Below are 57,671 nucleotides of genomic sequence, written 5' to 3'. Positions count from 1 at the left end.
TAACAAGTATTGTTTTCGCCAGATTGACATCCACCGCGACCCGTGCGTTTCCGTTGGCCAGAAAACAGGTGGTTGGGCTGGTACGTTCCAGAATACGGATAGGGTAACGGGTACTGAGACCAAGGGAACGCAGCCGTAAAGATTGCTCTTTTGTATGCCCCAGATTGACAATCCTGAGAGGGTGCTGTGCCTTTGCGTCGCTTAAGGGGTATTTTGTACAGTATTTTGTATCCGCCATATTGCAGCCTTGTGGCTGCGTTGCCGGTAATTCTTGTTTTTTCGTACGCATGATGTGACCGGGATTGTCTGTGGAAGTTATTTGCAAATAATTCGCAATAGCGCGGAGCGGACATTGATTAGAGTCAAGAAAGCGCATGCAAAATTACAAATTGGAAGGAAAATCGGGTTTTGGCGTTTTTGTCGCAGGGTGCTTTAATTAGTGAGAACCGGCTGCCGAGTAGTTGCCCTTAGGGAGTAATGCGGGGTTTCGTGTAAAGGAGTTCATTCTCATATGGAATAATCCTCTGACACCTTGGGTGTTTCTCGCCGCGCAGTTCACGGATACAGTTTGAACAGCAACAGAGATTAACCGGGATGAAAAAAAACATGGCTGTGCAGAAGAAGAACGGCGGGCACCTCATTGTTGAAGCACTTGAAAAGCAAGGGGCTGAACGGGTTTTTTGTGTGCCGGGAGAAAGCTACCTAGCTGTTCTTGACGGGCTATATGATGCTTCCATCCCCGTGACTTTGTGCCGTCAGGAAGGCGGAGCTGCCATGATGGCGGAGGCCCATGGTAAACTGACCGGAAGGCCGGGTATTTGCATGGTAACCCGAGGGCCGGGTGCCACCAACGCTAGTGCTGGTGTTCATGTGGCCCAGCAAGATTCAACGCCCATGATTATGTTTATTGGCCAGATTGAAACTGGAATGCGGGAAAGGGACGCATTTCAGGAGGTTAATTACCGGCAAATGTTTGGTTCCATGGCGAAGTGGGTTGCAGAAATAGACAGCGCAAAGCGGGTTCCGGAGTTCATCGCAAGAGCGTACCGTGTTGCCATGTCTGGCCGACCCGGACCTGTGGTTCTTGCGCTGCCCGAGGATATGCTGGTGGAGGAAGTTGACCTGTCGCCTGCCGCCTATGTGGAACAGGTGGAAGCGTATCCCTCCAAAGAAAATATGGGTGAGTTGGACCAGTTGCTCGATTCCGCTAAAAATCCCATTGCAATTCTAGGGGGATCTGGCTGGACCGAGGAGGCGACAGAAATCTTTAAAGCCTATGCGAGTGTGAAGGGGCTGCCTGTTGCCTGTTCTTTCCGCCGACAAATGCTCTTTGATCATTTGCACCCTAATTATGCAGGGGATGTGGGGATCGGCATTAATCCAAAGCTGAAGAAGCGGGTTGAGGACGCGGACCTTGTGTTGTTGCTGGGCGACATTCTTTCTGAAATGCCAAGCCAGTCCTATACTTTGTTGGATATTCCGATGCCTTTGCAAAAGCTGGTTCATGTTCACCCCGCGCCGGAAGAGCTGGGCAAAGTCTATGCCCCCACTCTCGCCATCAATGCCAGCCCCGCAGCTTTTTGCTCCATGCTTGAAACCTCAAGTAGCCAGCCTTTAAATGAGCGGCAGGAGCTGGTGAGGGGCGCGCATCAGGATTATCTGGAGTGGTCCGGCGCCCGTCCGCAGGTGCCCGGTAATTTGCAAATGGCGCAGGTTATGGAGTGGCTTGAGACTAATCTGGAAGAGGATGCCATTCTTACCAACGGGGCAGGCAATTATGCCACTTGGGTGCACCGTTTCCACCGGTTCCGTAAATTCGGGTCACAGCTGGCCCCTCTCTCTGGCTCCATGGGGTATGGCCTGCCTGCCTCCATCGCCGCCAAACTGAAGTATCCGGAACGGACAGTGGTGTGTTTTGCAGGCGATGGGTGCTTGCAAATGACTGTTCAGGAGCTGGGAACCGCAGCTCAGGAACAGGCCAACATCATTGTGGTTGTGGTTGATAACGGCATGTACGGCACCATTCGGATGCATCAGGAGCGGGAGTTTCCCGGGCGGGTTGTGGCAACAACCCTGCAAAACCCGGACTTTGTCCAGCTTGCACGAGCCTACGGGTTCCATACGCACTCGGTTGCAACCGCTGAAGAGTTTGGCCCTGCATTTGAGCAGGCTCAGGCAAGTGGAAAGCCTGCCCTGCTGCACCTGCTGCTTGACCCCGAGGCTATTACTCCCATCAAGTCTTTGGAAAGCATACGAGAGGACGCTTTGGCAAAGGCTGGTCATGGATAGTTTTTAGAGCACGCTCGAAATAAAAAGGGCAGGGATTCCTGCCCTTCCTCAATATATGAGGGTTAGCTCAAAATGGGCATACCTTCCACATCCAGCTCTGCTTTCAGGATCAACTCATCGTCCAGACAGCGGCTGAACTCAAAGCCCAGTCGTCTGCATAGCTCTAACATGCTGGTATTTTCCCGCAAAATTTCACCTGTTATTTTCTTGATACCCACTTCTCGGCAATAATGAATTATGAGGTTCATGAGCAAGCTGCCAAGACCAATTCCCTTTAAGGAGGACTGGATCATGATTGCGTACTCTCCAATGGAATGGTCTGAGGTTGTATGAATGCGCACAACACCAAGGATTTCGTTGGTCTTTGGATCCTGTGCCACGAAAGCCATGGCGCGCGCGTAGTCCAGTTGAACAAGACGGGCTAGAAAAGCGTGGCTGAAATCTTTAATAGGTGCAAAGAAGCGTAGTCTGACATCTTCCTTGGTGACCTTGGTGAAGAAAATACTCAGCAGCCGTTCATCTTCGGGCCGAATGGGGCGCAGGAAAATCTCGCGGCCATCTTTCAGGTGCGCATAATGCTCCCATTCTGTGGGGTAGGGGGCGATGGCCAAACGAGGCTTTTTCTCGTATTTGGTTGCGAGAGGGGAGCGGTTAAGACGCAGGCGCCCGTCCAGTACCTGTATGCCGTTTGAATCGGCAATCACCGGATTGAGGTCGAGCTCTCGCACCTGCGGAAAATCAAGTGCTATCTGCGAGAGTTTAACAAGCAGGCGGGCAATTTCCTCTTCATTTGCAGGTGGGTGGTTTCTGTAGCCATTGAGCAGTGGAGCGATATGGGTTCGCTTGATCAAGCTACTTGCAAGATTCAAGTCCAGCGGGACCAGATCCATAGCTCTATCGGCTTTAACCTCTACCGCCGTACCGCCGCTGCCAAAGACAACCACAGGCCCAAACACCGGATTATCTGCCAGCCCCGCATAGATCTCCAGTCCATATTCGGAGAGGACCATTGGTTGGACCTCGAACCCGTTGATACGGGCGGTCGGGTATGTGGTGGTTACGTGATCATATATGCGATGGGCAGCAGCCTCTACTTCGTCAGGCGTAGACAAGTAGAGCTCGACACCGTTCACATCCGACTTGAAGATAATATCATCACTATCAATTTTTACGGTGCAAAAGCGGGAGGTTTCGAAGAATTTTTCGGATGCCTCTTTCGCAGCCTGAACTGTTGGGACCATTGCCAGATCCACCATTGGAATGGAGTAGGCCGCGAGTAGTTTTTTGATCTGGGAGGTGGTGAGCCAGCGGGCCCGCTTGCGTTTGGCCTCTTCAAAAATGGCGCGTGCCGCCGCTTTGTCCGGGCTGTAATCTGAAGGGAAATCCTTGGGTACCGCCATCAGCTGGCTTTGTGCTTCCCGATACCGTACCAAGTGCATAAAGCTTCGAATTGCTTCAGAAGCGCTGGTATAACAGGGGACTTTGGCTTCTTCCAAACGGGCCTGATCTTCAACGGAGTGACCTGCCAAGGTGGCTATCAAGGCTTTTTTACGCCCTTCCTGCTTGCGGTGCTGTTTGCCATGCTTGGCAATGATTTGGGTTATTCCCTTAAAGTCATTGAAGGCGGTGGGGGCTGCAATTATCAAAACCGCATCACTGTGTTCATCTTTCAAAAGTGCGGCGATGCCTGCATCAAAATCCTCTGGTCCCGCGCCTTCACGAAGTACCAAGGGGTTACCTACCTTTGCATCCGAGCGGGTGAGGTGTTTGAGGGAGGAAAGGGTCTCTTTGGTAAGGGTGGAAAGCTCCCCCTCCAGTTTGACCAGTCGGTCGGCTGCGAGAGTTGCCAGGCTACGGCCATTAGCAATAATCGCCAAACGTTTGCCTTTGGGAGGTGGAATTCGTGTGACGGTTTCCACCGCATGGAACATCTCGTCCAGATCATCCACACGCAGAACACCTGCTCTTTGCAGGGCCGCATCATAAACCAGATCATTGGATGCCAGATGGCCACCATGTGTATCGCCATAGGTATTGGCATCACGGCTGGCACCGGAGCGAATCACAATAACCGGTTTGGCCCGAGCCGCAGCACGGGCTGCTGAGAGAAACTTTCTTGGATTGGTGAGGGTTTCAACATGGACTAGAATGGCGCGTGTGCGAAAATCTTGGGCATACCAATCCAGCAGGTCGGACACATCCACATCCGCACGCCGCCCGAGGGAGGCAACACCGGAAAAACCAATGTCGTGGGATTTTGCCCACGCCATAGTTGCGTTGAAAATGGTGCCACTGCGAGAAATCAGGGCCAAATCGCCGGGCTTTGCATCCTGCTCGGTCAAAAGAGCCGAAAGGCCCAGATGAGGGGAGGCGACCCCTAGCGAGCCCGGCCCCAGAATTCTGAGGTTATGGGGGCGAGCCGCCTTGAGCATCCTTTTTATGGTGGTTTCCTGCCACTTGTCGTAGCCACTGGCTGGGATGAGAAAGGCGCGGGTGCCGAGCTGCCCTGCTTTTCTGACAAGGTGAATGGAGCGTTGCGGAGTGCCTAGATAAATAAACAGGTCCGGTTGTTGCGGGAGTAGGGATGGCTTCGCAACAGCTTCGAAACCATCGGGCACATCCCGCCCGATGCCGACAGCATACTTTTTTCCAGTAAAAGCACTTTTGGCTATTTTATTAAGTATATGGCGAAGGAGCACAGAACTGTGAACATTAGGTCCCACAACTGCGAGAGACTTTGGTGCCAGTAGTCCTTCAATATTACGAATAGTCATATGTAAATGTTCCGACCGAATTCGTTCAATGAGAAAGTCTCAGGTAAAACTCTGCATACTTTCCTATAAATCAGCGTACTGGTTTCTACCAATACGCCAATTTATTGTAAACTTCACGTGGACATTTCTAGAGGTAATGAAAAGTCAGTGGGTCATGAGAACGGGAACCGTCATTCTGCTAAGCAGCTCACGGGTCGCCCCACCCAATAGCATTTCGCGCATGCGGCTGTGGCCATAGGCCCCCATTACCAGTAGATCTGTTTTGTTGTCAGAGACATAATTCAAAATTGTATCTGAGATAGATAGCTGGGGTTTCTTAATAATTTCAACTTTCACCTCAAGATCATGGCGAGCGAGGTAAGTGGCGACAGCGGAGCCCGGGCCCATGGTGTCATGCTTGTCTTCGTCAATAATCAAAACAGTCACCTCGTCGACCATTTTGAGAACTGGTAGCGCTGCGTGGACGGCCCGAGCCGCGGTTGCACTTCCGTTCCATGCAACAACAGCGCGTTTTGGTTTGAATACCCCTTTGAAAATGTAGGGTACTACCAAAAGAGGGACACCGGAATCGAATAGGAGTGCCTCGATAAGCACTTCCCGCATGGGTTCCGGCTGATCAGAGTTTTCCTGCGTGATTGTCACAAGGTCAGTCAGGCGGCACTGGCTAATCAAGCCTTCCATGGAGCCCCCAGCCAATAAAGGCTCAATACGGGTTTCGCCGTTCACGCCAGCCAGCTCCTGAAGCTGAGTGTATTTAACCAGAGAATCCTTCGCTGACTGAGTGGCCTGCTCGCGGGCAAGGCGCATATAGTCTGTCGGAACAGGAGCTGCGATGAAACCAGGAAGAAGTGGTTCAAATGCTAAGCCAATGCCTGTTGTGTGGGCTTCCTTTTGACGGGCGATTTCAATGGCAACCTGAGCGGCTGGTTGCTCGCCTTGGTAGTCGGTAATAACGAGGATGTCTTTGATAGCCATATTGCGAAACTCCAGACTATGAGGGCCAGTGGTCAGAGCCAAATGGGACTGATGCCTTAGAAAATCCTAGGACACTATAGCATATGCGCATTGATACACATCAAGGAACTAAAAAAGTATAAGTTTTTGAATTAATTGAGTTTATTAATCGTTGCTTTGAAGGTGTAGTGTTCTGCTCAAAGAGCTTACGGGGAAGGTAATTATCTTTGCAACTGATTCTATACATGTCCCTGTTTCGCAGCCTCCAAGAGGGGGAGGCAAGGTTGCTGCCTATGTTTTTATTTATTTATTTGATATGAGTATTATTATGTATCTGCATTTTGCAGGTACTAAAATGTAAAACAACTTTTCTGGCCTTTCCGGCAAATCCTTTGGGGGGAAATCTATGGAAGTGAAAAAGGTAGGGGCTGCAGTGCTTGCTGTGGGAGCGGCAACTCTGTTTACAGGCGAAACTTTTGCTGCAGATGTGACTTGGAATGTTTCCCTCTGGGGCAAACGGCGGGCTTTCACCGAGCATGTGGAGAAACTGGCAGAAGTAGTTTCTGACCGTACGGATGGCAAATTCGAAATCAAGCTGCATTATGGCGGCGCTCTTTCCAAATCCCGCGAGAACTTGGATGGTATCTCTTTCGGTGCCTTTGAAATGGCCCAGTTCTGTGCGTCCTATCATGCGGATAAGAACCCGACCTTGACGGTTGCTGAACTTCCTTTCCTTGGTGTTCCTGATTTGGAGACGCAAGTGAAGGTGGACAGAGCGCTTTATGCCCATCCTGCTGTCGTGGCTGATCTCGCCCGTTGGAATGCAAGGCTGCTTATGTCCTCGCCTATGCCGCAGTATAACATTCTAGGTAAAGGGGATAAGCCGACTGCTGTGAGTGATTTTGACGGCATGCGGGTGCGTGCTCTTGGTGGTATTGGTAGTGCGATGAAGACTATTGGGGCCATTCCAACATCTGTCACAGCGGCGGAGGCATATCAGGCACTGGATTCAGGAACTGTGCAGGGCATCGCATTTGCTCCGCATGCCCACCTTTCCTTTAAAACCATAGAGGCTGGCAGTTGGTGGACCGACAACCTGAACCCGGGAACTGTGAACTGTCCAGTGGTTGTGAATACCGATGCCTACGACATGTTGCCAGCCGATTTCAAAATCGCTCTGGAAGAAAGCGTAGAGCCTGCCATCCAGCATTATCTAGAGACCTACGCCAAGGTCTATGACAAATTCTATCCTTCTTTAGAGGAAAACAGCGTTGAAACTGTTTCCTTCTCTGATGAAGAACTGGCAGCGTTCCGCGCTGTTGCTGGAGAACCAATCTGGAATGCGTGGGTTGAGGAAATGAGTGCCAAAGGTCTTCCTGCCCAAGAGCTGTTGGTACTGGTACAAAAGACCATTTCTGAATAATTACGGTCCGTGGAAGGGGCGCTTGCAAAAAGTGGCCCCCTTTTCTTTCAAATTCTACAATAGGCAGGGACTATGGCTTCATCCCATGCGCCGATTTCACTATCGGGTGATCGGACCTACTTGCGTTTCAACGGCCCCTTATCGAAAATAGAAGATGCATTCAATCTTGTTGCTGCAACCAGCATTCTCCTTTTAATGCTTCTGGCTGTTATGCAGGTTCTGGGTCGTAATCTATTCAATCAGTCCATTCCCGGATTTATTGATATTACCGAGCAGGCTATGGCTGTTTTCGCCTTTATGGGCGTTGCTTATTGCCAGCGCGTCGGCGGCCATATCCGTATGGAATTGTTCCTTGGCGCGTTAAAAGGGCGCGGCCTGTGGATCGCCGAGTTTGTGAGTGTTTTGATCATTCTAGCAGTGGTCACCATTCTGGCTTATGGCGCTTATATTCACTTTGAACGGGCTTGGTTACTGGGGGACAGTACAATCGATATACGCATCCCCACATGGCCATCAAAGCTTGTGGTTCCTGTTGCTCTTTCGGTTTTATGGCTACGGTTGCTGCTTCAGCTCTATGGGTACTTTTATCTCATTCTAAATCCGAAAAGCTCCACTATGGGTCTTCCTCATACGCAAAACGCTGCGGAGCATGCTCAGGCGGAAATTGATGAGACTTTCCTTGATGAACCACACAAAAGGGAGGCAGACGCATGACGGCTTTTGATGTTGGCCTGATTATGACAGGTGTGCTGCTTCTGCTCGTTATCTTGGGTGTTCGGGTGGCCTTTGCTGCCGCGTTTGTAGGATTGGTTGGCATGATTGCCATTTTCTCAATGCGCATGGGCTTTGAGCGTGGATTTATGGTGGCTTTGAAAATGGCGGGCACTATTCCCCATTCCAAGTCTGTCACCTACGCTCTTTCGGTCCTTCCAACCTTCATTCTGATAGGTTTTCTTGCCTACTACGCAGGGCTAACCAAACACCTGTTTGAAGCCTCAAAGCGCTGGCTTGGCTGGTTGCCCGGGGGTATGGCAGTGGGAACTGTGTTTGCAACTGCTGGCTTTGCGGCAGTCTCGGGCGCGTCTACGGCGACGTCAGCCGTTTTTGCCCGCGTTGCCATTCCAGAAATGCTGGAGGCAGGGTATTCCAAACGCTTGGCGGCAGCTGTTGTTGCAGCGGGGGGCACACTTGCCTCGCTCATTCCGCCCAGTGCCATTTTGGTGATCTATGCCATTTTGGTGGAAGAGTCTGTTGGCAAGCTTCTCATGGCCGGTTTTCTTCCCGGAGCTGTTTCCGTGCTTATCTATGCTGCGATTATCTACGTGATGGCACGTTGGAAAGGCGGGGCTCCGGCTATCACAGGTTACACGTGGGGGCAAAGGTTCTCGTCTGTTCCCGGAACCCTGCCCATTATTGGTGTAATTGCGATTATTTTTTTCAGCCTCTACTACGGTTTTGCAACACCAACAGAGGCCGGATCTTTGGGCGCTTTTGTTGTGTTGCTCACCGCCTTCTATAAGGGCATGAGGACCAAGCAGTTGTTTCAAGCCTTGCATGAGACTGCCAAGTTGACCGTCATGATCTTTACCTTGATCTGGGGTGTCTTGGTGTATGTGCGGTTTCTGGGATTTGCAGGCCTGCCTGAAGCCTTTAAAGGCTTTGTCGTATCGCTAGATTATGCGCCCTTGATGATCGTCATTTGTATCCTGCTGGGCTATGCGGTTCTGGGTATGTTTATGGATGCCATTGGCATGCTGGTGCTCACCCTACCCGTAGTGTTTCCAGCAATTATCGCCTTGAACGGAGGGCCGGATGTGAGTGCGGTGGACAGTGCACTGGGCATGTCTGGAGCGGCGTGTGCCATCTGGTTCGGGATCATTGTGGTGAAAATGGCGGAGCTGTGCCTCATCACGCCGCCTATCGGGCTCAACTGCTTTGTGGTTTCGGGCGTGCGCCCGGATATTCTCGTGCAGGAAGTATTCCGCGGTTGTATGCCATTCTTTGTGGCTGATGTGGTGACTGTGGCGGTGCTTGTGGCGTTTCCTGCCATCGTAACTATTCTGCCTTCGCTCATGTGAGGCGTTCCAGCAGAAGGAAAAAAGCCCGGCTCATTCGACCGGGCTTTTTTACAAGTCGGCTAAAATAGATTGCCCTGCGTATCGTCGCTCACCTTGCTCTTTTTCTTCTTTGTTTTTTGCAGGCTCTTCGCCTTTTCCTGTGCCATATGTTCTTCCAGTGAAGTGGCAAGGGATGGCGAGAGGGGGACAGGTGTTGGTTTGGGGGACAGTGCAGATTTAGGCGTTGGTCCGCCTTCTCCTGCCACTGCTGCCACTGTGCCGCCGCGCATCTGCAATGACAGGTGGTCACCCTCAGTGATTGTCTGGGCCTGCGCAATGGGGTTTCCATTTGCATCGCGAACGATGGCATAGCCGCGATCAATCACTCTCTCATAACTTAAGGATTCCAGCATTTGTGTAAGGTTGTCCAGCTTCATCCGCTGACGCTGGACATGATTGGTAAAAGCTTGGCTTGCCCGTGTTTTCAGGTTTTCAAGGCGCTCGCTCCCGTGCGCGGTTTGTCCGGACAACAAAGCAGGGCGCAAGCCAGAAGACGCATTGGTCAGGCGTGTACGCAGGGACTGGGTGTTGATGCTCAAGCCCTGTTCAAGGCGCGCGGCGACCATGTCAAAGCGCTGGCGGGGCAAAGCTAGTAAATCGCGCGGGGCGGGAAGAGCTGCACTGGCTGCACGCAGCTCGGTGCGCCGGGTTTGGACCAAACGGGTGAGACTGGTTGAAAGTCGCCTGTTCAAGTCGTCTACCATGGTCATGAGTTCGGCTTTGACCGGAACAGCGAACTCAGCGGCGCCCGTTGGCGTTGGTGCGCGCAGGTCTGCAGCTAGATCCACCAAAGTCCAGTCTGTTTCGTGACCTACGGCAGAAATTAGCGGGATTTCAGAATCTGCCGCTGCTCGAACAACTTCTTCGTCGTTAAAGCCCCAAAGGTCTTCAAGGCTGCCGCCGCCTCGCGCCACGATAATCACATCCGGCCTTGGAATAGTTCCACCAACTTCCAGTGCATTAAACCCGCGTATACCGGTCGCCACTTCTTTGCCGCAGGTTTCTCCTTGTACCCGTACAGGCCAAACCTGAACATGAAGGGGAAATCGGTCGGCGATGCGGTGCAAAATATCTCGGATGACTGAACCCGTGGGGGAGGTGACCACTCCGATAACACGGGGCATCTTGGGAAGAGGTTTCTTGCGTGTCTCGTCAAAGAGCCCTTCGGCGGCCAGCTTCTTCTTGCGTTCTTCCAAGAGGGCCATAAGAGCACCAGCGCCGGCTGGCTCTAGCGCGTCGATGACCATCTGGTATTTGGACTGACCGGGGAAGGTGGTGACTTTGCCCGTGGCAATGACCTCAAGGCCTTGTTCAGGTTGAATTGGCAAGCGGCTGGCATTGCCGCGCCATATCACGCCGGAGATCACGGAACGCTCGTCCTTCAGGTCCAGATAAATATGACCGGAGGCTGGACGGCTCACACGGCCCAGCTCGCCGCGCACGCGCACATAGTCGAAGGCGTCTTCCACGGTGCGTTTGATGGCCGTGGAAATTTCCGAGACGGAAAACTCGGTGATATTGCTCGGTTCGCCCACTTCTGTGTACTTTCAAATGGATTGCAAGAAATTGCCTTTATGTATAGGCGATCAAGCCCTAAACACCAAACAGGCTGGCGCGTGTTTTTCCACGTGTCTTTAGCCTCGTTTTTGTCCGTGATGAATAAAGGAACACCCCAGATGCCCCGTTATGAATTTCGCATGCAGCGACTTTTTGTGGATGCGCCTATGGGCAATGGTGCTCGTATCGCGGCAGACAGGGCACAAGCAAATTATTTGCTAAACGTTCTCCGGTTAAAGGAAGGCGCTGAGGTTCTTTTATTTAATGGGCAAGATGGGGAATGGCGGGCCGTTGTTGAACCATCCGGGCGAAAAGCCTGCGCTTTGGTGCTCCAAGAGCAAACCCGGCCCCAAACCCCCGTTCCTTCCTTGGATTACTTCTTCGCGCCCATTAAAACCAACCGGCTGGACTACATGGCGCAAAAGGCGGTGGAGATGGGAGCAGGGCGTTTGCGCCCTGTGACCACGCAACATACACAGTTCAGTAAGCTTAACTTTCAAAAAGTGCGCGCCAATGTGATTGAAGCCTGCGAGCAATGTGGAGTGATCAATGTTCCGCAAGTGCATGAAACAGTGTCCTTGAAATCTGTTTTGGACAGCTGGCAAGAGCAGGAAAAAGGACGTACTTTGATTTTCTGCGATGAAGGCGAGGGATCACAAAATCCATTGCAAGCTCTGGAAGGGCTGAAATCCGGTCCTCTTGCGGTTCTGATTGGCCCTGAGGGAGGATTTTCAGAGGAAGAGCGAGCGTTACTGCGCTCTAAAGACTTTGTTAGAGCTATTCCGCTTGGGCCTCGTGTGTTGCGGGCTGATACGGCGGCAGTGGCGGCTTTGGCGATTGTCCAGTCAAAATTGGGGGACTGGTTTTAGAAGTGGTATCCCTGCTTTAATTGGCACGTGTTTCGCCGCAAGGAGACAATTGCCATTGTAGAAGCCACCGAGCCAAACCAACCCAAGACCTCAACTACGAGTGCAAAAGCTAAGAAACGACTGCGTATTCCTATTGGTATTGCGCTGGGCGGAGGCTTTGGTCTTTTATTTTTGGTGGTCGCTGGGGCCATGCTGTGGTTCATGACTTGGAACGCAGAAAAGCAAACCCGTTATATGATGCGGGAAATTGGTGCCTTGATGTTGGAACGGGGGCTGGAGGTTGTTGACCAGTTCTTTGACGATGAAGAAATGCTTGGCCAATTGGTGGCGGATCTGGTTCTTTCTGAAGATATTGAGGGCGCACCGGAACAGGTTCAAGAACAGCTCAAAACGATTTTGTCCCGGCAAACCAGCATTGCACGTATTTCATTCACTTACCCTGATGGACGGCATGTCAAAATTAATCTGGCAACACCTGACAAAAAGACAGAACTAAGCTCGGTCGCTCCGCCAAAAAAAGGGGATGTGGATACGAGCGAACTGTTGTGGTCGCCGCCTTACTATGACAGCCAACTCCGTGAAACTCTCATGAGTCTCACCATACATGTGCACGATGAGGATGATGCATCTCCACGGCGCATTACGATAGATTATCCGGTGCCTGACCTGAAAGGGCTTTTGGACCGTATTGCTTGGCGTGCAAATCAGGTTCCCTTTATTCTCTTCAACAGACGTTTTGTTCTGGCAACTTCCGAGCCCATTTTTGACCGGTTGAAACGTTCTCCTGATATGCCGGTTCCAAGACTTGAGGACATGGCTGGCACTCCGCTTCGTGAGATTTGGCTGGATGCTAAAGACCTTGTGACCATGAACGAGGAGTTTGGAGCGCATCTGCATACAAAAAGTGGGGAGACCTATCTATTTCTATATGCCCCGCTCAATAGGCACCGCCAACTTCCCCTTTTGGTGGGCACCTATATGCCTTCCTCGGAGTTCTCTGCCCCATTTGATGCCATAACCAGAGTGACTTATGTCGCGGTAGTTGTGTTGTTCCTAGGCGTTTTACTGGTCCTTCTAGTGGGAAATAAAATGAGTAAGCCTATCAAGAAGCTTGCAGAACAAGCTGGCATTATTCGCCGGTTGGAACTAGAAAAACTCACCGAGTTGCCGCCTTCTATTTTCCTTGAACTGGATCAAACCAACAAATCGTTCAATGCTGCAGCAGGTGCTTTGACCGCATTTTCACACTATGTACCTCGCGACTTGGTGCGTGTTCTTCTTAGAACCGATTTTGCTGGTTTGGAAAGCACGGAGCTGCGTGAGATGACGTTTTTCTTCTCTGATATTGCAGGCTTCACCAGTGTTGCCTCCCAGCTCTCAGCGGAAGAATCTACCGAATTGCTAAATGCTCACTTCGAAGAGCTGACGGACTGTATCACGTCCTCCGGCGGCACCATCGATAAGTATATCGGGGATGGAATCATGGCGTTCTGGGGGGCGCCTGAGGATATGGAAGACCATGCAAGGCGGGCTTTGAAAGCCGTACAAGCCATTTCAGCTAAAGTGATGGGCAGTGAACGTGTTGTAGATGCCCAAGGCAAGCCCTTGCGCGTTCGTGTTGGGATACATACCGGCATTGCTGTTGTGGGAAATGTGGGCTCTTCTGAGCGGATGAATTACACAGCTATTGGGGACAATGTGAATATTGCTGCACGGTTGCAAGACCTAGGGAAACAAGTGGATCCAGAGGCCTCCTTTATTGCATTGGCGAGTGAAGCGGCAGTCAGCTATTTTTCACCTATGGATCGTGGTAAGTTTGTTGGAGAGTTCAAGCTGCGCGGGCGAGATAGTGATATCGGTGTCTATCGCATTTTCTAGCAACTGCGCAAAAAAAGGCCCACCGGCAAACAATTGCAGGTGGGCAAGGATCCGCTGACGCGTTGCCAGCGGGCAGATTTACAGACGTACAGTTTTAGGATTTGGCGGCCATATATGGGGTATAAGGCCAACTACCTAGGAAATTACACCTAGATTCTGTCAGAACCTGATTGATTTATCCAGTGAATGTTTTTTATATGATCCATCTATAGAATTGATGGGTATTGGGAATGGCGGCAGCTCTTGATCTTGAGCAAATCAAAACATTTGTAGCAATTGTTGAAACCGGCAGTTTTACGAAAGCCGCCGCAAGAGTGCATAGGACCCAGTCAGCGGTCTCCATGCAGATGCGCCGTCTTGAAGAGCGACTGGGCAAGCCAATTTTTGAAAAAATCGGACGTCAGTCAAAGCTAACTGAAGATGGTGAACGCCTTTTACAATACGCGCGTAGGCTGGTGAGATTAAACGAGGAAACGCTGAGCGTATTTGATGGCAGTGAAGTGAACGGTCATGTGCGTATTGGGACACCCGATGACTACGCAGACCGGTTTTTGCCAGAAATTTTTGCACGCTTTTCCCGCTCTTACCCGCACGCAGAAGTCTCTGTTATTTGCGCTCCAACGCCTAACCTGCGTCAGGCATTGCAGGAAGATAAACTCGACCTTGCGATTGTGACCCATGTTCCTCATCAGATGCCACTTGGGCAGGAAATTATTCGCAGGGAGCCCTTGTTGTGGGTAGCATCTTGCAAACATTCAATCGAGGAAGAGGAGGTCCTGCCGCTGGCTTTGGGGCGAGCGAGCTGTGACTGGAGAGCAGTTGCTCTTTCAGAGTTGGAAGGGCAGGGACGAGACTATAAAGTTTCCTATACCAGTTGGAATTCCACGGCTGTAGGGGCGGCTGTTCTGGCAGGACTTGCTGTGTCTGTCCTACCAGAATCCGCGGTTCGGTCCGGGATGCGTATCTTGACCGAAACTGAAGGTTTTCCACGCTTGCCTCATTGTGAGATCGCACTTTTGCGCAATGAGAGAACAGCTGGGAAAACGACCAAGGCATTTGCAGAGCACATTATTTCCTCTTTGGATGATACGTGCCTGTCATTGGCTCTGGATGAAGATGGATTGAAGAATGAATTTGGCAGCTTCGTGCAATAAGGCCTGCTTTTTTGCGTTCCTGAGCAGAGTTGACTAGATAATTTACCGCTGTTTTGCCTTTCCGACCATGGGCTGCAAGGGCGCTATGTACGTCGCCGCGCGAAATACCAATGTCGGATAGAATTCTGCTATCCAACCGAAGCATCTCTCTAACCTCCCGGTAGGACCTATAATGTTTGAATGCTTTGGCAGGCAAACTAGTGAGATAGCGCATAGGGGCAAAGATTCTGTTTTGGGCACAGTGATGTGCTTGCTGATAGGGGGCAGTTTCTATGTGCTGTTTTATGGTCATTGGAAGTTTCCTTGCATTGATGGTCCGCGGTACGAATTGTCTTGCAAGGGATAGTCTGCCTGAATTTATAAATTCATCAAATGAATGTTTTATATTGAAATACATTCCAAATAGTGATCTATTATTCTTTGGTGAGCAGAGGAGTTCAAATGGCCTATTCCTTGGATGTGGATCAGCTACGTACATTTCTGGCAATTGCTGAACTTGGTAGTTTCAGTCGAGCTGGGGAGGCTGTTCATAAAACACAGTCTGCTGTTTCCATGCAGATGCGAAAACTGGAAGAAAGAGTTGGGAAGCCAATCTTTGTGAAGGATGGCCGCAACTCCAAACTTTCGCGGGAAGGTTATCGTTTACTTGAATATGCGAGTAGAATGGTGGCTTTGAATGATGAGACCTTGAATGCATTCGAGGAGACCGAAAGCTCTGGCACAATCCGGCTCGGCCTTCCTGATGATTATGTAGAGCGCCTGTTGCCACAGGTTCTAGCGTCGTTCGGGCGCATCAATCCTTCTGTTATGCTTGAGGTAGAGTGCAACTCAAGTGCTTATATCCGCGATCGAATTGATCAGGGGGAGCTGGATGTTGGTCTGGTGACTTCCGGGTGTGAGCTAACAAGAAAAGGCATTCATATTCGCAGAGAATCTCTGCACTGGATTACTGCAACCAATAACCCCATGCACAAGGTAAGGCCGCTTCGTGTTGCAACAGGGCCAGTGACATGTTGTTGGCGCTCAAGCGCGATTCAGCGCCTTGATAAAGCAAAAATACCTCATGTTATCGTGTTTTCCAGCCATAGCGCCTCGGCCCTTTTCGGGGCTGTGCAAGCTGGGCTAGGAGTTGGTATTTTACCAGACAGTGCGATCCGTAGCGAACATCGCATAGTGGGAGAGCGGGAGGGCCTGCCTCAATTGCCGCCCTGTGATATTACATTGATTAGGTCGGATGGTGCGACTGATCCGCTTTACCAAACATTGGTAGACCATATTATCGCTTCAATTGGCAATGTGTCTTATAGGGCGGTAGCTGCGGAATAACTCCCGCAGCCAGTAGTTTGTTTAGAGCACATCGCGTTCATTCGCATTCACGCTGTGCACTCTAACTTATTTATTTTGAGCGAATTCTTGTCGTTTGATTGAACCCAATCAAACGGAACGCGCTCTAGCTTTTGCGGGTCAGAACGAGAATGTTTCCTGCAAGAACACATAGGAGGCCGGCGATGGCTCCGATCGTCCAGATATAGCCTTCCAGAAATGTTGAGACGCCCAGAGCAATTACCGGGAACATAACTGTTGCATACCCTGCTCTGGCTGAGCCAATGCGGCCCAAGAGTGTCAAATATGAGCCAAAGGCCACAACGGAAGCGATAACGGCGAGATAGATGAGGCTGCCGACGTATTCATAGGTCCAGGCAATCTGGAACCCTTCGTCTTTCAAGAACACTTGTACACCCAAAGCCAAAGTTCCATAAACCATGCCCCAAGATGTTGCAGAAACCACGGATATTTTTTGGGCTTGCAGGCGGGCAGATACCATATTGCCACTGCAAAAACACAAGGTTCCGCCCACACACAGAGCCAAACCGAACAAAGCGGAACTGTCAAACCCGGTGCTGGAAATTTGCGGCCAGAACATCAGGGCAACGCCTGTAAAACCTGCAAGGCCCCCCGCCATGATGCGTGGGCTTAACTTCTGACCGAAGATGAGAAACCCGATCATTAGATTAAAGACGGAAGCTAACGAGAAAATGACCGACAGCAAGCCCGAAGGGATTGTTTTTGCACCATAATAGAACAACAAAAAATTGGTTGAAAATAGAGTAACACCAAGCGCTGCAAATTTCAGATGAGTTTTGACTGGAAAGCGAAGAGGATGTCTTCCAATACCTGCCCAAACAAACATACATGTGGTGGCTATAACAAACCGCCAGAACAATGAAACTTCTGGAGAAACTGCGGACTGCAGCTTAATGGCGTACCAGCTAAAGCCCCATGCCAATACAGTTGCTGCATAAAGAGCGAAATCTTTGCCTGTCATTGACAAGTCCAATGAAGACGAAGGCACTGTGCTTGCGCTTGTAGACGCCATTCCTATTCCAATTCACAAAGCTGCGCGTTGCTTCAGACTGCTTCGGGCAGTATTGAAGGATCAAGCGCGTAAAAACTATCTGGTTTAACAGAGCGGCCATATCTATTGGGCTCTGCACGGGAGTAAGCTGACTGTTATTTTTGTGAAGAGTGCCGACAAGATCAAATGACTAATTGTCATGGAACCTATCTATAATTTTGATCTATTGCATTTAGTGGAAGATCAGAATGGCCGTTGCGGGAATGAGAAAATAGACAGTTGCAATGTATGTGATTATCAAAAGGACGCTCCGCCCGAAGCTACGGCCTAAGAACTCTGCCATATGAACGGGGGCCCAACGGACTATGGGGAGTGCGGAAATAAGCACAATTCCCAAGGTGTTGTAGGCCAAGTGTACCAGAGCAATTTCCAAGGCGGCCATCCGGTTTCCCGTGACAGCAAGTGCAGCCAGAACCGCTGTAATACAAGTGGCCAGATTTGCTCCAAGCGTGAATGGGTAGATATTGCGTGTTGTGAGCGTACCTGAGGCAACCAGAGGAATTCCGAGAGAGGTGGTTGTTGAAGACGACTGCACCAGCAAAGTACTTAGGGTTCCGCTTAAAAGGCCGGACTTGTAACTTTTGCCGATGAGGCGTCCGACTGTATTTTTGGCGCGGCCAACCATGAGCATTTTCAAGATCTGGCTCATAAAACCAATGGAGAGCATTAGGAGCCCGATACCCAGCCCCGTCAGAACCACTGCTTCTATGGGCTGCGCATAAGCGGATAAAGCGGTGCGAATTTGCTCGACAAATGGTTTGATTACCACTTGAAGAAAACTCAGATGGTTGCCCAGATACTCCGTAGAGACAGTGGGAAAAGACAGCCTTTGGACAAGGAAGCCTATAGTCTTTTCCAAAGATGAGAACATGATTTCCAGCGGAAAGAAAATCAAAAGGCAGATCAGGTTGAAAGCGTCATGTACCGTTGCAGCGCTAAACGCGCGCTTGAGCTCTTGCTTGTTTTTGGCAAAGCCCAGACTGACTAAGCTATTCGTTATTGTAGTGCCGAAGTTTGCGCCAATTACAATGGGAATGGCAATGGAAATTGGCAGGCCTCCTGCCACAAGACCCACAAGTGTTGCCGTGACCACAGAAGAACTTTGAATGATTGCGGTGGCTAGAATACCGCTCATTAAGCCAGCAACAGGATTTGTAGCAAAGGCCAGTATGGGGGCGACCTGATCGCGCGAAAAGCTGGTGAACCCTGCCTCAATAAGGCCAACTGCACACAAAAGAAGATACATGAGAAACGCGACAGACAGCCAGTTGAGGGCTGAAATGCCTAATGCATTGTGCGGTTCTTCATCGTGGAGATGATTAATATGGTTCACGAGGTTCCCAATTAATAAAACAGCAGGATCGTTTCAAAATGAATTTTCCTAAAATTACCTTACAGACAAAGAAGGGTATGGCCTATTCATCCTTGGTTTAGTTCGGGTGAAACTCTTTGTCGAATGAAACTACAAAAATATCTTTGCAAATTCTGATTTGCTTTGTGTGCAAAGCGGTGCTTCTATTCAAATGGGGAAATGTCAGTGTCCACTAATGCAAGGAATATGGCGCTGATATATTCATGATTTTTCATTCAAGTGATGTTCAAGGTGGGTGGTGCAATGAGTGGTTTTGTTCGTCTTGCGATGGTTGTTGCGGTTCTAGTCGTTAGCTGTGTGACAGGGAGCCGGGCAAGTGGTCTTCCGGATATGGGGGGACGGGAAGTCGTTGCGGTGACCGAAAACGCTTATGTGCCACTGAACTTTAGCGACCCTCAAACGGGTGAGGGTATTGGCTGGGAATATGATGCCTTCAATGAAATCGCCAGACGGCTTAATCTTCGTGTTTCTTGGAAATTAGCGTCATGGGATACGATGATCGAGGCAGTGCGTCAGGGGCAGTTTGATGTGGGGATGGATGGTATTACCATCAATGAAGAGCGAAAAAAGCAGATAGACTTTTCCGATCCCTATTTGACCTCTGAGATGTTTATGCTTGTGCGGGCGGATGAAGACCGTTTTGCCAATGCAAAGGACTTTTCTAAACAGGATGACCTCTTGGTGGGAGCGCAAACCGGTACCACAAACTTCTATGTGGCTGTTTATGATGTGCTTGATGGGGATGAGGCCAATCCGCGCATTCAGCTTTTTGAGACATTTGGAGCCTCTGTGATGGCCTTGCGCAGCGGGGATGTGGACACGGTATTGATGGATGCAGCTTCTGCCCGCGGTTACATGGGAGCCTCTCCCAATAGTTTTAAGGTTGTAGGTGGGCCGCTGGGCTCGGAGGACTTTGGTTTTATCCTGACACCTAGTTCAGATTTGAAAGAGCCGATCAATGCCGCCCTCTCTCAAATGCGCGAGGATGGAACGCTTGAGGCTTTGAACCAGAAATGGTTTTACGAATATAACGCCCAGCACTGAAAACAAAGCGGGTGGCTATCTCTGGCTGCCCATTTTTTATCCTAGACATGTCCCGTCCATGCTTTCCCATAAATGATAGAGTGTAATGCTGCGTTTTCGTAAAAAGCCCAGAAGAGATTATCCGTTTTGGCTGATGGCATTCTTCTTAGGCGTGCTGATTTTTGCATGGCTGATTGCAGTTGATGGCGCCTATTTGCAAATAGCCCGTAACTTGATGAAGGGTGTCGGGATTACGCTTTTTGTCGCTATCACGTCTTTTGTCTTTGCTGGCGTTCTGGGGCTGGTGATCGGAGTGCTGCGCACCAAAGGCAATCGTTTCCTACGTGAGCTTGCCTCATTTTATACTGAAATCATTCGCGGACTGCCCATTCTCGTCGTCCTCTTTTATGTGGCATTTGTTGGAGCACCGCACCTCACAGCTTTTTATAATTGGCTCTTTTCATGGGCTATTGATGCAGGGCTGCTGGAGAAAATGCGCGTTCGAGATTTTTCAATGACGTGGCGCGCGATTGTAGCCCTTTCCGTTTGCTACTCGGCTTTTATTGCTGAAGTTTTTAGAGCTGGTATTGAGAGCGTGCCCAAAGGGCAAATTGAAGCTGCAAGTGCATTGGGCTTGTCTCGCTGGCAAACATTCCGCTTTATAATCTGGCCGCAGGCTTTGAAAACTGTCATGCCTCCGCTGGGAAATGACTTTATTTCCATGATTAAAGACAGTGCGCTTGTTTCTGTCCTTGGAGTTCAGGATATAACCCAGCTTGGGAAGATATACTCTTCGTCAACTTTTATGTTCTTCGAGACCTACAATGTGGTGGCCTATATGTATCTGGTCATGACGGTTTCGCTTTCTTTGATTGTGAAAGCACTTGAACACAGGCTAAAGAAAAACGAGAGCGTCTAGACATAAAAAAGCCCAGCTGAATGCTGGGCTCTTGAAGCTTTTTCAAAGTTCCGGTTGGAACCTTACTTTACCAAAGACTTACCAACGCTCTGTAGATCTTTATAGGCCTCTGTGAGACGCTCGATGATGCCTTCTTCGCCAGCACGCAGCCACTTGCGCGGGTCATATTGCTTTTTGTAGGGAGTGCCGGTTTCAGGATCTATCTGATGCTTGAAGGCAGTCTCATTGGCAAACACATATGCACCAACAGACTCGGAGAACGCGAACTGGGTGTCTGTGTCGATGTTCATTTTGAAAACACCGTAGCCAAGGCTTTCGGTGATCTTGTCCTTTTCAGAACCAGAACCGCCGTGGAATACCAGTGGTACAGGGTTTTCTTCGAGGCCGTGTGTTTCAGCAATCAGCTTCTGGCTGTTGCGCAGAATTTCGGGGCGCAGGCGCACGTTACCCGGCTTGTAAACGCCGTGAACGTTACCGAAAGAAGCTGCAACGGAGAAGTGGCCGAGGTCCTTCAGGCGGTTATAGGCTTCCAGAACTTCTTCAGGCTGGGTGTAAAGTTTTGGGTTGTCCTCGCCGATATCATCATCGGAGCCAACGCCATCTTCTTCACCGCCTGTTACGCCCAGTTCAATTTCAAGGCTCATGTCCAAAGGAGCCATGCGCTTGAGAAGACGTTCGCTTTCTTTCAGGTTATCTTCCAAAGGTTCGGCGGAAAGGTCGAGCATATGGGAGGAGAAAAGCGGTTTGCCGTGTCTTTTATAGAACTCTTCACCATGGTCGATAAGAGCGTCCAGCCATGGCACGAGCGCGCGGTTCGCATGATCGGTGTGCAGAACAACAGCAACGCCATAATGCTCGGCTAGAAGGTGCACATGCTGGGCACAGGAAACGGCTCCCAGAACTTTCGCTTGGAAAGCATCTTCAAGACCTTTACCAGCGTAAAACTGTGCTCCCCCATTTGACAGCTGAATGATGACATCGGACTTGTTTCTGGCTGCAGCTTCGAGCACCGCATTGACGGAGTCTGTACCAACCACGTTTACAGCAGGAAGTGCGTATTTGCCTTGACGGCATGCTTCGACAAGCTTCTTATAGTCGTTCCCCGTGACGACACCTGGCTTGAGCTCTACCATTGTTCTCATTGCTCCCGTAGTTTAGCCGATCAAAACGTGAGGCCGTTTCCTCATCGACTGATTGCAGTAGCCCCTTATGGTTGCTACCAACTTAATTCGGATGAATTGATGCCTATCCCATTGAGCAACCAAGGTTCAACCCGCAAAAGCATTGGAGAGGCATTATTTGCCTTTTATTCGCAATCTGTGAGTAATTTTTAGTAGAATTTCTTAGGAGAGATGAGTTTTTATTCAAGAGTGTAGGGCCATATTTCAATTGGCACTTTTTGCATAGGGAGCGGCTAGAGGGGAGACGTTTTGACCGTGTTGGCAAGTACTTCTGTCACATGCCGAATTTCAATGGCAGATCCCAATCGTTTTAAACCTGCCGCCGCCTGCATCAACAGGCCCAGATCTGTACCTACGATAAGCCCAGCCCCCGAGTTTTGCAGGGACTTCAGCATTTGGTGTGAAAGTGATTGAGAATTTTTACTCTCTTTTGGGGAGTAGGGCATCGCATCTGGCAGATTAACCAGATTCACATTGGGCCTAGCCGCCAGAACTGACTTTGTACTTGAACTGGAGCCAAATAGCGTTGGTGTTTCGGAGGTTTCAAGAACACCTACCGGCCCCCACTGAAGATGTTCGGTTGGCCCATAGGGAGGTTTGGAAAAAGAGGTGAGAAACTCGGTTATCTCGTAGTATTTACGTGCCGAAGAGTGACAACAGTCCTTGACTGTATTTTGAAGGTGCTGTGTGCACGCGTGGGAAGGACTTACCACGAAGTCATAGTCTTTGAGCTGCTTTAGGGCTGCTTTTTCCAGCTTTCTTGCTTCTTTGTGATCACCGCTGTTTTGCGGAAATAGGCCACAACAAGTTTGCACATCGGGTATGTCTACCTGAAAACCGTTGCTTTCCAGTATTTTAAGGGTCGCGTCACCTATGGCAGGGCGAAAGGTGTTAACCAGACAGCTGGTAAATATTGCGATGCGCATGTTGCTTGGTTCTGTCTTCATCAAGTTTGATCTAACCCTGAGGCACTGAGAAAGCTATGCGCTGGTCCGTCGATTCTCGCATAGTAAGGGGCGGAACGCGGTATGTTCAAGAAGGAAGAGGAAAAGTGAGGGGGGATAAAAAGAAAGCCGCCAAAAGGCGACTTTCTGATAAATGACAGGAACTGCCGGTCTATTTCGTTGAGCCGTCAGCATTGAACTGGGAAAGATAAGCAACCACGTTGTCGATGTCTTTTTCTTTTCTCAAGCCAGCGAAAGCCATTTTGCCTTTTGGAATAACTTTCTTCGGCTTGGTCAGATATGCTCTCAAAGTAGCTTCATCCCAAGTTTTACCTTCTTCTTTACCAGCCAGAAGAGCCTTGGAATATTTGTAGCTTTGCGCTTCGCCCCAAGGCGCGCCTACAACACCATTCAAGATTGGACCGACTTTGTTTTTGGCTTTCTCACCGACTGCGTGACAGGCGGCGCATTTTTTAAATACTTTTTTGCCTTTTTCTACGTCACCGTCAGCAAGGGCGATGCCGCTGGTCGCGAGCAACGCTGCGCCGGCCAAAATTCCTAAAAGTCTCATTTTTTATCCTTCCTGAATTGCCATAGGTTTCCCGTATCCTAAGGAATACAAGCACTTTGCCGTAGTGTGTATACTGTACAATGTTTTTTAGATTGATTTTAATCGGGACTCGACAAAATGTCGCAGTATTATCCAGAGGATATTATTGTGGAGAGTCTTGATTAATTGATATCTTATTGAAAAGAGTCACATTTCTAATAATTAATTCCACTGTCCCAATAGGGAGTGGGGCCATAGAGTTTGGATAAGTACTCTACGAAAACGCGTAGCTTGGCCGGTACAAAATGTCTGGTTGGATAAACTGCGTGTAGGGCGATGTGCTTAGAAGCACAATATTGGGGCAAAACAATCTTCAGTTTTTCGTTTCTGAGCTCTTCGGCCACATCCCAAGTGGAGCGAAGGGCAACGCCTGCCCCTGCAAGCACTGCTTCCCGTACAACTTCGCTGGAATTTGTCCTCAGCCTTCCATTACACTGGAAGGAGACTTCTCCCTCTGGCCCTTCCAGACGCCAGATGTCTTGCTGCTCTGCCGCCAGACAATTGTGGTTTTCCTGAAGGTCGGCAAGGGAGCGGATGGGGCCGTTTTTCTCCAGATAAGTGGAGGTGGCACATAAAACCCGATGAATGGGGGCGAGGCGGCGGGCGATAAGGCTTGAATCCTCTAGTTTTCCGATACGGATCGCCACGTCATAGCTTTCTGCCAGAATGTCCACAAAGTCATCGTTCAGGTCCAGCTGAAATGTTATCTCAGGGTTTGCTTGAAGAAACTGTGTCAGGTGCGGCGCTATATGCATTCGTCCGAAGGACGTGGGAGCGGAAACTTTCAATAGCCCTTTTGCAGCTGTTGAGCGGCGCGAGACATAAGATTCAGCTTCCTCAATGGACCCCAGAATTTCCAGAACCCGTTCATAGTAGCCTTGCCCTGCTTCGGTGAGCGCAATTTGGCGGGTGGTTCTTTGTAGCAAACGTGTCCCCAGTCGTTCTTCGAGCTTGCGAAGGCGTTTAGAAACAACTGCTGGAGAAATTCTGAGTTCACGTGCAGCGGCTGACATGCTTCCGCAACCCACAACACGGGTGAAAATCTCCATCTCGGTAACTGAATTCATTTTTGCCTTTGAAGAAATAATGTGAGGGCTTTATTGTTATTTAGTTTGCTTGGTGGTTGTGCCACACTTGCTCAAATTTACAAAATAAAAAGCGCCGTAAGGCTCCGCTGATGATTGGGGATCAGCGCAGAGGAGGATCGTTAGATGGCTGGCATCACCATGGCCAAACCCTCAGCCCAGATCATGAACCGTAGAGGTGAGATTATTACTGCGCTTCGAACGATTATTCCCGGTGAAGGGGTTATCTTTGAAGAACGGGCACTGCGCCCCTACGAGACCGATGCCTTAACAGCCTATCGGCAAGTTCCCTTGGCTGTGGTTCTTCCTGAAAATGTAGAGCAACTCTCGGCAGTGTTGAAATACTGTTATGAGCAGGAGGTGAAAGTTGTTCCAAGGGGAGCGGGAACCTCTTTGTCAGGTGGAGCTTTGCCTCTGGAAGATGGCATTTTGATTTCCATGATGAAGTTCAACCGGATTTTGGATGTGGATTTTGAAAATCGTGCCGTTGTTGTGCAGCCAGGCGTTACCAATTTGAGTATTACACGGGCGGTGGAACATGAAGGGTTCTACTATGCGCCGGACCCTTCCTCCCAGATTGCCTGCTCCATTGGTGGGAACATTGCGGAAAACTCCGGCGGTGTTCACTCTCTCAAATATGGGCTGACCACCAACAATGTACTGGGCCTTGAAATGGTGTTGATTACGGGTGAGGTGATCCGCTTGGGAGGGAAACATCTGGACAGTGAAGGCTATGATTTTCTTGCCCTCATGACCGGATCTGAGGGCTTGCTGGCAGTTGTGAGTGAAGTAACTGTCAAGATTTTACCAAAACCTGAAACAGCCCGTGCCGCGCTAATTGGCTTTCCCTCGTTAGAGGATGCAGGGCAGTGTGTGGCTGATATTATCGGGGCGGGCATTATTCCCGGTGGTATGGAACTTATGGACCGCCTTGCCACAAAAGCTGCGGAAGATTTTGTGGGGGCGGGGTACCCACTGGATGTGGAAGCGCTCATGATTGTGGAGCTGGACGGCCCTGAAGCGGAGGTGGATGACCTGCTGGAGAGCGTCGTGGAAATATCCAAGACAAACAGGTCCAGTTACCTTCGGGTCTCTAACAGTGCAGAAGAACGTGCTTTGTTCTGGGCCGGTAGAAAATCAGCTTTTCCCGCTGTAGGACGGATTGCGCCAGATTACCTATGTATGGATGGCACAATTCCGCGCAAGGCCCTACCGGATGTGTTGGGCCGCCTTCAAAAACTCAGTGAGGACTATGGCCTTTTATGCGCCAATGTTTTTCATGCTGGGGATGGCAACCTGCACCCGCTTATCCTTTATGATGCCAATAAACCGGGGGAATTGGAGGCGGCAGAGAACTTTGGTGCCGATATTTTACGGGTATGTGTTGAAGTTGGCGGCGTTTTGACCGGAGAGCACGGGGTTGGAATCGAAAAGCGTGACCTGATGCCTGAAATGTTCACAGAACAAGACCTGAAGCTTCAACAACGTGTGAAATGCGCCTTTGACGAGAAACACCTTCTCAATCCGGGAAAAGTGTTTCCTGTGCTGCACCGCTGTGCTGAGCTGGGCCGTATGCATGTTCACAAAGGGCAGTTGCCGTTTCCAGATATTCCACGTTTCTAGGAAAACTATGCATATAGGATTTGATTGAGAGAATGAGCGAGCGGTAGGACATGGCGGAGAACTTTAAACCAACCACGCAGCAAGAACTGGTGGATGTGGTGGCATGGGCCGCAGCTGAGAAAAAGCCGTTAACTGTAATTGGAACCGGTTCAAAACAGGAAATTGGATACTCTGTTCAGTCTGCCTTTACGTTGACCACGCAAGGCTTGAGTGGTGTTGTGGAGTATGACCCTGCAGAGCTTGTTTTGACTGCAAAAGCGGGAACGCCGCTTGCTGACATAAACAAAGAGCTGACCAAGAACGGACAGGAGCTGGCTTTTGAGCCTTTGGACTACGGGCCCGTCCTTGGAAAACATGCAGGCAAAGGCACGCTGGGCAGCGTATTTGCCATGAACTTGGCGGGACCACGCCGCTTGAAAGCGGGGGCCGCACGGGATCATATTCTTGGTATTCAGGGTGTGAGCGGGCGCGGTGAGGGCTTTAAAGCTGGTGGCAAAGTGGTCAAGAACGTGACTGGCTACGATATTGCCAGAGGGTTCTGCGGCTCTTGGGGGACTTTAATGGTTGCCAGCGAGATCACCATGAAAGTTATGCCTAAAGCCGAACAGGAGGCCACTGTCTGTCTGGCGGGTTTGAATGGCGCTGAAGCAACTCAGGCTATGGCAAAAGCGCTTGGATCATCCGCTGAAGTCTCCAGCGCAGCTTTTACTCCGCAAGGCGTGACAATCGGTAGTGGTTTAGACGGAGGCTCTGCTGTGTTTTTGCGACTGGAGGGTGTGTCGAAGTCCGTCAGCTATCGCATTGACAAGCTCAAGGCGCTTCTACGTGAATTTGGAGCTGTTGAAGTTCTGGAGGGGCAAACATCAAAAAGTGTTTGGGAGAGTTTTCAAAAGGTAGAACCCTTTTCAAAAACACGCTCTCCTCTCTGGCGCATCTCGGTTGCGCCCACCCGTGGTGAGCAAGTGGTGCGCCAGCTTGAAGAAAGCAGCGCATGTCGGTGCCTGCGCGATTGGGGCGGGGGCTTGCTTTGGGTTGAGATGGGTGAAGAAGAGCCAAAGGCCAAAGAAGTGCGCGAGGCTGTTTTGCAAGCTGGTGGGGGGCATGCCACTTTGGTGCGGGCTCCGGCACAGCTGCGCAGCTCCACTGAGGTCTTTCAAAAACAAGATGCCGCTCTTTTTGCTTTGACCCGTCGGTTAAAAGCCCAGTTTGATCCAATTGGCATTCTCAATTTTGGCCGCATGTACGCAGGAGTGTAGCCGGTGCAGACCAATTTCAGCCCAGAGCAATTAAAAGATAGTGCAGTTGCTAACAGTGAGAGGATTTTGCGTAAATGTGTGCACTGCGGGTTTTGTACTGCCACGTGCCCTACTTTCACACTACTGGGGGATGAGCTGGATAGCCCGCGCGGGCGTATTTACCTGATCAAGGATATGCTGGAGAATGACCGCCCGGCAGATGCGCAAGTAGTTAAACATATAGACCGCTGCCTATCCTGCTTGTCGTGTATGACCACTTGCCCTTCTGGTGTGCACTACATGCATTTGATTGATCATGCACGGGCGCATATTGAGCGCACCTATAAAAGACCACCGAGTGAGCGGTTGATGCGATTGATGCTGGCGGTGGTCCTTCCGTTTCCAAACCGGTTTCGTTTGGCGCTCAAAGCGGCATCCCTTGTGAATCCTATGGCTGGATGGCTGAGGGGACTGGGGGGCCCCTTTAAGAATATTGGCGCGATGCTTGCTCTGACTCCTGACAAACCTGCGGCTACCTCCGAATTCCAAGGTCAGGTGGAAATTTCACCAAAGATCACCAAAGTGGGGCGTGTCGCCATATTGCAAGGCTGCGCGCAGCCGGTGCTGGCACCTTCTATTAATGACGCAACTGTGCGGCTTTTAACGCGCCTTGGATATGAGGTGGTGTTCCCTGAAGATGTTGGCTGCTGTGGTGCGCTTGTGCATCACATGGGCCACGAAAAAAGCGCGTTAAACAGTGCTAGAGGCAATGTGGATGCATGGTTTAACGAGATCAATGACAAAGGGCTTGATGCCATTTTGATTACGGCTTCTGGCTGCGGTACGACCATTAAAGACTATGGGTTTATGCTTAGAGATGACGCTGACTATGCAAAAAGAGCTGAGCAGGTTTCCAAGCTGACACTGGATATTACCGAGTTCTTGTCCCGTATTGATTTGGGCGCGCCCCACCGCAAAGTGGAGCAGGTTGTTGCCTATCATTCTGCATGCTCCATGCAACATGGACAGAAAATTACGGAGCAGCCAAAGCGGTTGTTGGAGGCTGCAGGATTTACTGTGAAAGCTGTGCCGGAAGGCCATCTTTGCTGTGGCTCCGCCGGAACCTATAATATTTTGCAGCCAGATATTGCGGATCAGTTGAAAGAAAGAAAAGTTGCAAACATCGAATCCACATCACCGGACGTGATTGCGGCTGGCAATATTGGGTGTATTACGCAAATCGCAGGCGGAACGAAGATACCAGTGATCCATAGCGCAGAATTGCTGGACTGGGCTTATGGTGGACCAAAGCCGCAGGAGTTGCGCTAGTAGTGGCCCCTACCTGACAATGACAGTCGTGCCCAGCCCGACCATTTTATAAAGCTCGATCACATCCTCGTTTCGCATGCGAATACAGCCGGAAGAAACGGCTTTCCCTATAGTCCATGGTTCGTTGGACCCGTGAATACGGTAGAGTGTTGAGCCAAGGTAGAGAGCTCTTGCACCAAGCGGATTCTTGGGGCCTCCGGGGAAAAATGCAGGCAAGTTGGGCTGACGCTTGCGCATTGCTGCTGGGGGGCGCCAGTCCGGCCACTCTTTTTTGCTGGTAACACGATGTGTTCCGGCCCATTCAAAGCCGGGTCTGCCCACTCCAACGCCATAGCGTCGGGCTTTCCCTCCGGCCTCAATCAGGTACAAATATTTGTTTGGAGTGTCGATGAGAATTGTACCTGCGCTATGTGGCCCCGCATATTTGACTGTGGCGGGTAGGTATTGCCTCGGAATTTTACGGGCGCTGTTATAGTTTACGGAGGATCGTGTGACACGGCTGCGGCTTCTGGGGTTGGCAGGGGAGACTTGCACGGTCCACGGCTGTGAAAGATTGGGGCTCAAAACCAGCGGCGGTGGTGTTGCGCGTCCTTGATAGGCGACTTGCGCCTGAGCGCCTCCAGAAAAGGCTGTTGCCACTAAAATCACGGCGATACGCACGACCAAAACCATTATTAACCCCACCCACTGAATATTAAAAACAATTTCCATAAAATTTTAACGGAAATCAAACCCAGCTGACCACCATGGTTAACCAAGGGTTATCGGGGATTTATGGGGGTCTACTCATAAAGTCTTAGATAATAAAGCATCCTATTAGTAATTACACGTATTACCACCCTAGGAAGTATTTTTTAATCTAAATCTACTAAACATTATTAACGATTGCGAATCGGTGCAAGTTGGCTGGAATGGCGGAAAAGGCTGCACGAAAGTAGGCTTGTATTTTGAGGGCATGTTGGTGTGCCGGGGTTTGATTTGGAGTTAGAATGATTGCGGCAAAGAGAATTTATCGAGCTGAAGCAGTTTTCGGTCGCATGGCCAATGAAAATCTGGACCCTGACGATGTAAACGAGGTTCGGCATCGGGAGCTTCTTGCCGAAATGGCTGAGTTAAAGGCCATGCTGGCTCCCCAGCAGACGAGCGAGTCTGAGGTCGCGTCCATTTCCGAGAAAATCGTGAAGGAATTGCGAGAGGAAATCAGCGAGGCAACAGCTCTTAAAACGGAGCTGGATGCCATTTCGCAAGCTATACGCGACACAAAGAGTGAAATTGCTGCCCTTCACCAAAAAGCTGGCAGCATTGCCGAGAACAAGGGCAGGGTTGCAGGCGAACTGGAAGCGATTGTGCTGGGCACAGAAGGGGCAACCGAGCAAATTCTGTCTGCAGCAGAATTTATTGACGAGGCAACCAAAACGCTTGCTCCAATGGTTGGCGATAAAGATTCAGGTCTGACCAACGATATACAGGAAAAAGTAATTTCCATCTTTGAGGCCTGCAACTTTCAGGATCTGACAGGACAAAGGATTTCCAAGGTCGTAGACACCATGTCCTTTATTGAGACACGTGTTTTGAAGATGATGGAGATCTGGGGTGGCCTTGAGACATTCAAAGACATTGAAGTCGAGCATGAAGCCATGAGCGACGATGAGGCACTTTTGCATGGTCCTTCTCTGGCAACTGACACGGATACCGTGTCTCAAGATGATATTGATGCTCTTTTCTCTTAGGAGCATATGATGTGCGCTTTGTTGGGCCGGTGTAAGGGCCCAACTTTTGCGCGACCTTTCTTTCTAGTATTGATCCTTCGTTTGAACTCTGGCATGTTTCCTTTTGGAACAAATAGGGAACTTATTTATCTATGACTGCCTTAGAGACTGAAATTCCTGCGGGTCTGTTGCAGGATGAAAAAGGCGACTGTACGTGCCGTTGGCATGGCGGAGATGCTGAATATCGCAGGTATCACGATAAGGAATGGGGGCGACCCGTTACCAATGATATTCGGTTGTTTGAGAAAATCTGCCTAGAGGGGTTTCAGTCTGGTCTTTCGTGGCTAACGATTTTGCGCAAGCGCGATAATTTTCGTGCAGCCTTTGCGGGGTTCGACTTTGAAAAAGTCGCAAAATTTACGCAGAATGACATTGAACGGTGTGTTGCCGATAAAGGTATTGTGCGCCATCGGGGCAAGATAACTTCCACAATTAACAATGCCAATCGGGCGTTGGAACTGCGTGAAGAGTTCGGATCACTGGCCGCCTATTTCTGGTCCTGGGAACCAACCACTGAGCAGCGACCAAAGAAATTTGATGCAGAAACCTTGTATTCACTGGGAAAAACCGAAATTTCCACGAAGATTTCGAAGGACCTAAAGAAGCGCGGCTGGTCATTTGTGGGACCAACAACTGTCTATGCCTTCATGCAGGCTATGGGAATGGTGAATGATCATCTTGAGGGCTGCATCATCCGCCCTGTAGTTGAAGAAGCCCGCGCTCAGCTTATTCGGCCTTTGATCAAGAGTTAATTTAGGCCCGGCAACCTTTCGCCGGGCTCTTTTTCAATGTTGAATAGCTCACGCCGTGATCTTACTGAGGAGTAATCTCAATGTTATACGTTCTTCCTTGGTAAGGCCCTTAATCAGTTCTTCTTCTGTTGCCACATGCGTTGTGACCACTTCATCAGCAAGCTTAAACCCTGCTTCCGTTAAAGATATTTTTAAGCTCCGCCTATCTTCTGGGTCGTGGCTGCGGGTCACAAGTGCGCGTTTTTCCAGCCGATCAATGCGGTTGGTCATGGCGGACGTGGAAAGCATCATCTCTTTAGCGAGGTAGGCTGGCGTTAAAGCCTGGTTGCTTCCTTGTCTGCGTAAGGTGAGAAGAACATCAAAAGCAGCGAAATCCAGATCATACTTTGTCAGGTTTGCGAGAACGCCCTGCTTGAGTTTTCCTCCCACTCGCCAGATATCCCCGCAAATACCCATTGGTTCAGGATCAAGATCCGGCCTTACCCGTTTCCATTGCTCCATTATTTCATCTAGTTCCAATTCCATTTTTCCCCGCAAAGTAGACGTTCTATTTCTGTTGACACAATTTTCATGCGTATGTTGACGTCAAATATATTCACATATAATAGTTTGACATCGAAATAAATTACATATAGTAGTTCGATATCAAATTACATGAGTGCCATAAAAATGGAAAGAAAAAATGACCAATATGCGTCGGGCAGAATACCCAGTGGAACCAATTTTTGTTGATCGTTGGTCAACGCGTTCATACGATGGCCAGTCCATGCCCGAGAGTGATCTTTTCAGTATTTTGGAAGCTGCACGTTGGGCGCCTTCCGCCTACAACATTCAACCTTGGCGGTTTATTTATGCGCATAGAGAAGATGAGAGCTGGAATACGTTTCTGGATCTACTAGACCCATTCAATAAAGAATGGGCGAAGAACGCATCAGCCCTTATTTTTGTGATTTCAGATAGCATCATGCCAGGAGACGGGGATAGAGCCGATCACCCCTCACGATGCCATAGCTTTGATAGTGGAGCCGCTTGGGCGCAGTTGGCTCTGCAGGCAACAGCGCAGGGATATCATGCCCACGCGATGGCAGGCATTTACTTTGACAAGATTAAGCAGGAACTTTCAGTTCCAGATCGGTTTAGAGTTGAAATTGCAGTGGCTGTTGGCAAGCGGTCTGAAGCTTTGGCTCTTAGTGATAGCGAAGTGGAGCAAGAAACACCCAGCCTACGGAAGCCTATTCGAGAGATAGCGTTTTCCGGCGCTTTTACAGGTTGATTGTAAAGCCAAGGAACCGCGAAAACTGTATAAACCTAACGGCCCCGCGGGAACTTATGCCTTAAACATTCATCGCTATGCTCTTTGCTATTGCTGCTATGAATTTTCTTAGCCCAGACAGGGTAGCCTACTAGGACGCGCACAATGTCAATTGTGATGGTCCTTCGGAAAGAACCTATTGAATGCAAATGTCTATAAAAAAAACTTTGGGTCAGCCGATCAATGACTTATGGGCAAGCCCCACATTCTTGCTTATTATAACCGGAGCACTAATTGGTGCTAACTTCCCTATAGGTAAGATGGCAAGGTTTGCCGGAGTAACGCCAATAATCTGGGCGGTACTCTTATCGCTCGGGGTGTGCGCCATGCTGTTTCCTCTGGTTAGTTTGAGGGGGGAGATTAAATTTGTCATTCCAAGTAGTAAGATTGTCACTTACACGGTTATCACGGCGCTGATTTCCTATGTGATCCCAAATAGCCTGTTGTTTACTGTAATCCCGCATGTAGGAGCCGGTTACGCTGGTATCATCTTCGCGCTTTCTCCTGTTTTTACACTTGCCATATCCATGTTAACGGGTGTGGGCTCCACGAACAGGTTAGGGATTGTGGGGATTTTTGTCGGACTTTTGGGGGCAATGATTGTGAGCTTTTCTCAGGCAAACGCTTTGGAAGCGCCCCCTGTATTCTGGCTTTTGGCCTCTCTGTTCATCCCGTTTTCTCTTGCATGCGGTAATGTTTACCGATCAGCAAAATGGCCTAAAAATGCCTCTGCGGATCTTCTGGCTTTTTGGAGTCACTTTGCTGCGCTGATTTTCTATGTGCCGCTGCTGCTTGTTGTGGAGGGGAGTATCCCTTTATTTGAATTTGCCCTTGTCCCTCAACTGGCGCTTGTTCAGGCGATTCTATCGGGCATTGCATATCTGGCGTTCTTCCGCCTGCAAAAAACCGGTGGGCCGGTTTTACTGAGCCAGATTGGCTATGTTGCGGCAGCTGTTAGTTTGTTAGCTGCAACGACCTTGCTTGGAGAAAGTTATGCTCCAGCCACATGGTCTGGAGCATTTGTTATTGCTATCGGTATCTTTATTACGATTGTGGCTAGAGGGAAGCGGTAGATCTATTGTTTGATCCGTTTTTTCAGCGGATCAAACAGAACATTGCTGGTTTGGAAAACATAGTCCAGTGGGGACACTGAAATCACTTTAGCCCCATTGCTCCGTAGCCAATCCGCGCAGGCAGGAACATTGCCGCGCGGGCAATGCAACGTGAGCATCTCTCCTTCAGGCTCTCCAAAAGGCAAAGCAGTACTGAAAAGCGTTTCAGTCTGAGCCGCTATCGCTGCTGCCTGCGGCACTCTGGTGCGTACTTCTTGTTGGTTGTGAGCTGCTTCTTGAGACGCGATCCGGTCCAGCATGAGCCGTGCCCGCTCCAGAACCTGCGGGCTCCAATTCGCCTGCATGGAGGCGACAAGGTGAGCCTGTGAGCGGTGCATGACGCCCCCCTCAGGAATTTTTAGATCATTGGCCTTTAAAGTGGAGCCGGTGGATGTGATATCCACGATCAGCTCGGCAGAGCCGGCAGCCGGTGCCCCTTCAGTTGCGCCTGCGCTTTCAACGATGCGGTAGTCCGTAACACCGTTTTGCGCAAAGAATTTTCGGGTGGTGTTCACATACTTGGTGGCAACGCGCATGCGCGAGCCGTGACGGGCGCGAAAATCTGAGGCAACGTCTGCCAAGTCTTCAAAGCTGGTGACGTCAATCCAGGCGGAAGGCACTGCAATGACGACATCGGCATGGCCAAAGCCCAACGCAGTGACTATGTGGGTTTTTTCTTCTGGACGGTCGATGTTCTCGAACACAAGATCCGTACCTGTGACCCCAAAGTGGACGGAGCCTGCTGCTATCTCCCGCGCAATTTCAGAAGCGGACAGGAAAGCGATCTCAACGCCCTCTATGCCCTTGAGGGTGCCTTGGTAATTTCGCTCTCCTCCCGGGCGGGACACTTTCAGTCCTGCCTTGGCGAAGAAGGCGTGTGTAAGCTCTTGCAGGCGGCCCTTGGATGGAACGGCAACAATTAGATTATCGCTCATTGACTTGCTCCCTCGCCAATGCGGTTTAGCCAAATGGTAAAGCCCACAGCAGGTACAGGACGAGGACTCCCAAGAAGGCCCACGAGCTTGTCGTAGCGCCCGCCGCCAATGCATTGGCCCATATGCTGGGTTGGTTCATCGGAAATTTCGAAGACAAAACCGGTGTAATAGTCCAGTCGTCTGCCGAAATCCCCTGAGTATTCAAGAGCGGAGATATCAATGCCGTGCTTGGCCATCAGGTCTGTGCGCCGTGCAAGTTTCTGGATTGGTTTATCCAGATTGAGGCCGGTCTCTTTGGCAAATGTGTAAAGAGTTTCTACCGCTCTTAGGGGAGGTGGTCCCGATATATCCAAGTATGTGTTCAGACGTTCGGTGACACTCTTGTCAAGGCCGGAGCCCGCTGAAAGGGCTGCTTGTTCAAGAAAACGCTCGGCAATCTCATGGGGGCTTCTTCCGCCAACGGCTGACACACCTGCGATGGATAGGAGGTCTTCAACAACGGCAACAGCTGCTTTCGGGTCCTGTCCTTTTAATGCTGCAAGAAAACCAAGTTTGCTATCGGGCTGAGCATCTTTGCCGGACATGCGGGCGATTGCAGCGTCAAGGCGCTGACGCTCGCCGAACACATCGCGTAAACGGCGACGCCATGCCTTGGGAATTTCAAGAGCTTCCAAGACCGCAGTAAACATGCCCTCATCGCCAATGCGAATGCGTGGAGACTGGGGCTTGAGCTGGTCGCAAGCTTCCAAAGCAAGGCCCAGCATGTCTGCATCGGCTTGCTCTTCATCTGTTCGGCCAATGGATTCAACACCCGTTTGCAGTGTTTCGCCCAGCTGTCCCGCTTTTTGGCGGAAAACAGAGCCTGCATAGGAGTAGCTGGCGGTGCGGCCAGCTTCGCCTTCATCGAGATAATGTCGTGCGATTGGAATCGTGAAATCAGGGCGAAGGCACAGCTCATGACCATCTTCACCATGTGTCAGAAACAGGCGCCGACGTAAGTCTTCGCCTGCCAGATCGAGAAAAATGTCTGCTGGCTGGAGGATAGGCGGGGTTGCCGCCTCATATCCAGCTCTTTCAAACAGTTGGCCTAATGCCTTGATCCGTTTATCGCCCGAATACATCACTTAACTCTCAAGGTTGGTCTTGCGCTCTTGTTCCTGTGCTGCCAGAAGCTTTTTCACTTCTTCGACAAGGCTTTCGGTTTTGACCGCAAATTGTGCCGGACGGCTTTCGCGCCAGGTCTTGTTGTCTTCGATCTCAGCAGAAAGGCGCTTGCCTTCAATAAGATCCTTGATTTGCACTTCTCCAGCCTCACGCTCTTGCGAGCCTTGAATGATGGCACATGGAGAATTGCGTTTGTCGGCATATTGCAGTTGCTTGCCGAATTGCTTTGGGTTGCCCTGATACATTTCTGAGCGAATGCCTGCCTGCCTCAGTTGCTGCACCATAGCCTGATAGTGGCTGAGCGAAGCTGTATCTTTGTCCATAACGCAGATCACAACAGGCCCGATGATATCTTCAGTTCCAAGCTTGCCAAGGGTTTTAAGAGCCGCCATCAAGCGGGAAACACCTACAGAAAAGCCGGTGGAGGGAACCGGCTGGCTCATGAAACGCGAGACGAGACCGTCATAACGGCCACCACCGCCGACAGAGCCAAAGCGCACAGGGCGCCCTTTTTCGTCCTTCACCTCAAAGGTGAGTTCCGCCTCATAAACGGGACCGGTGTAGTATTCCAAGCCGCGCACTACGGACGGGTCAATGAGCACACGGCCATCTGTATAGCCCGCAGCATCAAACAGCTGTCCCATGGTTTCCAGCTCGCTCACACCTTCCGAACCTGCTTTGCTGTCCGCAACAAGGTCTCGAAGGTTGGCTATTGTCTGCTCTGTGGTATCAGCACCAGCTGCAACAAAGGAAAGAACAATGTCGGCGGCTTTTTCATCAAGGCCCGCACCTTTTGTGAAATCGCCACTTTCATCCTTGCGCCCGTCACCCAGAAGCAGACGTACACCGTCCACACCAAGGCGGTCCAGCTTATCAACAGCACGTAGAACAGTCAGGCGGGTCTCGGCATGTTCGTCTCCAGCAAGGCCAATGACCTCCATAACGCCGTCCAGCACTTTACGGTTGTTGACGCGGATTACATAGTCACCGCGTGCAATGCCAAGGCGTTCCATGGTGTCGGAGGCCATCATACAAATTTCAGCATCAGCGGAAACAGAAGGCGCGCCGATAGTGTCGGCATCAAACTGCATGAACTGGCGGAAGCGACCAGGTCCGGGCTTTTCATTGCGGAACACGTAGCCGTTGCGATAACTGCGATAAGGCTTTGGCAGGCTCTCGAAGTTTTCTGCAACATGGCGGGCAAGAGGCGCTGTCAAATCATAGCGCAGGCTCATCCATTGCTCGTCATCGTCCTGCAAGGAGAATACACCGGCGTTTGGGCGGTCCTGATCCGGCAGAAACTTCCCAAGCGAGTCTGTGTATTCGAACATTGGTGTTTCAACCGGCTCGAACCCATAGAGCTCGTAGGTCTGCTTGATCGTTGTGAGCATCTGCTCCATTGCAAGAAGTTCTGAAGGGCCGCGATCAACGAAGCCGCGGGGCAAACGTGCCTTCAGTTTTGCGCTTTTTTTCTTTGCCATGAGGCCGTCACATCCTGAAACTGATCTTTAATTGTATGAGGGACTTAACGTGAAGTCTTTTGTTGCAAGTCTCCTAGACTATTGAAGGGGGCAGGGCAAGGCGGGAGGAAGGGGAAGGGGGGCTGATTTCTCAGTTTAAGGCATCTCGGGATTTCGCTGAGTACGAAATTCTGTTCAAAATATTAGAGGAAAAACGAAAGCCTTCCACTTCTATCACCTCATGAGGGAAATTATTGCTCGTCAATCATAAACTAAAAACCAAGGATTTCTTGGGGGCTACGCGTGTCGGAAGTGTTGCAGAGCTGAGCATTGTGCTTCCGACTTATAACGAGAGCCAGAATATTTCCCATGTTATCACCGCATTACAGCAGGCTTTGGAAGGTGTGGCGTGGGAAGCGATCATTGTTGATGATGATTCGCCGGACGGGACAACGGAAACAGCGCGCCAGCTTGCTCAAACAGAGCCTAGATTGAGAGTTCTAAGGCGATTGGGGCGACGCGGACTTTCAGGTGCCTGTATTGAAGGGATACTGGCATCCAGTGCTGCTTTTGTGGCTGTTATGGATGCTGATCTTCAGCACGATGCTCGGCTTCTCAAGGAAATGTTGGATTTTATGAGAACGGGAAAGTGGGATCTGGTTGTGGCATCCCGCTACATCTCTGGTGGGGGTGTTGGCGTTGGTTTGAACGGAAAACGGGTTTTTGCTTCAAATATTGCCAATGGAGCTGCTCGCCGCCTGTTGGGTATAAAACTTACTGACCCAATGAGCGGGTTTTTTATGATGAAGCGAACACTTTTTGAAAACCTTGCTCCTTCTCTATCCAAGCAAGGCTTCAAGATTTTACTGGATATAGTCGCATCGAATAAGACACCTTTAAGGGTGAAAGAGGTGCCCCTTGTTTTTGGTAGGCGCAAACATGGTGCAAGTAAACTCGAAACACTTGTCACTCTGGACTACTTTGGTCTGTTGGTTTCCAAGTTCTTTAATGACATGATTTCTATGCGCTTTCTTTTGTTCTCCATGGTTGGAGGTACAGGAGTGCTGGTTCACCTTTTATCACTTAGAGTGTTGCTCATTGGAACTTCCCTGCCTTTCAGTAGTGCGCAGTTGATGGCGACTTTTGTTGCGATGACTTCCAACTTTATCTTGAATAACAGGCTGACCTACCGTGATAGACGGCTACAAGGGTGGAAATGGCTGCGGGGCCTTATGGTGTTTTATGGGGTTTGCAGCATTGGTGTTCTTGCCAATGTTGGAGTGGCAGAGCTGATCTATGCGAGTAATCCGGTCTGGTGGCTTGCCGGAATTGCAGGTGCTGTCATGGGGGCACTTTGGAACTATAGCGTTAGCCGCATGCTCACTTGGAAGAGTGGATAGGATGCGGGTGAGCCGAAACACCAATCCTAATGAAGAGCCCTCCGGTTTACCCTTCTGGTTACGTCCAGAAGCCCTTTGTATCTTCGTAGGTGTATTATCTTTAGTTCGCCTTGCGACAGGCGCTTCAATCGACTTGGTGGAAGATGAAGCCTACTATTGGTTATGGAGCCAATATCCGGCATTGGGCTACTATGATCACCCCCCTATGATTGCTTGGTGGATTTGGATGGGGCAAGCGCTGGTGGGGGACACTGCACTGGGCCTGCGCCTCATGGGTATTTTAGCCACAGCTGTTGGTTCGGCGGTTATCTGGAGAACCGCTAAAATCCTGTATGATAGTGAGGTTGCAGGGTGGTCTGTTCTCTTGTTTAACAGCAGTCTTCTGGTTGGAGTGGGGGCAATGCTCGCCACCCCTGATGCTCCTCTCGTATTTTTCTGGGGGCTGACACTGTGGGCGCTTAGCGAGTTCGTTCGCTGTGAAAATGCAAGCTGGTTTCTTGTTGTGGGTCTGTTCGCAGGACTGGGTCTTTTATCCAAATATTCTCTAGGTTTTCTTGGGTTGGGAAACGTAATTTGGCTTTTGTGGGTACCTCGTTATCGTAGTTATTTTTTTAAGTGGCAGCTTTGGGTGGGGGGGCTAATCTCCTTACTTGTATTCAGCCCAGCCCTTTATTGGAATGCACTCCATGAGTGGGTTTCCTTTCAAAAGCAATTTGGGCGCATGGTGCCTGAAGGGTATTCGGCAAAATATCTTGGTGAGTTTATTGGAGCGTTTATCGGGCTCTTAAACCCGCTTGTGTTTCTCCTGGCCTGTGTCGGGGGCGGGCACCTTTCCCAAGAGTTTGTGGGAAAAAAAGCTGCGGCAAGCCTGTTGGTTCTGACCATCTCTCCTTTTATTGTCTACCTTTTTTGGCACTCCCTTCATGCCCGAGTGCAGGGAAACTGGTTGGCACCCCTCTTTCCAGCCTTGGCAATTGTTGCTGGGGTGGGCGCTTCCCATGGCTCACAAAAGTGGAAAGGCTGGGCAACAAAAATTGGTGTGGTAGCCGTTATTCTTGGAGTTAGCGTCTCAACCTTGATCAGCCTGCATGCTCTGCATCCGATTCTCTCTGGTCTGGGTAGAAAAGACCCAACCCATCAGCTAAGGGGGTGGGGAGCTATTGGGAGCGAAATCTCCAGACTGGCAAAAAACAATGGCATCCGCTGGATTGGCACCTCCAGCTATGCGGTGAACGGGCAACTCTCCTACCACCTTAAACCTACGGGACTACAGGTTTATCAGCTGAATGAGCCTGAACGGTACTCCATGATGGAAGCGGTTTTGAAGGAGTATGAAGGAGAGCCTATTCTTTATGTTACCGAAGCTCGACGCGACCGGTCTAAAAGGCTCTTGACCCGTTTTCAAACGGTCAGATTGCTAGAAACTCTTTCCAGAATGTCAGGAAATAACGAAATCGAAATAGTCAATATCTACATGGCCACTCCCCCCTAAATGTCATGGTTAAGGGTATGATTGCGTTGCATTATTTGGTTGAGGAAGAGTAAGATTAAATCCTCTAAGGGTGGGCAGCTAAGAGGAGCTTGGCTCCGATGAAACGCATATTATTGACAAGTCTTGAATTCGGGAAAAGCTATGGAGTAGATCGCGCTATTTGCGACCTCATCATAGCGGGGCGCTTATCAGCTGTGGGCTGTTCTGTAACTGGCCCCATGTGGACCAAAGAGTTCTATCAACTGCGCGACGTGGTTGAGTGGGCCGAACATAGTACACAGGTGGGGCTAACCGTTTCACTCACTAAAAATGCAATGCCGGTTACAGATTTTGGTAGGCAGAAATTTGGTGAAGAGTTTCCTACTGAGAATTTTTATCGAGCCCGTGCTCCCTTGAATTTGTTGCCCATTGATTTGTTATCGGCTGAAATTGCAGTGCAGATCGATATGTTTGAAAATGTATATTCGCGGGCACCGGCCTTTATAGCCATGCAAGATAATCTGGCGCGCTTTCCGGCCATAGCGGACATAATGATACAGGTGGTAAAGCTGATGAAAGGCAGGGAGCCGGTACTTGTTGCACCAAAAGCATCAGGCCGTGTGGTTCACCGGTTCATGCAAAAAGCGGAAAAGCAAGGATTGGAAACAATAAGGTCTGGCCCCAGTTTACCTTTACCTTTGCGAGATGATGAGGAGTTGAGGGACTTTTTCTGGAATAGCTTGAATAATGCAGATGATCAGACAATGGTTTTTTGCAGTCCGTCTTACCCGGAAGAAATATCGCCCACAAAGCGGGAAAGAAAGTGGAGTAATTATAGGCAAAACCAGTTAAACTTTCTTCGTGGTGAGGAATTCCCATTTCTGTTGATGGAGAAAGACATTTTCTTGTTTTAAACGCTTTTCTTGTGCCCTCGTCATTCAATAACTGCATAGAAGTTGTGGAATGGTGTATGGGTTAGCTCACGTTGAAATATGAGTGCCGCTGAAAGCGGGTTCGTTACTCTGCGAGTATCTATAAAGTGCTATGCCTTTAAGAGGGCATGAAGAGAGGCAAAATTGATGAATGACAACGCTCCTCAGGAGCAAGATGAGCAGCCACATGGGGAGCTGACGACCCGGACAATGGCAATGCCGGCCGACACGAATGCATCAGGAGATATCTTCGGCGGGTGGGTTGTATCACAGATGGATATTGCAGCTGGAATTTGTGCTGGTGAATGTGCCCGGCTCAGAGTGGTGACCATTGCTATTGACAGCATGACATTTATTCGCCCCGTCCAAGTGGGCGATGTTATGTGCGTTTATACAAAGGTGCTTAAGGTTGGAAAAACCTCGATGCAGATTCATGTTGAAGCATGGGCACTGCGCCATCGTTATGGTCATCGTGAAAAAGTGACCAGTGCCAAATTTATATTTGTTGCCGTTGATGATGAAGGACACCCATGTGAGATTCCTGCGGAGCAGAAGGAAAAATACAATATCGAGCCGAGTTGTTGATCCTCAGCAGTGAAGAATACAGGTACAGCCTTATTTGAGTGAATGTGAAGAGCGATCGGCTGAGCCCTTGCGGACACTTTGTTTTAAAAGTTCGTATTCTTTTGGCAGGCGCAATGCAGTGTCAGCAAACAATGCTTCGTCAATCACCCTGTCAAAACCGAGGGACCATAAATGAAAAAGTTCAGCAAAACGCTTTGCTCGCTCTTCCTGACCTAAATAACAATAATGGCTACGGTTACGGGTCAACAAAACACGAGCCTCAATGCCTTTCTTCAATAAAAGGCACTCCAGCAAGTAATGGGCCGTAATTTCGTCCTGAAGATGAACCACTTCCTCCTTGAGGTGGGGTGGCAGCGCGTCAATCAGGTACTCTGGATGTAATGCAAGTGCAGCGTTACTCATTTTATTTGTCTATCCTCCGTCGGTTTCCCGAGGAGAACTGGCGCAGAATTCATTGAAACACCGCTTGGTTGCCGTTCGCTTTAACGGAGGATTTCCGTTTGCGATTTTCGGCCACATCCCGATTGCGGATACCACCTTGCCCGGTTCGGCAGGTTGGCGAGGGCGCCAGCCCTTCTCTTGATGATGAGGGAGATTTGCCACGAAGTTTGCTCAGGATCAACCCTTTCTTTTTATTTTGCCTCTTTCCTGTGGCTGTTGTTAGTCCGATATTTCAACTAAAATAAGGAAAATGCAGTGCAATCAAGTTAATCCACAAAAATACTTATCTGTCAGAGGAGCTCTTCTTCTAGCACTGTAAACAAATTGTGATGGCCATTGCTTTAATACTTGTTTCCGGTTTTACCTATGGGCCTCAGTTTATGAAGTAAACTAGTTTACTGTTGACGGAACTTTTCTGATCTCTTGAGAGAGGTGAAATGGAACGGCTCGTTATTTTATTGTTAGTTTGTTTTGTCGGGGGCGGCTTGCCTGATGAAGCTGCTGCTCTTGGCCTGCCTGAAGCGAGAAACGTTGATGTCTCAAAGCCTCTATCCATAGATCGGGAGGAGCTGGGGCCAGTTGAGCAGCGTCTAAAAGCCATAGAAATGCCCGCGGGATTTCACATAGAACTGTTTGCGCAAGTTCCTTATGCGCGCCATATGGCCATTAGTCCGGATGGAACAACCGTTTTTGTTGGAACGCGCGGTGAAGACCTCTGGCTCCTTCCTATCCAAAAGGAAAAAGGAGAGCTAGCGAGGGTTCGGAGCCTTGGGGACAATTTGGATTTAGATATGCCCAATGGTCCGTGCTTTTCCGGGGAGGGCGACTTATTTGTGTCGGAGCGCAACCGGGTTCTCGTGTTCCCTCAGATAGTTGAAGCTTTAAACAAACAAGATGCCAAGGCAATAGAAATTGTACCACAAGGAACCCTTATTCCGCCCTCGGAAGAATCTGGCAATCACAGCGCGCGGGTGTGCAGGGTCGGGCCAGATGGCAGGCTCTACATATCTTTAGGCCAACCCTATAATGTTTCGCCAATATCCAAGCTGGAACTCTACCAGAAGCTTGGGATTGGGGGAATTATAAGTATGGAGCAGGATGGAACTGATCGCCTTGTTTATACAACAGGGGTGCGTAACTCCGTAGGGATGGACTTTCATCCTCGTACCCAAGAGTTGTGGTTTACGGATAATCAAGTAGATGGAATGGGAGATGATATCCCGCCCGGTGAATTAAACAGGCAAACCGAAGCTGGGCAAGATTTTGGTTTTCCGTGGTATGGGGGCGGTGCTGTTAAAACTGAACGCTATAAAAATATTAGGGCCCCTGATGATGTTATTTTTCCCGAAGTGGAAATGGATGCCCATGCCGCTGATTTAGGAATGACATTTTACAAAGGTGAGCAATTTCCAAGGATTTATAGGGGCGGCATTTTTAATGCCCAGCATGGTTCATGGGACCGTAGTGAACCCATCGGGGCCCGTGTCATGTTTACCGAAGTTAATGATGAAGGCCGCGCAACCAGCACCTCCGTCTTTGCTGAAGGATGGCTTGGTAGGGATGGAGAATATTGGGGAAGGCCAGTGGATACGGCTGAGTTACCCGACGGGTCTTTACTTGTTTCTGATGATCGTGCAGGCGCAATTTACCGGATATGGTACTCGGAGCCAGAGTGAAGCTGTGGGCTTATGCCCACAGCTCCTATTTAAAGATCTGAAACTTTAACTGTCAGTTTTCCGGTGTTTGTGCCTTCAAACAAACGGTTGATGGCAACTGGAGCATTCTCAAGCCCTTCTACCACGTCCAGCCGATATTTTAGCTGACCTTTCATCATGTAAGCACCAAGCTTTTCGAAGAACTCACCAAACCGGTGCAGGTGGTCTGTCATTACAAACCCTTGAACGGTCAGGCGTTTCTTGATAATTGCAGAGAGCTCAGGTCCGGCAGGAGCCTCTGTTGCGTTATAGGTGGAAATCAGGCCGCACATGATGATTGTTGCATGGGCTTTCATGTTGTTAAGAGCCGCCTGAAGTGGTGCTCCGCCAACATTTTCAAAATGCAGATCCAAGCCATCGGGTGCAAATTCGCGAATGCCTGCCTCCAGATCGTCTGTCTTGTAGTTGAGCGCAGCGTCAAATCCCAGCTCTTCAGTAAGCCACTTACACTTTTCATCGGAGCCTGCAATGCCAATCACACGAAGGCCGTGGGCTTTGGCAAGCTGTCCAACAAGGGAGCCAACAGAACCCGCGGCTCCAGTGATGCAAATTGTCTGACCTTCCTGCGGTTTACCAACCTCCATCAAACCATAATAGGCGGTGGCGCCAGCAAGACCTAAAATACCCATGTAGGCATCCATTGGAACCATTTGCGGAACAACATTCACGTCAGCTGCTGAAACATCTGCAAAGGTAGTCCAGCCAAGGAAACCGGCGACCCAGTCGCCTTTGTTAAGTTCACTTGTTTTGGTTTCTTCAACAATACCAACTGCCAGCCCCCGCATGGTGCTACCAAGAGGGATTGGCGGAACATAGCTGTTTTCATCAGCGCTCATCCAGCCGCGCATGGCAGGATCCAGTGAAAGGTAAGTCACTCGAACACGTGCCTTTCCTTCTTCCAGTTCAGGAAGGGTTTCCTCGCGCTTTTCAAAGTCCGTTGGAGCAATCATACCAACAGGGCGTTTTACCAAGAGGATACGTGAATTTTTCATAAAAATAAGCTCTCCTTAGAAATTCTGTTAGTACTATGGAACTTGCAAAGTTGAATATCTATACTCAAAAATGTAAGAATATTTTGCAATAACTGCAAAAGAGAGAATATGAAGTCAGTTCGCCTTATCTGCTTTGTTCACACCGCTGAGCAGGAGAGTTTCTCCGCTGTGGCTATGCGCCTGAATACGCAGGTTTCCTCCGTTGCTCGCCATATATCCTCATTGGAAGATGAAATGGGGGCACGGCTATTCAACAGGTCGCGTAAACGGATAACCTTGACTGAAGCAGGCTCTGTTTTTCTTCCCCACGCCAAGCGTATATTGCAAGAGGAACGCCATGCCCACGAGGCAATTAACGGTTTGCAAGCACTGCCCTCCGGAGAGTTGAAACTCAGTGTGACACGGGCTTTTGGTGAGTATTGGCTTGCTCCGCGTCTTGGTAAGTTTTTGGACCTCTACCCGCAGGTTACGGTGAACGTAGACTTCGATGATCAGCGAATAGATTTGGGAGAGGGAGGAATTGATCTGTCCATTCGCATCGGCCACCTCGAAGACTCCGATTTGATCGCTACGAAGATCCATCAAAACCAGTACCGGATTGTCGGTAGCCCCGAGTACTTTAAGAAAAACGGGATGGTTCATTCACTGGATGAACTGGAGGAGAGGCAATTTATAAAATTCTGTGCCGCTAAGTGGACCTACCTGCGTGTTCTTGGGGGCAGAGAGAGGCAGATCAAGGTCAGGGGAAGAATAAAACTGAATACGGTTGCTGCTGTGCACCAAATGGCCCTTAATGGAGCTGGCCTGACTATGTTGCCTACTTGGGTCATTGGTGATGATTTGGCGAGAGGGCGCCTGCAAGCTGTTCTGAAGGACAATAGTTTTACGCCCTATCAATATGACGAGAGTGCGGTATATGCCCTCTATCTTGAAAAGCGGTTTCTCGCTCCCAAAGTGAGGGCCTTTCTGGATTTCTTGAAATCCGAGAGTACTGGGACTACTTGATTCCTTTGTAGGCTTCATCTCCCCAAACCGCATTTACACGGGCATCCCGTCCACAGCGATATCTGTAGAATTTATATTTGAGCGGGTTCTTTTTGTAGAAATCCTGATGATAGTCTTCAGCTGCATAAAATGTAGGGGCTTGAGTAATAGGGGTTACGACGGGGGTCTTTAAGTTACGTTCCTTTTCAATGGCTAGTTTTGAGGCTTTGGCCTCTTGAAACTGTTGGGGCGTTGTTGTGAAAACTGCTGTTGTATAGCTTTCTCCTCGATCGCAGAACTGTCCGCCTGCGTCCGTTGGGTCTACACTGTGCCAATAAACTTCCAAGAGCTCGTTGTAGGAAACTTTATCGGGGTCGAATTTGATTTCAACCGCTTCTTTGTGGCCTGTTCCTCCAGCCGAGACCTGCTTGTAACTCGGGTTTTTGACGGTGCCACCAATGTAACCGGACTTAGTGGAAAGAACACCCGGGATCTTGTCAAAGTCAGATTCAACACACCAAAAGCACCCGCCAGCAAAAATGGCTGTTTGGGCTGGAGCTGCTGTTGCCTGAGGACCCGTTAGAAGAGCCGTGAGGAGTAAACTGGAGAAGATGTATTTGGAAGCGTGTTGCAATTTATTAGATCCAGTGAATTATTGGTTGTGTAAGCTATTGATACTCTAAACAGTTTCAAATCTCTGTATGCTCACAGATGATCACTTTTACGTTAGCTGTGTGTTGGTCCCGTTTCACAAATGCTTTTTGGCTTCGTCCTGTTGGTTGAAGGAGGGAGCCCGTTCGCGGCACCCATATTCTTTTAAATGGAGGCGACGATGGCGGTGCAAAACAATGCGGAACTACGAATTATTCAAGTAGGAAATATTGGGTTTGGAACAATTCGACTGGAAAATGATGCTTCGTCTACCGGCTACCGCTATGGGCTGGATTTAAAGCCCAATCAGTTTCCAAGCATCTACTATTCCACTCTACCAACAACGGGGCATACATCTGTACGTCTGCGCCCTTTGCATAAGTATGGGTTTTGCTCAGGTAACGCCGAAACACGGCTCTACTTTGCGGTTGCTGGCCTTTCAATGAATGATCCTAGAGAAGCGCTGACATATAACCTCCAAAATGTGACGGGCAGAATTTATGAGTCAAAATACTATGTCTTTTCAAAGTTGGGCGTTGATCAGCAAGACATAAATTATTCAATGGCTGACTTGCAGACGTCTTCAACCAAGATGTCAACGGATGAGCTGAAAAATGCAAATGCAGCCAAAAATGTGACCGGCAATACTCGAGTAGTTTACATCACCTCAGGAGAATTAAGCGGTACTTTTTGGGCGTATCTGCGCACTGGTTGGGAATCTAATTACTTTGGTGGTTCAAGCGTTAATAGCCTTTATAGACCAATGTGCCTAATGGATTTTTCGATACAAGCCAACGACGTTAATACCGCGAAGGGGTATGATGGGAACTTTCGAGCCAGTCTCAACCTTGTCCCCCAGACAAAATATACCCAAGGATTTCATACTGGACATAACTTGATAGATCCCAATCACTTAAAGGCTTATTATGAAGGGCAAAATGATCCGGGTGGAAACCACGGGATTAATGGTACCACCTTTTGGGCCAATCTCCATAGACTTGGCCTTTATCGCCAGTTCTACAATATAGCATCCAATGCGACAGCAATTGACCAAAATGAAATCCTGCCGGGGGCTCAGCTGATTTCAGAGTTTATGCTCTACTACTACCCAGAGTATGCGCCAAGGGCCAACAGCAACACAGTAAAGGCGCTTCAACGCTCTATGATATGCAACATGATCGGTGGCTTCGTAAATTCGTAAACCCGACTGTACTTACATTCTTGCAATCTCGCTGGACAAGTAAAGTGTGTTTTTGCCGACTCCGTTATTGGCAGCGGTTTGCATTGCTTTGGCAACTTGCCTCGCAGTGATGGGCCGGTAATTGCGCAATGGACCTTGCATGAATATTTCCAGCGGGCCCAAAACGGCTGCGGAGAGTGTTTCCTTGAAGCGAAATTCTTTGCGCTCCCCAAGCAAGAGGGAAGGTCTGAATATACTCAGCTTTGAAAATTTCAGATCAGTTATAGCCTGCTCCAGCTGCCCCTTTGTTTTCAAGTAGAGGCTTGAAGACTTTGGGTTGGCCCCAATTGAGGAAATCAGCAAAAAGTGCTCAGCGCTACTGGCCTTCGCGAGCTTTGCCAGTTCGTGAATGAGAGTAAAGTCGACCGCATAGAAAGCTTCCTTTGATCCTGCTGTCTTTTGAGTGGTTCCCAAACAACAAAAAACATCATCAGCTCTTACGAGGGAGGACAATGTAGCGGGGTTTGAGAAGTCGACCACATGCTGTTTGAGCTTAGGGTGCTTTAAAGGTATCTCACTGCGTACCAAGGCGGATACGGAACTATAGCGGTCATTCTCGAGTAATTGGGAGAGCAGGCTGGAACCGATCAAACCTGATGAGCCTAAAACTAATGCCGATTTTTCCATGAAGTGTGCCCCAAGCATTCTAAATTTTATTTAAAGAGATCTACGGAATTGGATAGCAAATCGCAAATGGGTTCAAGGAAATTGTGATACCCGCTCCAAACTACAGAATTTCCAGAAAAAGGCAGCTGCCGCAAACAAAAAGGGCACCCCGAAAGGTGCCCAGATTGATTAAAAGCGTTTGGAAGCGTGGCTTAGAAGCCCATACCGCCCATGCCGCCCATGTCGCCGCCGCCCATTGGAGGCATTGCAGGGCCGTCTGCCTTAGGCAGTTCAGCAACCATAGCTTCAGTTGTGATCAAGAGACCAGCAACAGATGCTGCGTCCTGAAGAGCTGTACGTACAACCTTAGTTGGGTCAACAATACCTGCTTCAATCATGTTGACGTATTCTTCGGTCTGCGCATTGAAGCCCAAAGTTTCGTCTTTAATGTTGTCCTGGATCTTGCCAACTACGATTGAACCTTCAACGCCGGAGTTTTCAGCGATCTGGCGAATTGGAGCTTCAAGAGCGCGAAGAACGATCTTGATACCAGCTTCAATGTCAACGTTTTCAGAAGAAAGCTTGGCAACCGCAGCTTTTGCACGAAGCAGAGCTGTACCACCACCTGGTACGATACCTTCTTCAACAGCTGCGCGTGTTGCGTTCAGTGCATCGTCAACACGGTCTTTTTTCTCTTTAACTTCAACTTCAGTTGCACCGCCAACGCGGATAACTGCAACACCGCCAGCAAGCTTGGCAAGACGTTCCTGCAGCTTTTCACGGTCGTAGTCGGAAGTAGTTTCTTCAATCTGAGCTTTGATCTGAGCAACACGTGCTTCGATCTGAGCTTTGTCGCCAGAACCGTCAACAATAGTGGTGTTCTCTTTGGAGATGTTCACCTTGTCGGCAGTGCCGAGCATGTCGATAGTTACGTTTTCCAGCTTGATGCCGAGATCTTCGGAAACAACTGTACCACCGGTCAGGATAGCGAGGTCTTCAAGCATTGCTTTACGACGATCACCGAAGCCAGGAGCTTTAACAGCAGCAATTTTCAGGCCACCGCGCAGCTTGTTCACAACGAGAGTTGCAAGAGCTTCGCCTTCAACGTCTTCTGCAATGATCAGCAGTGGACGGGAGGACTGAACAGCGCTTTCAAGCAAAGGAAGCATTGCCTGCAGGTTGGAAAGCTTCTTCTCGTGAAGGAGAATAAGTGGCTTTTCCAGATCAGCAATCATTTTTTCAGCGTTAGTCACGAAGTAAGGTGACAGGTAACCGCGGTCGAACTGCATACCTTCAACAACTTCAAGCTCTGTTTCCAAAGACTTAGCTTCTTCAACAGTGATAACGCCTTCGTTGCCGACTTTCTGCATTGCTTCAGCAATGTCAGTACCGATCTGTGTGTCGCCGTTTGCAGAGATTGTACCAACCTGTGCAACTTCTTCAGAAGAAGAAATAGACTTGGAACGGGATGTCAGGTCTGCGACCGCAGCAGCAGCAGCAAGATCAACGCCGCGCTTCAGGTCCATCGGGTTCATGCCAGCTGCAACGAACTTTGCGCCTTCTTTAACGATGGCTTGTGCAAGAACTGTTGCAGTTGTTGTACCGTCACCAGCGATGTCGTTGGTTTTGGAAGCAACTTCACGCACCATCTGTGCGCCCATGTTTTCGAACTTGTCGTCCAGCTCGATTTCTTTCGCAACAGAAACGCCATCTTTAGTGATGCGTGGTGCGCCGAAAGCTTTGTCCAGAACAACGTTACGGCCTTTAGGGCCGAGAGTAACTTTTACAGCGTTTGCGAGGATATCAACGCCTTTAAGCATTTTATCGCGGGCGTCTGTACCGAATTTGACTTCTTTAGCAGCCATGGTTTTGTCTCACTTTGATACTTGTAGATTGAAGGGATCGTGTGCGTCTTGGCTGCAATTAAGCCAGGATACCCATGATGTCGGATTCCTTCATGATCAACAGGTCTTCACCGTCGATCTTAACTTCAGTGCCGGACCATTTCCCGAACAGAACACGGTCACCAGCTTTGACGTCGAGAGCAACGATTTCACCGTTGTCTTTACGTGCACCTGTACCAACAGCGATGATTTCGCCTTCCTGTGGCTTTTCCTGTGCAGTATCTGGAATGATGATGCCACCAGCAGTTTTTGCTTCGGACTCAATGCGGCGAACGACTACGCGGTCGTGTAGCGGACGAAAACCCATATTTGCTATCCTCTCATGCGTGGCGCCCCTCATAGGCAGCAGCCGAGCTCAATGGTTAAAACTTTGAGAGTTGTGAAGCGAACTCCACAGTCATTAGCACTCCCAAAGGCAGAGTGCCAATGACCGCAACTGATGTAGTTTCGGTATATGAAACTGTCAAGGAACTGCCAGTAAAAAAAGTTAAATCCCTAGAGATTTCAGAGGAAGGATAGGCGAGTTGAAGGGGGGATTATGCCAAATATAACTAATTATAAGTAAGATTGAGTGCAGGGGCGCTGGGTAAATTTAGTCTAGATCCCGAGGCCGTTTTAGGGTGATTCTGCTACTCATGAATAGCTGCCGGGACAATGGAAAAGGGGAGCTCGAAATCGCCCTGATCCCCTGAAACAAGGTCATTCATACGAACAAAAAGAAGATAGTCTCCCTCGTGAAAGCCCTCAAGGGAGAAACTCAGACTGGTTTGATATTCATAAAACTTCTCAGAGGCGGAGTGTTTGAAGGATGCTGTATTTTCATTGGATGTGATGATTTGGCCGGATTTGTTTCGAACCTCAAAGTCTACGTTGAGCTTGAGTGAATACTGACCGTTTTCCTCTTGGAATTTGTAGGCAACTGGCTGGGCATAAACAATAATCTTCTCGCCATTATGGTAAGTGGAGTGCTCTCGGTCCTCATAGATACCGTAGGCTTTAGCTGGAGATTTGATGAACTTGGCAGCAGAGAACCCTAAAGGGGCGTTGGTCCATGCATTTTCATAGGCGGTGTAGGCTTTTTGCAGCCCACTAGAGATGGGGAGAGATGAAGGTTGCTCAGCATAAGAGATCGCTGGACTGGCAAACAGGAAAAATGCTGTAAAGGCGGTGAATTTCCTTAGCTTTTTCAGAGCAACCTTTTGTTCTTCCATGACATTCCCCGCGATAAATTAGTCGTGATTCTTCATTGCCATTTTTAAAGGTATACTCTTTTAAGTTTTAGAGGACAATAAAAGCTCGCAGTTTGGATTAATCTATAGTTTCAAATCACTATGGCATATGGAGTAGGGGGTTTTGAAAAAATGCGAAGACCAATTTCTGCAGTTTCTACCTAGGGGCGATATTGCTCCAATAGGAGGCCTCTCATATAGGAGCCTTCCTATCGGAGCCGGTCGTCGAGAGCTTGTCTAGTTGATCGGTCCGACAACTACTATTGAAGGTTTTTTATCTTTCAAGAGTTCAGATGCCACTGAGCGAACTTGATCCAAGGTGACCGCATTCACCTTGTCATTGCGTTCACTAATATAATCGATACCCAGATCTGCGTTTTGAATGCCGACAAGTTGAAGGGCGATTGCACCGGAACTGTCAAAGTTCAGGGCATAGGACCCTGTGATATAGCCTTTTGCTTTCTGGAGTTCTTCTTCTGTAGGACCGTCAGTTCCCATGCGTGCCAATTGCTCTTCAATAATAGCAAGGGCTTTTTCTGTATTCTCACTGCGCGTACCGGTAGCTCCCATGAGGAGGGCTGAGTGCTCATAGGGCACGAGGTAGGTGCCGATGGAATACACAAGGCCACGCTCCTCGCGAACCTCCTCATACAGCCAAGAAGTGAAGGAGCCACCCCCTAAAATATGGTTCATCACATAGGCTGGAATAAAGGTAGGGTCAGTGCGTTCCAGACCTGGTAGGGCAAACTGGATAGTAGATTGAGGAGCTTTGAAGGCGATCTCTTGCTTCTCCCCTTCAACAGGAATGATGTCAGGTATTGTTTGAAGCAGTGCCTTCTCAGGGAGTTTGGAAAAGACTTTGTCCAGAGCCTCCGCCAGTTGCTCGGCATTGATTGCGCCCACCACGCCGATATTCAGAGCTTGCCTAGCAAAAAGTTTAGCTTTCAAATCCCGCAGGTTCTGGCTTGTCAGCGTAGAGACGCTCGCCTCGGTTCCCAAGCTCGTTTGGCCGTAAGGATGATTGGGGAAGAGCATTTGGCTCAGTGCTCGGGCGGCAATGGCGTCCGGTTGTTTTTGGGCGCGTCTAATGCCAGTGATGATTTGAGATTTGATTTTCTCAACGGGTTCCGGGTCAAAACGTGGCTCATTGATTGCGAGCCTCAACATTTCTACTGCCTCTGTTAAATTGGGCTGAAGAGTGCGCATGGAACCGTAAAACCGGTCTTTCCCCGCTCTAAAGCCCACAGACATGGTCAGGTCTTCCAATGCGAGTTGATATTGCTGGGAATTCAAGTCACCTGCACCTTCATCCAGTGTGTACGAAAGGAGGTTGGTTAAACCCAGTTGTTCTTTTGGATCTTGAGTGCTGCCGCCTTGAAAAGAAAACTCCATGGCAATAATGGGCACGCTGTAGTTTTCCACCAACCAGGCCTTGATGCCGCTCTTACTGGTGACCTCTTGAATCTCGAAGGCCTTGGCGGTTTGCAAGAAAGCGACCGGGAACAGAAGTAAGGCGAGTACGCAGGTGCAAATTGCCTGAGCATAGACTAACGGAAATAAGCTATTTTTTTTCATTAGCTGTTATTTCCTTCCTGTTTGGCCTTCGAGGTTTTTTGAGGGGCTGGGGCAGGCAGCAAATAGCCTTTCGCTGCGGGGGCTTGAATGTACTTTTGAGCTACACTCTGCACCATTTTGGGAGTAACACTCATAATATTTTCGGGCCAGCTTTGAACATCCTCTACCGTCCCACCAGTGGTCAGGGTTGCACCAAACAAGCGGGCAAGTGCGCTCTGCTTGTCTTGAGCGTATATGGCAGAGGCGAGCATTGAGCGTTTGGAACGCTCGACTTCTTCATTGGTTACGCCGTTTTGTGCAATATCTGCAATTGCAGCCTCTAACTTGTTCTCGATAGTACTCAGTTCTATTGAATCTGCAGGCGTGGCAAAAACCTTGAGCTGGCTGTCGTCAACCGCAGTTGAGTTGTACCAACTGCCTGCGCTTGTTGCCAGTTTCTCTTCAACAACCAACCGCTTGTACAGGCGCGAGTTTGTGCCGCCACCAAGAATGTCTGCGAAAATGTCTAGAGCTTCTGCTTCACGGTTATCGGCAGTCGTGTAACTGGGAACAACCCAGCCCATCTGTAGGGAGGGTTGCGCGACCCGCTGATCAAGGAGAGTAACTTCCCGCTCACCCCGAACATTTTGGATTTCCGGACGAATACGTTCCCCTGGCTCAGCGCGGCGTTCCAGTTTTCCATAGGTGGCTTTGGCAAGCGGGGCCACCTCATCCATCGTCACATCACCGGCAACCACCAGTACAGCATTATTGGGTGTATAGTAGGTATTGTAAAACTCGATGGCGTCCTCTTTGTTGAGGTTCGCAATCTCGCCCTCCCAGCCGACAACAGGCGTACCATAGGGGTGATTTGTGAATATCATCTGGTTAAAGGTTTCGGCCAATTGAGCGGCCGCGCTGTTGTCAATGCGCATGGCACGTTCTTCAAGCACCACATCACGTTCAGGAAGAACTTGCTTGTCTGTTAGAACAAGGTTTTCCATTCGGTCGGCTTCATAGCGCATAACCATTGGGAGGTGTTCTTTGGCAACCTGCTGATAGTAGGCTGTATAGTCTGAGGATGTGAAAGCGTTTTCCTGACCGCCAACCTGAGATACCTTTTGGGAGAACTCTCCTTCTGGTGTATTTGTGGTGCCTTTGAACATAAGGTGTTCAAGAAAATGGGCTATTCCGGACTTTCCGGGCTTTTCATCCGCAGCGCCCACTTTATACCAGACCATGTGGGTAACCACAGGGGATCTGTGGTCGGGAATCACCACCACCTGCATGCCGTTGTCCAGAGTTTTCGTTTCAACCTCTCCACCAATCTGGATTTGTTTGAAAGCCTTATTTTCTGAAGGGCTAGGGGGCTTTTCCAGTGCAAAGGCGGGGGAGCTGAGAAAAAGGCCCAATGCCAAAGCTTTTACAAGAGATGCTGCTCGCACGCGGTACTATCCTTTGTTGAGGTGGGCTTTATCTATATGGCATCAAATGATGAGATCACTATGAATTATTTGTCACATAGTGAAGTAGAAATGAAAAAAGCGCGGTAGGTGCCGCGCTTGGTATTCTTGAGCCTTCTAACTTTTAAATAACAGTTCCCAAGGTTTAACGGGGGATGCCTGTTTCAAGATCAATCCGTGCACCATCGTCAACTGCAGCGGTGTTCCGTTTTTTCTTGAACTCTTCCTCGTCGTCTTCTGGAGAAACGCTCACAGTATATCCGGCTGCTGGAATGTTGTAGGCCTGTGGAGGCTGTGTCAGGTAGCGGCGCTCCAACTTACAAGTTGCCAGATCTACCTCGTTATCGGAGGTCAGCTCACACAATGCCGTTTTGTCATCAGCAATTTTGGCTTTTGCTGCTTTGAAGTCGCGGCTCATTTGCTGGAGTTCGCGTGGTGTCAGCGGTTTGCCGTCCATGATGCGCTCATCTTGAAGCTCGCGGATCCGGTTTCTCTGCTGCTTAGGAAGGTTCTTTGTCAGCTCATGTGCTGCGGCCATTTGAGCCGCTGTAAGAGGCTTGCCGTCTTCTGTTTTAAAGAACTCACGCAGTTCTGCCATTTCCTGATCGCGTGTGTCCTTGGGCCAGTTGGCAGCAAGGTCAGCAACAGCGCGCTCATCGGGAGTTGGTAAGCGTTTTCTATCAGATGGCATAACCAGTGGAGCACGTTCGGTGTAGCTAATAGGCTCGCCTTTGGAGGCTTTAGCGCCAATAACTGTCAGAACAGAGCCGATCAGGTCTCCTTCTGCTTTTGTTTTCTCGGTACCATCCGAAAAACCATCAGTTCCGCTTACACATCCTGCTACAGCAAGGCAGAGTGTTGTTGCAGCTGATGTTTTCAGCAAAAGAGTTCCAATCCGACTACGCACTTTAAACTTCCTTGTTTTGCAAATTGCAGCAGAGGCACAGCACTTAACGAATAACCTTATAGCTTGCCTTAGAATTAAGTAACACTGTTTTGGTTAGCATACCTTGGGATTCGCAGCACCACTAGGCACCAATTGGCAAAATCGTGTTTAGAAAAGTTCCCAATCCCCTACATACTGACGTTTGAGGCAGCAATAAGGTTAAGTTTTCTTCTTTTTCTTTGAAAATAAACTGTCCCAGAACAGACCGGCTGCGCCAAGAACGATCCAAACGTCGGCAAGGTTGAAAACATACCATGAAAAGCTGTTCACGTGGAAATATAGATAATCCACCACTTGCCCGTAGTAGATACGATCAATACCGTTTCCGATAGCCCCAGCGAGTATTAGTCCAAGATATATGGATAAAGGTTTGCTGGAGCTTCGTACACCCCAAACCCAGATGGCAATTGCAGCCAGAACGGTGAAAACTGCGAGGGCCCATCGTCCAATTGGGTGATCTTGCTGGAAAAGTCCGTAGGAAACACCGCGATTCCAGACCAGAACAATATCCAATACTGGCAGCACGGAAATGAAGACATTGTTTGCCATATCATAGATATGGACTACCCAGATCTTCGCCAGCTGGTCTAACGCTGCACCGATAGTGGCGATGAGTGCAATAAGGGGGCTATAACGCCCCCAAGTCCATTGGCTTTTCATTCTGTTCCCTTTGTTGCACAGAATAGTGGGAAAGTGCGCAGCTATTTTGCTGCGCTTTCCAGTTCCCGCATTGCTGCTGCATCACGCAAAGTAATATCCGGATATTCTGGATCACTACCAACCTCAGGGAGAATCTTCCATGAGCGTGCGCACTTTTGCCCTTCTGCAAGGGCAGGAATGACGCCCACGCCTTCAATCTCATCCAGAGTAAAGGCACCATTAGGGGATGCTTCTGTACTAATTGCAATCTGGCTGGTGATGGCAATTTCCGCCAAATCCAACCCTTCAAGAGCACCCAGCAAGTCCTGATTGGTGATATACACGGTTGGATGTGCTTCCAAAGAGGAACCAATTCGCTTTTCCCGGCGTTCGATTTCCAAAGCGCCTGTGATGACGCGGCGAACACTGCGAATTTTTTCCCACTTCTGGGCAAGCTCATTGTTTTTCCAGTTTTCAGGAATAACAGCAAACTGTTCCAGATGAACGGACTGGCTATCCTTGCCATTGCGATATGTCCAGCACTCTTCAGATGAGAATGGCAGGATAGGGGCGAGCCATGTGACCAAATGACGGAACAGCTGGTCAATCACATAAAGGCTTGCTTTACGTTTCACAGAAGACTGAGGGTCACAGTAAAGAGCGTCTTTTCTTACATCGAAGTAGAAAGCCGACAGCTCAACGGTCATGAAGTTGAACAAGGTGGAGAAGATTTTCCTGAAGTCGAATGAGCTGTAAGCTGCACGAACAACTTCATCCAGCTCTGACAGGCGATGCAGCATGAGCTGTTCCAGCTCAGGCATGTCTTCAAGAGCAATCTCTTCACCTTTGTAATGGCCCAGAGCTCCAAGCATGAAGCGCAAAGTATTACGCAGTTTGCGATACGCATCTACGTTAGTCTTGATAATTTCTGGCCCAATGCGCTGGTCGTCAAGGTAATCAACGGACCCAACCCATAGGCGTAGAATATCCGCACCATACTGCTTGATGATATCTTGCGGAGCTACGGTGTTGCCCAGAGACTTTGACATCTTGCGGCCATGCTCGTCCATGGTAAAGCCATGGGTTACAACAGCATCGTATGGGGCGTGGCCACGCGTGCCACAACTCTCCAAAAGGGAAGAGTGGAACCAGCCGCGGTGTTGGTCTGTACCTTCAAGGTAAAGAACGTAATCATCTCCGCCGATACCCTTACGCTTGGGAGACAGTTCTTCGCGAGTTTCCAGACAAAACGCGTGTGTTGTGCCTGAATCAAACCATACGTCGAGAATGTCATCAACTTTCTCGAAGTCTTCAGCCTTGTAGGCTTCTCCTAGGAAACGCTGTGTAGCACCGTCTTCAAACCACGCGTCGGCCCCTTCATTGGTGAAAGCTTCAACTATGCGGTCGTTGACAGCGTCGTCAATCAATACCTCTCCGCTTTCCTTATTGACGAAAATGGAGATGGGCACACCCCACGCACGCTGGCGGGAAAGAACCCAGTCAGGACGTGATTCGATCATGTTATTGATGCGGTTCTGACCGGAGGCGGGAACAAAGCGGGTTTCTGAAATTGCTTTGAGAGCTCGCCCGCGCAGTGTGTCCTTTTGAGCTTCTTGGGAAAGCTCTTTATCCATGTAGACAAACCACTGCGGAGTATTGCGGA

52 protein-coding genes and 1 riboswitch (2 of these 53 only partly in view) are annotated in these 57,671 nt (G+C 49.5%); of the genes, 24 read left to right on the top strand and 28 right to left on the bottom strand.

The window, feature by feature from the left end; all coding sequences use genetic code 11:
* Window positions 1–289 carry the 5' portion of a ferrous iron transport protein A gene (locus P6574_RS15505; RefSeq protein ID WP_310621171.1) on the bottom strand. Its footprint begins 14 nt before the window's first position, so only the first 289 of its 303 coding nucleotides appear in the window; its start codon is at window positions 287–289; the stop codon falls past the left edge of the window.
* Window positions 290–606: 317 nt separating this feature from the next.
* Between P6574_RS15505 and P6574_RS15500 the strand changes: the two genes are divergently transcribed.
* The gene (locus P6574_RS15500) at window positions 607–2,289 is read left to right on the top strand and encodes a thiamine pyrophosphate-binding protein (protein ID WP_310621170.1); all 1,683 of its coding nucleotides are present in this window, start codon (window positions 607–609) and stop codon (window positions 2,287–2,289) included.
* Between the two features lie 62 nt (window positions 2,290–2,351).
* Here the strand turns inward: P6574_RS15500 and P6574_RS15495 are convergent, their stop codons facing one another.
* Both P6574_RS15495 and P6574_RS15490 read right to left on the bottom strand, forming a co-directional pair.
* Window positions 2,352–5,063 carry a bifunctional acetate--CoA ligase family protein/GNAT family N-acetyltransferase gene (locus P6574_RS15495; RefSeq protein WP_310621169.1) on the bottom strand — a complete coding sequence of 904 codons (2,712 nt, stop codon included), beginning with the start codon at window positions 5,061–5,063 and terminating at the stop codon, window positions 2,352–2,354.
* Between the two features lie 144 nt (window positions 5,064–5,207).
* On the bottom strand, window positions 5,208–6,038 hold the full coding sequence (locus tag P6574_RS15490; RefSeq protein WP_310621168.1) for a universal stress protein: 831 nt from the start codon (window positions 6,036–6,038) through the stop codon (window positions 5,208–5,210).
* A 385-nt stretch (window positions 6,039–6,423) separates the two neighbouring features.
* Between P6574_RS15490 and P6574_RS15485 the strand changes: the two genes are divergently transcribed.
* From P6574_RS15485 to P6574_RS15475, 3 genes are all read left to right on the top strand, one after another.
* On the top strand, window positions 6,424–7,440 hold the full coding sequence (locus tag P6574_RS15485) for a C4-dicarboxylate TRAP transporter substrate-binding protein (RefSeq protein WP_310621167.1): 1,017 nt from the start codon (window positions 6,424–6,426) through the stop codon (window positions 7,438–7,440).
* Between the two features lie 72 nt (window positions 7,441–7,512).
* Window positions 7,513–8,154 carry a TRAP transporter small permease gene (locus tag P6574_RS15480; protein WP_310621166.1) on the top strand — a complete coding sequence of 214 codons (642 nt, stop codon included), beginning with the start codon at window positions 7,513–7,515 and terminating at the stop codon, window positions 8,152–8,154.
* Window positions 8,151–9,518, top strand: a complete 1,368-nt coding sequence (locus P6574_RS15475; protein WP_310621165.1) for a TRAP transporter large permease — start codon at window positions 8,151–8,153, stop codon at window positions 9,516–9,518. The genes P6574_RS15480 and P6574_RS15475 overlap by 4 nt, the downstream gene beginning before the upstream one ends.
* Window positions 9,519–9,577: 59 nt before the next feature.
* Here P6574_RS15475 and xseA read toward each other — a convergent pair whose 3' ends face one another.
* Window positions 9,578–11,092 (bottom strand): exodeoxyribonuclease VII large subunit, encoded by a 1,515-nt coding sequence (gene xseA, locus P6574_RS15470; protein ID WP_310621164.1) that lies wholly within the window; start codon window positions 11,090–11,092, stop codon window positions 9,578–9,580.
* A gap of 141 nt (window positions 11,093–11,233) precedes the next feature.
* On the opposite strand from xseA, the gene P6574_RS15465 reads away from it, so the two are divergent.
* The 3 genes from P6574_RS15465 (at window position 11,234) to P6574_RS15455 (ending at window position 15,015) form a co-directional block, all read left to right on the top strand.
* On the top strand, window positions 11,234–11,983 hold the full coding sequence (locus P6574_RS15465) for a 16S rRNA (uracil(1498)-N(3))-methyltransferase (RefSeq protein WP_310621163.1): 750 nt from the start codon (window positions 11,234–11,236) through the stop codon (window positions 11,981–11,983).
* Between the two features lie 27 nt (window positions 11,984–12,010).
* Complete coding sequence (locus P6574_RS15460) at window positions 12,011–13,861, top strand: adenylate/guanylate cyclase domain-containing protein (protein WP_310621162.1); 1,851 nt, start codon at window positions 12,011–12,013, stop codon at window positions 13,859–13,861.
* Window positions 13,862–14,091: 230 nt separating this feature from the next.
* Complete coding sequence (locus P6574_RS15455) at window positions 14,092–15,015, top strand: LysR substrate-binding domain-containing protein (protein ID WP_310621161.1); 924 nt, start codon at window positions 14,092–14,094, stop codon at window positions 15,013–15,015.
* On the opposite strand, the gene P6574_RS15450 is transcribed toward P6574_RS15455, so the two are convergent.
* A complete protein-coding gene (locus P6574_RS15450; RefSeq protein WP_310622175.1) occupies window positions 14,930–15,229 on the bottom strand; it encodes a DUF1127 domain-containing protein in 300 nt (99 codons plus the stop codon). The two genes, P6574_RS15455 and P6574_RS15450, sit on opposite strands and share 86 nt — an antisense overlap.
* 227 nt (window positions 15,230–15,456) lie before the next feature.
* On the opposite strand from P6574_RS15450, the gene P6574_RS15445 reads away from it, so the two are divergent.
* Window positions 15,457–16,341 (top strand): LysR substrate-binding domain-containing protein, encoded by an 885-nt coding sequence (locus P6574_RS15445; RefSeq protein WP_310621160.1) that lies wholly within the window; start codon window positions 15,457–15,459, stop codon window positions 16,339–16,341.
* 124 nt (window positions 16,342–16,465) lie between these two features.
* Here P6574_RS15445 and P6574_RS15440 read toward each other — a convergent pair whose 3' ends face one another.
* Together P6574_RS15440 and P6574_RS15435 are read right to left on the bottom strand one after the other, a co-directional pair.
* Entirely contained in the window at window positions 16,466–17,392 is a 927-nt protein-coding gene (locus P6574_RS15440) for a DMT family transporter (protein ID WP_310621159.1), read from the bottom strand.
* Window positions 17,393–17,603: 211 nt separating this feature from the next.
* A complete protein-coding gene (locus tag P6574_RS15435) occupies window positions 17,604–18,764 on the bottom strand; it encodes a Na/Pi symporter (RefSeq protein WP_310621158.1) in 1,161 nt (386 codons plus the stop codon).
* 306 nt (window positions 18,765–19,070) lie between these two features.
* On the opposite strand from P6574_RS15435, the gene P6574_RS15430 reads away from it, so the two are divergent.
* On the top strand, window positions 19,071–19,847 hold the full coding sequence (locus tag P6574_RS15430; protein ID WP_310622174.1) for a transporter substrate-binding domain-containing protein: 777 nt from the start codon (window positions 19,071–19,073) through the stop codon (window positions 19,845–19,847).
* A gap of 85 nt (window positions 19,848–19,932) precedes the next feature.
* Window positions 19,933–20,745, top strand: coding sequence for an amino acid ABC transporter permease (locus tag P6574_RS15425; RefSeq protein WP_310621157.1), 813 nt, complete (start codon window positions 19,933–19,935; stop codon window positions 20,743–20,745).
* Window positions 20,746–20,807: 62 nt separating this feature from the next.
* Here the strand turns inward: P6574_RS15425 and fbaA are convergent, their stop codons facing one another.
* From fbaA to P6574_RS15405, 4 genes are all read right to left on the bottom strand, one after another.
* Window positions 20,808–21,878, bottom strand: a complete 1,071-nt coding sequence (gene fbaA / locus P6574_RS15420; protein WP_310621156.1) for a class II fructose-bisphosphate aldolase — start codon at window positions 21,876–21,878, stop codon at window positions 20,808–20,810.
* A gap of 281 nt (window positions 21,879–22,159) precedes the next feature.
* Window positions 22,160–22,873, bottom strand: a complete 714-nt coding sequence (locus P6574_RS15415) for a (Fe-S)-binding protein (RefSeq protein WP_310621155.1) — start codon at window positions 22,871–22,873, stop codon at window positions 22,160–22,162.
* 169 nt (window positions 22,874–23,042) lie between these two features.
* Window positions 23,043–23,441, bottom strand: coding sequence for a cytochrome c family protein (locus P6574_RS15410; protein WP_310621154.1), 399 nt, complete (start codon window positions 23,439–23,441; stop codon window positions 23,043–23,045).
* A gap of 194 nt (window positions 23,442–23,635) precedes the next feature.
* Window positions 23,636–24,547 carry a LysR family transcriptional regulator gene (locus P6574_RS15405; protein ID WP_310621153.1) on the bottom strand — a complete coding sequence of 304 codons (912 nt, stop codon included), beginning with the start codon at window positions 24,545–24,547 and terminating at the stop codon, window positions 23,636–23,638.
* Window positions 24,548–24,706: 159 nt separating this feature from the next.
* On the opposite strand from P6574_RS15405, the gene P6574_RS15400 reads away from it, so the two are divergent.
* Genes P6574_RS15400 through glcF form a run of 3 tightly spaced genes read left to right on the top strand, consistent with a single transcriptional unit; the run spans window position 24,707 to window position 28,752 of the window.
* On the top strand, window positions 24,707–26,188 hold the full coding sequence (locus P6574_RS15400; protein WP_405048153.1) for an FAD-linked oxidase C-terminal domain-containing protein: 1,482 nt from the start codon (window positions 24,707–24,709) through the stop codon (window positions 26,186–26,188).
* Window positions 26,189–26,238: 50 nt separating this feature from the next.
* The gene (locus P6574_RS15395; protein WP_310621151.1) at window positions 26,239–27,444 is read left to right on the top strand and encodes an FAD-binding protein; all 1,206 of its coding nucleotides are present in this window, start codon (window positions 26,239–26,241) and stop codon (window positions 27,442–27,444) included.
* Between the two features lie 3 nt (window positions 27,445–27,447).
* On the top strand, window positions 27,448–28,752 hold the full coding sequence (glcF, locus tag P6574_RS15390) for a glycolate oxidase subunit GlcF (RefSeq protein WP_310621150.1): 1,305 nt from the start codon (window positions 27,448–27,450) through the stop codon (window positions 28,750–28,752).
* Window positions 28,753–28,761: 9 nt separating this feature from the next.
* Here the strand turns inward: glcF and P6574_RS15385 are convergent, their stop codons facing one another.
* Window positions 28,762–29,424, bottom strand: a complete 663-nt coding sequence (locus P6574_RS15385) for a L,D-transpeptidase (RefSeq protein ID WP_310621149.1) — start codon at window positions 29,422–29,424, stop codon at window positions 28,762–28,764.
* Window positions 29,425–29,741: 317 nt separating this feature from the next.
* Between P6574_RS15385 and P6574_RS15380 the strand changes: the two genes are divergently transcribed.
* Window positions 29,742–30,482, top strand: a complete 741-nt coding sequence (locus P6574_RS15380) for a protein phosphatase CheZ (protein ID WP_310621148.1) — start codon at window positions 29,742–29,744, stop codon at window positions 30,480–30,482.
* Between the two features lie 131 nt (window positions 30,483–30,613).
* Window positions 30,614–31,273 (top strand): DNA-3-methyladenine glycosylase I, encoded by a 660-nt coding sequence (locus P6574_RS15375; RefSeq protein WP_310621147.1) that lies wholly within the window; start codon window positions 30,614–30,616, stop codon window positions 31,271–31,273.
* Window positions 31,274–31,321: 48 nt separating this feature from the next.
* On the opposite strand, the gene P6574_RS15370 is transcribed toward P6574_RS15375, so the two are convergent.
* Window positions 31,322–31,798, bottom strand: coding sequence for a MarR family winged helix-turn-helix transcriptional regulator (locus tag P6574_RS15370; RefSeq protein ID WP_310621146.1), 477 nt, complete (start codon window positions 31,796–31,798; stop codon window positions 31,322–31,324).
* A 157-nt stretch (window positions 31,799–31,955) separates the two neighbouring features.
* Here P6574_RS15370 and P6574_RS15365 point away from each other — a divergent pair, with 157 nt between their 5' ends.
* Together P6574_RS15365 and P6574_RS15360 are read left to right on the top strand one after the other, a co-directional pair.
* The gene (locus P6574_RS15365; protein WP_310621145.1) at window positions 31,956–32,546 is read left to right on the top strand and encodes a nitroreductase family protein; all 591 of its coding nucleotides are present in this window, start codon (window positions 31,956–31,958) and stop codon (window positions 32,544–32,546) included.
* 188 nt (window positions 32,547–32,734) lie between these two features.
* Window positions 32,735–33,658: a DMT family transporter gene (locus P6574_RS15360; protein ID WP_310621144.1), complete on the top strand. Its 924-nt coding sequence runs from the start codon at window positions 32,735–32,737 to the stop codon at window positions 33,656–33,658.
* Between the two features lie 2 nt (window positions 33,659–33,660).
* Here the strand turns inward: P6574_RS15360 and hisG are convergent, their stop codons facing one another.
* From hisG to hisS, 3 genes are read right to left on the bottom strand one after another with little or no spacing between them, the layout of a single operon-like run.
* Entirely contained in the window at window positions 33,661–34,632 is a 972-nt protein-coding gene (hisG, locus tag P6574_RS15355; RefSeq protein ID WP_310621143.1) for an ATP phosphoribosyltransferase, read from the bottom strand.
* Window positions 34,629–35,753: an ATP phosphoribosyltransferase regulatory subunit gene (locus P6574_RS15350; RefSeq protein ID WP_310621142.1), complete on the bottom strand. Its 1,125-nt coding sequence runs from the start codon at window positions 35,751–35,753 to the stop codon at window positions 34,629–34,631. Before P6574_RS15350 ends, hisG begins: the two co-directional genes overlap by 4 nt.
* Window positions 35,754–35,756: 3 nt before the next feature.
* Window positions 35,757–37,277, bottom strand: coding sequence for a histidine--tRNA ligase (hisS, locus tag P6574_RS15345; protein WP_310621141.1), 1,521 nt, complete (start codon window positions 37,275–37,277; stop codon window positions 35,757–35,759).
* Window positions 37,278–37,510: 233 nt separating this feature from the next.
* On the opposite strand from hisS, the gene P6574_RS15340 reads away from it, so the two are divergent.
* The 4 genes from P6574_RS15340 (at window position 37,511) to P6574_RS15325 (ending at window position 41,644) form a co-directional block, all read left to right on the top strand.
* Window positions 37,511–38,656 (top strand): glycosyltransferase, encoded by a 1,146-nt coding sequence (locus P6574_RS15340; protein WP_405048107.1) that lies wholly within the window; start codon window positions 37,511–37,513, stop codon window positions 38,654–38,656.
* Window positions 38,657–38,663: 7 nt separating this feature from the next.
* A complete protein-coding gene (locus P6574_RS15335; RefSeq protein WP_310621140.1) occupies window positions 38,664–40,148 on the top strand; it encodes an ArnT family glycosyltransferase in 1,485 nt (494 codons plus the stop codon).
* Window positions 40,149–40,246: 98 nt separating this feature from the next.
* Window positions 40,247–41,041, top strand: coding sequence for a ChbG/HpnK family deacetylase (locus tag P6574_RS15330; protein ID WP_310621139.1), 795 nt, complete (start codon window positions 40,247–40,249; stop codon window positions 41,039–41,041).
* Between the two features lie 165 nt (window positions 41,042–41,206).
* Window positions 41,207–41,644 (top strand): acyl-CoA thioesterase, encoded by a 438-nt coding sequence (locus tag P6574_RS15325; protein WP_310621138.1) that lies wholly within the window; start codon window positions 41,207–41,209, stop codon window positions 41,642–41,644.
* 30 nt (window positions 41,645–41,674) lie between these two features.
* Here P6574_RS15325 and P6574_RS15320 read toward each other — a convergent pair whose 3' ends face one another.
* Window positions 41,675–42,046 carry a hypothetical protein gene (locus P6574_RS15320; protein WP_310621137.1) on the bottom strand — a complete coding sequence of 124 codons (372 nt, stop codon included), beginning with the start codon at window positions 42,044–42,046 and terminating at the stop codon, window positions 41,675–41,677.
* 84 nt (window positions 42,047–42,130) lie between these two features.
* A riboswitch (SAM-I-IV-variant riboswitch) is annotated at window positions 42,131–42,235 on the bottom strand.
* 287 nt (window positions 42,236–42,522) lie between these two features.
* Here P6574_RS15320 and P6574_RS15315 point away from each other — a divergent pair.
* The gene (locus P6574_RS15315; protein ID WP_310621136.1) at window positions 42,523–43,761 is read left to right on the top strand and encodes a PQQ-dependent sugar dehydrogenase; all 1,239 of its coding nucleotides are present in this window, start codon (window positions 42,523–42,525) and stop codon (window positions 43,759–43,761) included.
* 29 nt (window positions 43,762–43,790) lie between these two features.
* Here P6574_RS15315 and P6574_RS15310 read toward each other — a convergent pair whose 3' ends face one another.
* A complete protein-coding gene (locus P6574_RS15310) occupies window positions 43,791–44,792 on the bottom strand; it encodes an NADP-dependent oxidoreductase (RefSeq protein WP_310621135.1) in 1,002 nt (333 codons plus the stop codon).
* Window positions 44,793–44,900: 108 nt separating this feature from the next.
* On the opposite strand from P6574_RS15310, the gene P6574_RS15305 reads away from it, so the two are divergent.
* Complete coding sequence (locus P6574_RS15305) at window positions 44,901–45,797, top strand: LysR family transcriptional regulator (protein ID WP_310621134.1); 897 nt, start codon at window positions 44,901–44,903, stop codon at window positions 45,795–45,797.
* Here the strand turns inward: P6574_RS15305 and msrA are convergent.
* The gene (gene msrA, locus P6574_RS15300) at window positions 45,790–46,410 is read right to left on the bottom strand and encodes a peptide-methionine (S)-S-oxide reductase MsrA (protein WP_405048106.1); all 621 of its coding nucleotides are present in this window, start codon (window positions 46,408–46,410) and stop codon (window positions 45,790–45,792) included. The two genes, P6574_RS15305 and msrA, sit on opposite strands and share 8 nt — an antisense overlap.
* A gap of 198 nt (window positions 46,411–46,608) precedes the next feature.
* On the opposite strand from msrA, the gene P6574_RS15295 reads away from it, so the two are divergent.
* Window positions 46,609–47,628, top strand: coding sequence for a hypothetical protein (locus tag P6574_RS15295; RefSeq protein ID WP_310621133.1), 1,020 nt, complete (start codon window positions 46,609–46,611; stop codon window positions 47,626–47,628).
* A 12-nt stretch (window positions 47,629–47,640) separates the two neighbouring features.
* On the opposite strand, the gene P6574_RS15290 is transcribed toward P6574_RS15295, so the two are convergent.
* The 9 genes from P6574_RS15290 to ileS all read right to left on the bottom strand — a co-directional run.
* Complete coding sequence (locus tag P6574_RS15290; protein ID WP_310621132.1) at window positions 47,641–48,294, bottom strand: NAD(P)H-binding protein; 654 nt, start codon at window positions 48,292–48,294, stop codon at window positions 47,641–47,643.
* 191 nt (window positions 48,295–48,485) lie between these two features.
* The gene (gene groL, locus P6574_RS15285; RefSeq protein ID WP_310621131.1) at window positions 48,486–50,138 is read right to left on the bottom strand and encodes a chaperonin GroEL; all 1,653 of its coding nucleotides are present in this window, start codon (window positions 50,136–50,138) and stop codon (window positions 48,486–48,488) included.
* A gap of 58 nt (window positions 50,139–50,196) precedes the next feature.
* Window positions 50,197–50,484: a co-chaperone GroES gene (gene groES, locus P6574_RS15280; protein WP_310621130.1), complete on the bottom strand. Its 288-nt coding sequence runs from the start codon at window positions 50,482–50,484 to the stop codon at window positions 50,197–50,199.
* Window positions 50,485–50,806: 322 nt separating this feature from the next.
* Window positions 50,807–51,388, bottom strand: a complete 582-nt coding sequence (locus tag P6574_RS15275) for a hypothetical protein (protein WP_310621129.1) — start codon at window positions 51,386–51,388, stop codon at window positions 50,807–50,809.
* A gap of 255 nt (window positions 51,389–51,643) precedes the next feature.
* Window positions 51,644–52,981, bottom strand: coding sequence for a M16 family metallopeptidase (locus P6574_RS15270; RefSeq protein ID WP_310621128.1), 1,338 nt, complete (start codon window positions 52,979–52,981; stop codon window positions 51,644–51,646).
* Window positions 52,981–54,405 carry a M16 family metallopeptidase gene (locus P6574_RS15265; protein WP_310621127.1) on the bottom strand — a complete coding sequence of 475 codons (1,425 nt, stop codon included), beginning with the start codon at window positions 54,403–54,405 and terminating at the stop codon, window positions 52,981–52,983. The genes P6574_RS15270 and P6574_RS15265 overlap by 1 nt, the downstream gene beginning before the upstream one ends.
* A gap of 163 nt (window positions 54,406–54,568) precedes the next feature.
* Window positions 54,569–55,330 carry a hypothetical protein gene (locus P6574_RS15260; RefSeq protein WP_310621126.1) on the bottom strand — a complete coding sequence of 254 codons (762 nt, stop codon included), beginning with the start codon at window positions 55,328–55,330 and terminating at the stop codon, window positions 54,569–54,571.
* A 198-nt stretch (window positions 55,331–55,528) separates the two neighbouring features.
* Window positions 55,529–56,029 carry a signal peptidase II gene (gene lspA, locus P6574_RS15255; RefSeq protein WP_310621125.1) on the bottom strand — a complete coding sequence of 167 codons (501 nt, stop codon included), beginning with the start codon at window positions 56,027–56,029 and terminating at the stop codon, window positions 55,529–55,531.
* A 41-nt stretch (window positions 56,030–56,070) separates the two neighbouring features.
* Window positions 56,071–57,671, bottom strand: the 3' portion of a protein-coding gene (ileS, locus tag P6574_RS15250) for an isoleucine--tRNA ligase (RefSeq protein WP_310621124.1). The gene runs 1,333 nt beyond the window's last position; 1,601 of the gene's 2,934 nt are visible here — the last part of the coding sequence; the start codon falls outside the window, past its right edge; it ends in the stop codon at window positions 56,071–56,073.

Source organism: Pseudovibrio sp. M1P-2-3 (genome assembly GCF_031501865.1).
GTDB lineage: Bacteria > Pseudomonadota > Alphaproteobacteria > Rhizobiales > Stappiaceae > Pseudovibrio > Pseudovibrio corallicola.
This window is presented reverse-complemented; position numbering and strand designations above follow the sequence as displayed.

Excerpts from the sequence above, each read along its gene's own strand:
- P6574_RS15350 (WP_310621142.1), bottom strand. The coding sequence starts at position 35,753 with ATGTATTCGGGCGATAAACGGATCAAGGCATTAGGCCAACTGTTTGAA.
- hisS (WP_310621141.1), bottom strand. The coding sequence starts at position 37,277 with ATGGCAAAGAAAAAAAGCGCAAAACTGAAGGCACGTTTGCCCCGCGGC.
- hisG (WP_310621143.1), bottom strand. The coding sequence starts at position 34,632 with ATGAGCGATAATCTAATTGTTGCCGTTCCATCCAAGGGCCGCCTGCAA.
- P6574_RS15415 (WP_310621155.1), bottom strand. The coding sequence starts at position 22,873 with ATGAAGACAGAACCAAGCAACATGCGCATCGCAATATTTACCAGCTGT.
- P6574_RS15495 (WP_310621169.1), bottom strand. The coding sequence starts at position 5,063 with ATGACTATTCGTAATATTGAAGGACTACTGGCACCAAAGTCTCTCGCA.
- groL (WP_310621131.1), bottom strand. The coding sequence starts at position 50,138 with ATGGCTGCTAAAGAAGTCAAATTCGGTACAGACGCCCGCGATAAAATG.
- P6574_RS15425 (WP_310621157.1), top strand. The coding sequence starts at position 19,933 with ATGCTGCGTTTTCGTAAAAAGCCCAGAAGAGATTATCCGTTTTGGCTG.
- P6574_RS15310 (WP_310621135.1), bottom strand. The coding sequence starts at position 44,792 with ATGAAAAATTCACGTATCCTCTTGGTAAAACGCCCTGTTGGTATGATT.
- P6574_RS15380 (WP_310621148.1), top strand. The coding sequence starts at position 29,742 with ATGATTGCGGCAAAGAGAATTTATCGAGCTGAAGCAGTTTTCGGTCGC.
- P6574_RS15275 (WP_310621129.1), bottom strand. The coding sequence starts at position 51,388 with ATGGAAGAACAAAAGGTTGCTCTGAAAAAGCTAAGGAAATTCACCGCC.
- groES (WP_310621130.1), bottom strand. The coding sequence starts at position 50,484 with ATGGGTTTTCGTCCGCTACACGACCGCGTAGTCGTTCGCCGCATTGAG.
- P6574_RS15410 (WP_310621154.1), bottom strand. The coding sequence starts at position 23,441 with ATGAGACTTTTAGGAATTTTGGCCGGCGCAGCGTTGCTCGCGACCAGC.
- P6574_RS15450 (WP_310622175.1), bottom strand. The coding sequence starts at position 15,229 with ATGCGCTATCTCACTAGTTTGCCTGCCAAAGCATTCAAACATTATAGG.
- P6574_RS15485 (WP_310621167.1), top strand. The coding sequence starts at position 6,424 with ATGGAAGTGAAAAAGGTAGGGGCTGCAGTGCTTGCTGTGGGAGCGGCA.
- fbaA (WP_310621156.1), bottom strand. The coding sequence starts at position 21,878 with ATGGTAGAGCTCAAGCCAGGTGTCGTCACGGGGAACGACTATAAGAAG.
- P6574_RS15375 (WP_310621147.1), top strand. The coding sequence starts at position 30,614 with ATGACTGCCTTAGAGACTGAAATTCCTGCGGGTCTGTTGCAGGATGAA.
- P6574_RS15400 (WP_405048153.1), top strand. The coding sequence starts at position 24,707 with ATGGCCAAACCCTCAGCCCAGATCATGAACCGTAGAGGTGAGATTATT.
- P6574_RS15325 (WP_310621138.1), top strand. The coding sequence starts at position 41,207 with ATGAATGACAACGCTCCTCAGGAGCAAGATGAGCAGCCACATGGGGAG.
- P6574_RS15295 (WP_310621133.1), top strand. The coding sequence starts at position 46,609 with ATGGCGGTGCAAAACAATGCGGAACTACGAATTATTCAAGTAGGAAAT.
- P6574_RS15370 (WP_310621146.1), bottom strand. The coding sequence starts at position 31,798 with ATGGAATTGGAACTAGATGAAATAATGGAGCAATGGAAACGGGTAAGG.
- P6574_RS15315 (WP_310621136.1), top strand. The coding sequence starts at position 42,523 with ATGGAACGGCTCGTTATTTTATTGTTAGTTTGTTTTGTCGGGGGCGGC.
- P6574_RS15360 (WP_310621144.1), top strand. The coding sequence starts at position 32,735 with ATGTCTATAAAAAAAACTTTGGGTCAGCCGATCAATGACTTATGGGCA.
- lspA (WP_310621125.1), bottom strand. The coding sequence starts at position 56,029 with ATGAAAAGCCAATGGACTTGGGGGCGTTATAGCCCCCTTATTGCACTC.
- P6574_RS15480 (WP_310621166.1), top strand. The coding sequence starts at position 7,513 with ATGGCTTCATCCCATGCGCCGATTTCACTATCGGGTGATCGGACCTAC.
- P6574_RS15395 (WP_310621151.1), top strand. The coding sequence starts at position 26,239 with ATGGCGGAGAACTTTAAACCAACCACGCAGCAAGAACTGGTGGATGTG.
- P6574_RS15385 (WP_310621149.1), bottom strand. The coding sequence starts at position 29,424 with ATGGTTTTGGTCGTGCGTATCGCCGTGATTTTAGTGGCAACAGCCTTT.
- P6574_RS15445 (WP_310621160.1), top strand. The coding sequence starts at position 15,457 with ATGGCCTATTCCTTGGATGTGGATCAGCTACGTACATTTCTGGCAATT.
- P6574_RS15405 (WP_310621153.1), bottom strand. The coding sequence starts at position 24,547 with ATGAATTCAGTTACCGAGATGGAGATTTTCACCCGTGTTGTGGGTTGC.
- P6574_RS15290 (WP_310621132.1), bottom strand. The coding sequence starts at position 48,294 with ATGGAAAAATCGGCATTAGTTTTAGGCTCATCAGGTTTGATCGGTTCC.
- P6574_RS15490 (WP_310621168.1), bottom strand. The coding sequence starts at position 6,038 with ATGGCTATCAAAGACATCCTCGTTATTACCGACTACCAAGGCGAGCAA.
- P6574_RS15365 (WP_310621145.1), top strand. The coding sequence starts at position 31,956 with ATGACCAATATGCGTCGGGCAGAATACCCAGTGGAACCAATTTTTGTT.
- P6574_RS15455 (WP_310621161.1), top strand. The coding sequence starts at position 14,092 with ATGGCGGCAGCTCTTGATCTTGAGCAAATCAAAACATTTGTAGCAATT.
- P6574_RS15330 (WP_310621139.1), top strand. The coding sequence starts at position 40,247 with ATGAAACGCATATTATTGACAAGTCTTGAATTCGGGAAAAGCTATGGA.
- P6574_RS15430 (WP_310622174.1), top strand. The coding sequence starts at position 19,071 with ATGGTTGTTGCGGTTCTAGTCGTTAGCTGTGTGACAGGGAGCCGGGCA.
- P6574_RS15465 (WP_310621163.1), top strand. The coding sequence starts at position 11,234 with ATGCCCCGTTATGAATTTCGCATGCAGCGACTTTTTGTGGATGCGCCT.
- P6574_RS15270 (WP_310621128.1), bottom strand. The coding sequence starts at position 52,981 with ATGAAAAAAAATAGCTTATTTCCGTTAGTCTATGCTCAGGCAATTTGC.
- P6574_RS15500 (WP_310621170.1), top strand. The coding sequence starts at position 607 with ATGGCTGTGCAGAAGAAGAACGGCGGGCACCTCATTGTTGAAGCACTT.
- P6574_RS15305 (WP_310621134.1), top strand. The coding sequence starts at position 44,901 with ATGAAGTCAGTTCGCCTTATCTGCTTTGTTCACACCGCTGAGCAGGAG.
- P6574_RS15440 (WP_310621159.1), bottom strand. The coding sequence starts at position 17,392 with ATGGCGTCTACAAGCGCAAGCACAGTGCCTTCGTCTTCATTGGACTTG.
- P6574_RS15475 (WP_310621165.1), top strand. The coding sequence starts at position 8,151 with ATGACGGCTTTTGATGTTGGCCTGATTATGACAGGTGTGCTGCTTCTG.
- P6574_RS15320 (WP_310621137.1), bottom strand. The coding sequence starts at position 42,046 with ATGAGTAACGCTGCACTTGCATTACATCCAGAGTACCTGATTGACGCG.